The organism is Citrobacter sp. VF227, from assembly GCF_052950715.1.
The window spans coordinates 919,721-977,391 of record NZ_JBRFVF010000002.1; the positions used below are offsets into that span (position 1 = coordinate 919,721).

Here is a 57,671-nt window from a genome sequence, read left to right on the forward strand (position 1 = left end):
CTGGTACTGGGTTCGCTATTTTGAAACCGCCGGTAACAGCGTCTATATATCAAGACCCGGCGGTATTGAGGGATGGCTGCCGATAGCGGGCTTGATGAATATCCGTTACACGCTGGAGACTGGTTTTCTTCCGCCCATCCATGCCGCCTCTATGCTGCTGTTAGTTGCGTTTATCCTGATTAGCCTGTTGTTAAAAAAAGCTTTTTGTTCGTGGTTGTGCCCAGTGGGCACGCTTTCCGAATTGCTCGGGAAACTGGGAAAAAAAGTATTTGGTCGTCACTTCACGCTACCGCGCTGGCTGGATATCCCGCTGCTCAGCCTGAAGTATCTGCTGCTGAGTTTCTTCCTGTATATCGCCCTGTCGATGTCTGCTCAGGGGATCCAATATTTTCTGACGTCGGCCTATGGCATCATTATCGATGTGAAGATGCTCGATTTCTTTCGCCATATTGGCTCCGCCACGCTCATCTTCGTAGGAGGTATCAGCGTCCTGAGCCTGTTTATTCGCAACGCCTGGTGTCGTTATCTGTGCCCTTACGGCGCGCTGCTTGGTCTGTTTTCGCTGCTCTCGCCGTTTAAAATCCGCCGCAACGCTGACAGTTGCATCGACTGCGGGAAATGCGCGAAAAACTGCCCGTCGAATATCCCGGTCGACAAGCTGATTCAGGTGCGTACCGTGGAATGCACGGGATGCATGACCTGTGTTGAATCCTGCCCGGTGGCCTCGACACTGACCATGTCACTGAAAACACCACCTGGCGCGCAATCAGGGCACAGTGCAGCGTCTAAACCATGGTGGCGACAAGGTAGGTTATCAGGGTGGACAATGACGCTACTGCTGCTCGGTATTCTGTTTGCCGCCGTAGGCTATGCGATGTATGCCAATGTCTGGCAGACGCCGGTGCCGGATCATATGTATTTCCAGTTGATCCCGAAGGCCAAAATGATCGGCCATTAATTCTTCACCGTATGCTCAAAAACCCTGCCAATTCTGGCAGGGTTTGCCGCCTGATACGCCATTTTAAGACTTTTGAACTTGTCCCCCCGCCTCCCCGTTTATACAACCTTAAATATCGCCCGTAATAGCTGTTATGGGTGACCGGGACCACAATAATGAACGGGACAACATCATGACTAAACTAAAACTGGCGCTGCTATTACCTCTGTTTCTGGCGGGTTGTACGATGAGCGACGGAGAATTAAGAAATGCTTATACTCAGCATTATCAGCAACCCGCCGCGTATGTCGATATCTATAAGCAGAAAATAGCCGGGATGGATATTAATGCGCTGGCGCAATATGCCGCCGCAGAAGATAAGAAAAAAATGCGTGGGCAGCCAAGACTAAAGATCGACGAATTCATTACCATTGAGAACGTGCAGGCAAAAGGAAATCGAGTGGTCTACGATTACTCGCTGTCCGAGAGCTGGCTGGCGCTGTCTGCAGATAAACAGCGCGAGAAGCAAAGCAATATGAATAAAGACCTTATCTACCGTACCTGCTCGCTGGAAACGGTACGTCTGGCGCAGGCGAAAGGGTTGGAAGAAGAACATAACTATTACAGCCAGTACCCAGATAAAGTCGCCTTTACTCTGAGAACCAGCGCGCAGATTTGTATGCAAAACGGTTTTACGCAATAACCGCGCCACCCAGCCGGATGGCGCTTCGCTTATCCGGCCTGGATAAGTGTGCCCCCCTTAGGCCGGATAACGTGTCAGCGCCGCTATCCGGCTGAAGCATCAGAATTTCCAGGACACGCTACCGACAATGCTACGCTCGGCGCCGAAATAACAGTATGAGAGCGAATTACAGGCCGCAACGTAACGCTTGTCGGTCAGATTGTTGACGTTCAACTGCGCGCTCCAACCTTTAATACCAATACTCGTTAAGTCGTAGCCAACCGCCATATCCACCAGCGTGTAGGAAGGCAGGGTGTGAGTATTCAGGCGGTCGCTGGTAATACCGTTGACGTAACGCACACCTGTGCCCAGCGTCAAACCGTTCAGCGGGCCGCTTTTTACATCGTAACTCAGCCAGGTACTGGCCTGATTACGCGGCGCGTATACCGCGCGCTTGCCCTGCTCTGCCGGGCTGCTTTTCTTATAACGAATATCGGTATAGGTATATGCCGCCTGCAGACGGAAACTCTCCGTCAGTTGGCTAATCGCCTCCAGTTCTATCCCTTCAGACTCAATTTCCCCAATCGAGCGATACGGATCGGTCGGTTCTTCTTTGGTGGCGATATTGGTTTGATTGATACGGAACACCGACGCGCTAAACTGGCTGTTGAGTCCCTCCGGCTCATATTTCAGGCCGGCTTCCCACTGCTTACCTTTCATCGGGTCCAGCAGATTCCCGTTCTCATCAGCAAAGCTGGTTGGCGTAAAGGCAGTGGAATAACTCACGTACGGTGCAAAACCATTATCGAACAGATAAAGCAGCGCGGCGCGGGTGCTGAAGTTGTTTTTATCCAGGTCGCTGCGGGTATCGTTTTGCTTATCAATGTTAGATACGCTGACTTGATCGTAACGACCACCGAGCGTAATACGCCAGCGATCCCATGACATCTGATCCTGCAAATAGTAGCCCGTCTGACGTAGTTTGTGCTTCTCACGCGCATACATGTTGATGTACTCAGGCTTTGCACCATACACCGGATTAAAGGCATCAATCGGCGGAAACGCCCCGTAGTAGCCGGTGGTATTGTTACTGCGATCCTGATAGTCGATCCCCACCAGCAGACGGTGGTTAACCTGCCAGGTATCAAAGCTGCCATCGAGCTGGTTATCCAGCGTAATCGCCGACATTTTTTCATCAGAACCGGAGTAGCCGCGATTAAGCTCGGCTTCATTCAGCCAGCCTGCCGCATACACCTGGTTCAGTTCAACGTCGGTATGCAGATAGCGCAGCTTTTGCCGTACCGACCAGCCGCTGTCGAACAAGTGCTCAATGTTGTAGCCCACCATGTTTTCGCGACGATCGTATTTATCGTAATCATCCTCGCCTTCATAAAAGGTGTTGGAGATCTTTTGGCCGTAATGTGGAACCACGGTACCGTCATACGGCAAACCGGAGTGGCTACCACCTTCGGGGTCACGGTGCAGATAGGCCATCAGATCCAGACGCGTTTGATCGGTGATGCGCCAGGTGAGGCTCGGCATCAGCGCGTAACGTTCTTCCTTCAAGGGACCAAACTGCGAGTCCGCATAACGCGTCATTCCACTCAGTCGTGCGGCGACGCGATCGTTATCATCCAGCGCCCCGGTAACGTCAAACGCCGCGCCGCGCTGGTTGTTGTTGCCGGCAAACAGCTTCACTTCTCCGCCCGCATCAAACGACGGCTTACGTGATGTCAGCGCCACAATACCGCCCGGAGAGGAACGGCCATACAGTACGGAAGCCGGGCCGCGTACCACTTCGATATCTTCAAGGAACCACGGATCGACCACCAACGAGCTGTGCGAATTGGTGTCGCCCATCATCTTGAGGCCGTCGAGATAAACGTTGTCCAGGCTACCGTCGGAGAAACCGCGCAGTACGATGTAATCAAAACGGTTAGAGGCGCCAATTTGGTTGCTGTACACCCCTGGCGTGTAGCTGACGGCCTGACGCACGCTGGTAGCGCCCTGCTCTTCAAACTGTTCGCGAGTAATAATTGACACCGACTGTGGGGTTTCAATATCCGGCGTGGCAAGTTTGGTGGCTCCGCTCTGCATTTGCGAGGTAACCACCACTGTATCGTTTTTTGTTGTTTCCTGCGCCAGCAGAGGAAAAGCTACGCTACCGGTCACCCATCCCACCATCAGCGCCAACCGAGTCTTCGCGAACATGAATATCTCCCAAGGCATGTCTAATTGTAAGTGAGAATTATTACCTTTTTGCTGGCAGAGATAGCTATGCCGGATGCCAGGTTGCCTATGCGCAGTGCCAAATTGTCAGGCAGAAACGTGCGCAAAACGCAAAAATGGATTAGCAAAGTTTGAGCATATCGCCCGGCGAAAAGCCGTAACGACGACGAAAAGCGGTAGAGAAGTTAGTCGCGTGCTGATAACCCGACATCCAGGCCGCCTGCTGTACGCTGTATCCTTCCAATAAATATCCGCGCGCACGTTCCAGACGGCAATCGCGCAGGTGGTCAAAGACGGAACAGCCATACGCCGCACGGAACTTGCTGCGCAGGCTGCTGGGACTCATCGCTGCGCGTTGGGCCAGTGCGCTGAGGGTGTAGTCATTCTCGGGACTCAGCTCCAGCAGTCGGCGCACGATCTCGAGGCGCTGCTGTTCGCTGCTGGCGGCCTGGCGCTTACCGCTCTCCAGCTGACAAATGCTGAGGCCGTGGCCAAACAACTGCAGAATTAGCCCTTCCAGCATCAGTTGGCGAGAAACATAGCTGAGCGTACTTTGCTGGGCATACTGTAATCCGCTAAGCAAAAAACCCGGCACCTGCCAGATAAGCGTCGGCGTCAGGCATCTTTCCCACTCGCGCATCAACGCCTCCAGCAATCCCGTACGCCACGCGCCATCAGGATACAGCCCCAGCGATAACGTACGCAGTTTGCAGTGCGCAGCGTGACGGGCATTCATGGTCTGGTGTTCGCTAAGGCGCGAGCTAAACGCCATCCCGGAGCGCACCACGTGTTCCAGCCCGTTGATCGTCAGGATCACACAGCCTTCCAGCACCACCAGCATATACAGAGGGCTACTATGACGGGAGGTGGTTTCGTAGGGTTGCAGCACCTGGACATCAGAGTGGGTGACGCACATTCCGCAGGGTAATGTCATCTCTTCGACATTCCCCTGCAGTACGGGACTAGAGTGAAGTAAAGCTGGCTTTTGTGACAGTTGCGGAAAGCGGTAATCAATTCCGTAGCGCTCACCAAAATCCATAAATTCACTGACGGAGTAGGTACGTGTCAGGCGTGCGGATGTATTTTGGCCGGTGGTGTTGTTCATGCTCTCTTCTGCACAGAAAATGGGATTAATGGTTTATGACTGATAGCAACATTACCATTCCGCGCAGAACACAACAATAATAATGAGAACCATTATCAATTAAGTGATAAAAAGTTTCTCAGTAGCCAGCCATCTCATCAGGCTGAATAACCCACTGATGAGATGAGCAGTGCCTGGTTAACGTCTTGAATACTATGCTACGATTTTTCTTCCACCTGGAACACAGCCACCGCCTCAGATAACATTGCCGATTGTTCTTCCACGCTGCCAGTCGTCGCAGCAATTTCTTCCACTAACGAGGCATTTTGCTGGGTCACCTGCTCCATTTGAGTCACGGCAACACGGATCTGCTCTATGCCGCGACTTTGTTCCCCTGATGCTCCGGATATATCTTCCATTAGTACATTAATGTTGCGTATTGCCTTCGCAATATCCGCCATCATGGCGCCACTATTTTCGGCTATTTCCACCCCTTCTTTGACGCTAATTGCCGCTTTGGCAACCAGTTCACTGATCTCTTTCGCCGAGGAGGCGCTGCGCTGCGCAAGGGTTCGGACTTCACTCGCCACTACGGCAAACCCACGCCCGGACTCACCCGCGCGTGCAGCTTCCACCGCCGCGTTTAATGCCAGGATATTGGTTTGAAAAGCAATACTATCAATAACATTGGATATTTCGTTCACGCCTTGCGCATTTCGGCTGATCAGGTGAATTTTCTCAACCATATCGCTCATTAAACGCTCACCACGCAATGCCATTTCCGTACTTTCACTGGTCATGACGGATGCCTGATGTGACTTATCCGTATTATTTTTTGTGGTAACTGAAATCTGCTCCATACTGGCTGCCGTTTCCACCACTGCCGCAGCCTGTTGTTCCGTACGGGTTGATAAATCGGAATTACCGGAAGCAATTTCCTGCATACCGACATTAATCGATTCAACACCATCACGAATAGTGCTGACAGTCTCCCGCAGGCCGTTTTGCATATTATGCAAATTTAAGCACAATACCCCGATTTCATTGTTACCCGACACCTTGACAGGATGGCTTAAATCACCTTTACCAATCCGCTCAAAATGCTCAGATACGATTTTTAAAGGCTGAATGATGGTCCGGTTCAACCAGAAGTTACAAATAAAGAAGATAAGCACCGTAATGACCAGGATCACCGATACCTTCAGGATTGAGTTATTAAACTGAACGTGTGTTTGTGCAACGATCTTCTCACCAATCAGCATTGTTGACTGGTAATAATTCGTCACTTCGTTATCAAAATTTTTGCGGGCCGCGAGCAGTTCTGCATTAGCATTTTCTTGTGTATTAATCACACTATTGCTGGAAAGCGTCACGTTTAATTTATCAACAGACTTTTGTTCAGCATCCATTTGTTGCTCAAAAGCCGTTCTGATAATTTTACCGATTTGCGGATCGTCAGCAGTCAAGCCAGGAATCCCCCAGAAAACATCGAACTGTTTTCTGGCATACGCCAGCTGATCTTGCACCTGTTGTAATGTCTGTTGGACATCAGTCGGATTATGTTGTTGAATATTATCAAGCACGCTTCTTACTTTATAAACAGCCTCAACGACATTATGCAGTGTATCCTGCTCCTTAATGATATTATGTAGTAACAAGGTGTTTTTTTGATTTCCTTTGAGATCTACCAACTCAAATCCATTGGAAAAAAACTGCATGAAAGTAAATAGCAACAGCAATAATAACAGGCTGGTTTTAATTCTCATATCCTTTAACATTTAAACATCTCCATAACAATAAAGTCATCTGCGACTTAATAGTTATCGACACATCACGCAATATCTTAACCTGTAAAATGGTTAATTATTAGAAAGTTTCCGCATTCATTCTCACGTAATAAATTAATTACACAGGTGTACATACTGCGATTAACAGCCACCCTTTTGTATCGGCAATAATAAGGCCAAAACCATTCAACATTAATATTACTTATAGATATGAACGGTAACCTCTTCCTGATAATCGACGGGCGCCCGCACCCAGGACAACGAATCAACAACGATCTGCGCCATTTCATTTTCTAAACGTAACAAAGGTGTACTGGCTTCTGGCGCGCCTGTTCTTTCAGCTATCTCGAGAACTCCGCGAAAAGAAATGGACACGCTGTCTGGAATATCAGATAACCTTATCCATTCGCTGGTAATCACTAACTTTCGAGTAAACATTCGCTATCCCTGGAACGTGGTTTATATCCGATAATCTCACATGTTGATCAACACAATGTTTTAATTAACAGCACACTGCTCATTTCTTCAGTTAAGCATTACTTACCAAAAGAAAATGGAAGTGATAAAATTCATTTGAAATGTGCTTTACAAACTCAGCCGGAAGGTTATGTTTAATGAAAGTTAACTTGGCAAACTCAACATCACCATATACCCGGATACAGAATGGTTTGACAATCTCACCCTGTACGCCAAAACACTCCTGAAGCCGTGTGTCATCCATAAAAATAAAATCACCTGCTCTTACTTTAATCTTTTCATGCAGATCACGCCACTTCTCTGGCGTAAGCAGAAAGCTTTCCCAGCCATTATTTCTCAATACCTCAATCGAATGAGTAAACTTAAAGTAGTCATTTTGCATCGATACATCACCACTCGACGTTGAGTATAGATATTCTATTTTAAATTTAAGTTGCGCATTGAGACTTTTTTTCTTTCCTTCATCAATTAACCATTGAAGTTCATTGACGACGTTCCTTGAGAAGAGCTTTCTTTTTTTAGCGATCGCCAGCCATTGCATAATAAAAAGATGCTCTGACATTTTAGAGTGAATCTTGCGGTCCTGTATTGCGATACCAATTGCGACTAATGCACTCCAGGTAAATGCTTCAAGATCATCCTGATAATGGTGTCGTAACGTACTAACTTTTCCTGAATCCCTTACCACTTAAACCTGCCCAAATAAATCATTGATACATGTAAACATTGCATTATTCCATTTGAAAAATTACTACAACTAAAAACATCAAAATATGATCCAGATTAAATTATCACCATGTAATAAAAATGCAATTTCAATACATTATTCTTATTAATCATTGATGACAGTGTGGTTCAGCAATAAATAATAAGAATTATATAATAAAGACAAAAACTAATAATACTTACCAGTTATCAACTCCGCCTTTCGTTAGCAATATGATTATCATAAAATTTCAAAAATTGCTGATTTGAGGAAATATCCTGGCATGTTCCGCCTGACATTCCAGGAAATCCCCCCTTTCAACACAAAACAGACTTTAAATATCCTGATGAAATCACATTTTTGCCTACGCAACGCAACGGATAGCCTCGCGGCCACAGGCCGTTTTTTTTAAAGAGGTATCAGTAATATTAACGCTTTTAATTTCGTCCAATACAAAAAAGCCCCCCCCGAGTCGATGCACAGGAGGTTGGCTTGTCTCAGATACCGTTAATAGAAAATACCGATGATCAGGGTGTGAGTCACAAACCCCACAATCAACGGTACGGCAGTACGCTTCACCACATCGAATGGGGTTATTTTCGCCCCACTGGAAACGGCAATCACCACGCCGGAAACCGGCGAAATTGCCCGGCCCATATGCGACGCCTGCTGCATCGGCAGGATCATAGCAACGGCGTTAGCGCCCATGCTGGCGGCGATTTGCGGAATGAGCTCAACAAAGGCGAGGAATGGTGCATTCCCCGAGCCCATAATGATAGCCGCGGCCAGCGTCACCAGCGCAAACACCACCGCCATAGCAAACGGCGGTAATCCCACGTGTTCTGCCATCAGAATGAGTTGATCGATCGCACCGATTACTTTGATGCCGTGAGCAAAAACCCCTGCAGCAACTAGCAGTCCAACCACACCGGTAAACGCGGTCCCCATTCCTTTGAGGAAATGGCTGAACCCTTCGCATACCGACTTTAAATCACGCACTCGAATCCATTCAATCAGCATACAAATGGTCATTGAAATAAGGACAATAGTGATGATATTCAGGTTAATCCCCCTGACGAACATTTCGGATGATCCCACAGCCATCAGTATCGGAAGCATGGGGAGCAGTGCGTAAAAAGCAGGGGCTTTTCCTGAGTCAGTCACCTCAGCGCTCCCTATTTCCCGCGGTAACGTCCCTGCTTTACGGTCGCAATGCCGCTGCCAGAAAAAATGACATACCCCGACGACCAGAACCGTAGCCAGCGCGGCGGGTCCCTGGTGGTAGACAACATATTCCACCACATCCATGTTCACCGCTTTAGACCCCCTGATAGCATCGATTGCCGTCGGGGTGTATGCCACGCCAAGCGAAGTCGCAATGACCCCGGCAGCTGAGGCTGCTGAGAGGCCTAATCCCAGCATAATGGGGAACATCGTCCCCATCAGCAATACGGCAAGCCCGGTTGCTGAAGGAATGGCCAGTTGCAGAAGGCTGGCGAGCAGGTAGGAGAAAAAGAGCAGCACATAGGGTGAACGCAGCGCCCGTAAGGGTTTCGTGACGACACGCACGACCGCTTCATTTGCGCCGATATGATCCATGTAATGCGCAAATCCCATTAACGCCATGATCATCAGACCGAGATCGGCGGCGCGCGTGCTGAAGAGATCGCGCATCACCTCAAAAGGATCGAGAAATGAAATTCCCGTACTGGCAACGCCCTTCGGTAATACGGAACCCCATCCGGTTAACGCGGTGCAAATCATCAGGACTAAGCCTGCAATGAATAGTACGGGCTCAGCGCGATAACCTTTCAGAATCAGACGCGCGACCACCACGATAACCAGTAGCGCTATTAACACCTGAATCATGGCTGGGTTCCCCGCTGCGCGAACTCAGCATAAGTTTCCTCAATGACAGCCACCACAACATCACTGGCAGCCCGAAGGGAACGCACCGGCAAATACTCATAAATTGAATGGAAGTTATGAGCACCGGTGAAAATATTTGGGCATGGCAACCCTTTCTGCGACAACACGGCACCATCATATCCGCCACGCATGGCGACAGGGGTTGGCGTTATGCCGCATTTCTGATAAGCGCGTAATGCAATATCAATCGGATAACGCGCATCACCTTGTAGGCTATTAAACACATTCTGATAGCGATCGGCTAAATGACAGACCACGCTGTTTTCTCCCCACAGCGCACAGGTGCTGACGGCAAGCTGGCGGATAAACGCCATCCGTGCCTTATAACCTTCTTCACTGAAATCGCGGATATCCAGCTTAAGTACCGTGCGGGCACTGTTCCCCTGCAGCTGTTTTACCCAGTAATAACCTTCGCGCCCTTCCGTATACTCAGGCGCTTCTCCCCCGGGTAGCATGGAAATAAACTTATGCGCCATCAGCAGCGAGTTCTTCAGCTTACCTTTGGCCGACATTGGGTGTGCGGACTGGCCGGTAAAGATGATTTCCGCATCACCCGCATTCCAGTTCTCGTAAACAAACTCACCGATACCGCAGCAGTCCAGGGTATAGCCAAAATCAGCGCCAAACGCAGCAACATCAAACGCTTTTGCGCCACGCAAGCCCTGCTCCTCATCCGGGACAAACCCCACTTTTACCGGCCCATGTTTAATCTCCGGGTGAGCGACCAGATACGCAAGAGCATTCATGATCGCAGCGATGGCGGCTTTATCATCAGCACCTAACAGACTGGTCCCGTCGGTCACCAGCAGGTCATCACCGATATAATTTTTCAGTTCCGGGAATTCACTTTCGCGCAGGTAAATATTCAGCGCTTTGTTCAGGCATAAATCCCCACCGAGATAATGCAGGCGCTGTGCTTTGGTGTCTGCGGTTTGTTCCGCACTGGTATCCAGATGACCAAAAAAGGAGACGACCGGAATTGTGTCGTCGGTATTTGCTGGTAGGGTTGCCGTCACAATAGCGGTATCCCTGACCTTAATGTTTTCCATTCCTAATGCTTCAAGTTCTGCTGCAAGCAGTTTTGCCAGTTCCATTTGACCGGGAGAAGAAGGCATTATCCCATTAGCGCCGTTTTCCCGTGACGTCGTGGTATTGATTTTCGTGTAGTTAATAAAACGTTCAACAATATCCATTCCTGGAGATCCTTTAATTTGTCATTTACGAGGTACTGCGAGAGGTGTTCGGCATGCAGCGCGGGTTGAATTATCTGAAACCAAATAAAATCAGCGTTCATCCTGGAACGCTGATTTTATGGGCATTACGACAACGATTTATGTAAAGGAAGATAAAAAAGGCCAGTAATTATACCTGTGATTATAAAACTCCTTTCTGATTGATAAAATCATATTCCCTGTCTGTTTTTACTGCTATTTCCCATGGCGTTAAGCTAACAGAAGTCATAAACAGTATGCCTAACCTAAGAGATAATAGAAATCATTTAGATTCCTGTGTTCTGTATTGGCACAAGACATACTATCGCTATATTTTTTTAATGAACAAATACTGTATCAGCTACATGCAACCGTTTGCACCTCTCTACAAATAGCCACTTAGCACACTAAAATCCGTGAACAAAATCACAATTACCTCAAAAGCAAAAAACTTCTATCGCACTGAAAAAAAGGCAGTTATAAGAAAAACTATATAATACCCATACAAACATAGTTACATTTATACTATTTCAGTACGAAATAGCTTCAGAGTAATACGATTACAATACAGCCGTAGACTTCGACAAAACAGCATCGTCATAATTAAGAAAACAAAACTTAAATATTAATAACATTAATATTTAGGTTTCTATTTATGGTAATTAACCAAATAACATCCAGGCAAAAAAAACCTCTCCCCCGAGAAGAGATTCAGGGCAGAGGCAATACGGGTGTCAAGGACATACTTATAGTTTTAATGATAACAGAAGAGCTTCTTGCAGGATCGAGTATACACACTTAGCCACGTTAAGAAAATTCCCAAAACCATCAAATTGAAAATTTGATTTAAAGCTACAATTATAATACAGGAGTATTTATCAAAGTGTTTAAACAACCAACAAGAAGATTAAATCAAACTAATCAATGATGTAATACGGATAAAAGCAACAATGCTGCATGGCTACCGATAACGTTACTGGTGATAATGGAACATTAAATTACTTTAATGAATCAATGCATTTTCACTTAACGAAAATTAAAAAGTTAGTAAATAAAAGAAATACAATTTCTCGTTACAGATCGCACTTACTCCAAAAGGGGTTTTCCCCTGAAGTTCCTTGCTGGTATGATTCAGCAGGTAAATACCTTTCAACTCAACCCGAGGCTTTGATGCTGGAGAATGTAATCATCTGATAATCAGCTTCCCGACCTTTTCAGGCCGGACTGGTTATCAATGCGCCGAATTCGAATGCGGACACCGTTGTGTGTTTGCACGTTTTGCACATGATGATTAAACAGGTTTTCCAGTATGAATTTATCCCGTCAGGAACAACGTACTTTACACGTTCTCGCCAAAGGTGGCCGTATTGCTCACGTCCGTGATGCCTCAGGCCGCGTAACTTCTGTCGAATGCTATAGCCGCGAAGGGCTGCTGCTCTGCGACTGTACCCTTGACGTATTCAAAAAGCTCAGAACCAAAAAACTGATCAAATCCGTCAATGGTCAGCCCTACCGTATCAATACTACCGGGCTGAACAACGTTCGCGCCCAACTGGATAATCGCTAAGGAGAGAGAAATGGATATCCCGAAGATTTTTACTATCAGCGAAAGCGCACATCGCATCCATAACCCGTTTACCGCGCAGAAATACGCTACGTTAGGTCGGGTTTTACGGATGCCCCCGGGCACCCGCATTCTGGATCTCGGTAGCGGTTCGGGTGAGATGTTGTGCACCTGGGCACGCGATCACGGTATTTCCGGCTTGGGTATCGACATGAGTCTGCTGTTCAGTGAGCAAGCTACCCTGCGCTCCAGGGAGTTGGGCGTCACTGAGCACGTGCGTTTTATTCATGCCGATGCAACGGGGTATATTGCCGAAGAAAAATTTGATATCGCCGCCTGCATTGGCGCGACCTGGATTGGCGGTGGCGTCGCCGGAACGGTCCAACAATTGAAGCAGAGCCTCAAACCAGGCGGGATCATGCTCATCGGCGAACCGTACTGGCGTCAGATCCCCGCAACGGAGAAGATTGCCCAGGCCTGCGGCGCTACTGCGATGACTGATTTTCTTTCTCTGCCTGAACTCGTTTCGTCTTTCGGCCTGCTCGGTTACGACATGGTTGAAATGGTACTGGCTGACCAGGAAGGTTGGGACAGATACGAGGCGGCAAAGTGGCTGACGATGCGCCGGTGGCTGGAGGCAAACCCGGACGATGAATTTGCCCCAGAAGTTACAGAGCAACTGAGAAGTTCACCAGAACGCCACGTTGCCTTCACCCGGGAATACATTGGTTGGGGCGTGTTCGCCCTCATGCAGAGGTAATATGCGCAGTCGGTATAGCCGGACGGGTTATACCGACTTTCTCATCGCTTACTTCATTAATACTTCCACAAATTTAGCCAGCCATTGCGGATGCGCTGGCCATGCAGGCGCGGTAATCAGATTGCCATCAACGTGGGCCTGATCAATGCCAATATCTGCGTAATGTCCGCCGCTCAAACGAACTTCTGGCGCACAAGCCGGATAGGCGCTACAGGTCCGATTTTCTAACACCCCCGCAGCAGCTAACAGCTGAGGTCCATGACAAACTGCAGCGATGGGTTTATCAGCAGCATTGAAATCTTGCACCAGTTTAATGACATCCGGATTGAGTCGGAGATATTCTGGTGCTCGCCCACCGGGGATTAGCAGCGCGTCGTAATCTACCGCCCGCGCGTCAGAGAAATTCGCGTTCAACGTGAAACGATGCCCGGGCTTTTCACTGTAGGTCTGCGCCCCATCAAAATCATGAATAGCAGTTTGAACGTAATCACCCTGACTTTTATCCGGACAGACGGCATCAACACGATGGCCCAGCATTTGCAACGCCTGAAAAGGCACCATCGTTTCATAATCTTCGACATAATCCCCGACCAGCATCAGTATCTTCTTCATTCGTATCCCCTACTCCCGGTTATTAATGATGAGAAATAACGGCCTCCTTTACTATAGCCCACACGTCTCACGGCATTAATAAATACAGCAGAAAACACCGTCACCCGACGTCTGAAAGTAGTTATCCTTGTCCCTCCGATATAGGCATGTGATGATTCACCGCCGGCTGAACCCATTTTAATCTCTGTAATGATGCCGTGATTGCACCACTATTAGATACTATTCTGAATAATGGCGGCCTTTACAATATTCTATTTATCAAAGAAATATGAGAATCCTGCCATACATCCTCAGGGCTAATAAATCCTTTCGGATTATATGCAATGTTAACTCCGGCATTGTTGAAGCAAGCGTAGACGAGTTCAGAGCAAATGTACTCCCTGTCCTTTTTCGCTTTTCCTTTCCCAAGTGCGATCCTCGCAAGGATGCGTGCTATTTCTTCTTTATCATATGGGCGGGTTAGCTCATTAAGACCAAAAGCGGCTATTTGCTCAACGGCAGATTTAGCCAACGTATCATATCGAGCAAGAACAACCCGGCCTTTATAAGGTTTTCCAATATCATCATAATCAGATAGATATTTTGATAATGGAGCGAGTCGTACCCCCATATCTTCCACGCTTTCCAGGAGCAACACGCGATCTATTTGCGGTAAAACAAAAACAATCCCCACATGGCTCCATGGCGAATCCGTCACCTTTTCAATTGCTTTTGATACCAGGTAGTCTCCGGAGGCGAAAAAAAGGTCACCTGATTTTAGCGTTTCACGCAACGTGGCATAATTAACCACTTTCATCGCTTTGACTTGTGCTAAATCAATATGCTTTGGCATATGAACCTCGAAGAGAAAAAGGGTGGCATTAAAAGCTTATCCAACCTGGTGCCATATCTCTCTACGAAGAATTTACGAGGCCCGAACTCTTTTTACAGCTGAGGGCGTCCCTGACGGCACGCCCTGTGGTTTACGCCCGAAGGGACATTTAGCTGAATGTTATTTCTATCACTCCCAGGCGCGCTCAGATTTCGCAGCGTCAAACTGCGGCGGCGGTTTGCGAAAGCGTCCGGTCAGGTACGCGAGATAAATCAGCCCTAGCCCGGCCCACACCAGCCCAAGCGTCAGCGATGTCACCTCCAGGTTCACCCACAGTACGGCAACGGTAGCAGCGCCGACCATCGGCAGTACCAGATAGTGCAACTTTTCCTGCCAGGTATGCTTACGTCCTTCACGACGCCAGAAGTGGTTAAACACGGAAAGATTAACGAACGTAAAGGCCACCAGCGCGCCAAAGTTAATCAACGCCGTGGCGGTCACCAGGTCAAAAAACAGCGCCGAGAGTGCCACAATCCCGACCATAATGACGTTCAGCGCAGGCGTGCGCCATTTCGGATGGACATAACCGAAGTACTTCTCCGGAAAGACATTATCGCGGCCCATCACGTACAGCAGACGCGAAACGCTGGCATGCGACGCCAGACCGGATGCCAGCGTATTCACAAAGGTGGTACACAGAAAAATAGACTGGAACAGTTTGCCGCCGACGTACAACGCAATCTCCGGCAGCGCTGCATCCGGATCTTTAAATCGACTAATGTCCGGGAAGAACAACTGCATAAAGAACGAGGCGGCAATGAAGATCAGTCCGCCGTACAGCGCGGTGAGAAAAATGGCTTTCGGGATAGTACGTGCGGCATCTGGCGTCTCTTCTGAAAGCGTCGTCACCGCATCAAAACCGAGAAACGAAAAGCAGACGATGGTCGCCCCGGTAATAATCGGGATCAGATGCGCATTCTGACTGACAAACGGTTGCAGCGACCAGACGGTGCCGACCCCTTCGCCTTTATGCAGCCCCTGCACCACAAGGAAAATGAATACCACTATTATCGCGACCTGCACCAGTACAAACAGTGCATTAAAGTTCGCCACCAAATTAACGCTTTTCAAATTTGCCGCGGTGAGGATCGCCACGAACACCACCACCCAAATCCATGGCGCAACCCCCGGGAACAGCGCGGAAAGGTAAATTTTCGCCAGCAGAACGTTAATCATCGGCAGGAAAAGATAATCAAGCAGTGACGACCAGCCAACCATAAACCCCACATGCGGGTTGATCGCTTTTTGCGCATAGGTGTAAGCCGAACCGGCTTGTGGAAACTGGCGTACCAGCTTGCCGTAACTGATGGCGGTAAACAGTACACCCGCCAGAGCCAGCAGGTAGGACGCCGGAACATGACCATTACTGATACCTGAAACAATGCCAAAGGTATCAAACACCGTCATCGGCGTGAGGTAAGCCAGCCCCATCACCACCACCTGCCACAGCTTGAGAGATTTGCGCAGCTGTGCTTTGCCTGGCTGGGCTGCGAGATCCGCAGAAGAATTAGTCGACATAGCTTTCCTCCCCGCTACGCGCCCAGATCTGCGTTCGAAACGTGGGTACAGCAGATCGGGGTCGTGTCGGGGCGAACCGCCAAAAATAAGATGTTAATGTCATACGGTACAAAAGTGGTCCGTAATTACTGCGGGAGCCATGGATGCTCACGCGGGGCGGGTTTTTAAACATTGGCATCATCACATTTCCTCGTCACAAACTCTGTCGGTTATCTGAAGACCCGTTGTCGCCCGCGCTCCATTACGCGACATCCGGGAAATGGCAGGTAGTCCTGCAATTTTGACGGGCTGGCTCCGCTCAGCCCGCATGATGCGACTTCTTTTTAAATGGCCTGCAGGGTAGTCAGGCGTTTTTCAACATCCACTCAATTTCCGTGTCGGTAATCAGGCGTTCAAACTGGATCAGCTCATCGTTTTTACAGGCGTGGTATACGTGGCTAAAACGTTCACCAAGTAATTCGCGCAAGCGATCGTTTTGCATAAACTCCCACAGCGCATCGCTCTGACGGATAGGAAACGGTAACCCTTCCTGTTCCAGGCCGTTACCTTCCACCTCTTCCTGCAACGGCAGATCGTTATCCAGACCGTGAAGGATCCCGGCCAGAATGGTCGACATTACCAGATACGGATTGGCATCCGCCCCCGCCACGCGATATTCAACCCGATGGTTATCACGATCGCCGCAAGGAATGCGCAGCGCCACCGTACGATTGTTATGCCCCCAGGAAGCCTGGGTTGGAACATACATCCCCGGCTGGAAGCGGCGATAAGAGTTCACATTCGGCGCCAACAGCGCCATTGACGCGGGCATCAGATCAATCATCCCGGCAAGCGCACGCTTAAGTAACGCAGAATCATCGCCATTCGCATCGGCCAGTACGTTCTCGCCTTTATTATTCATAATGCTGATGTGGATATGCATCCCGCTCCCTGCATGCTCCTCATAAGGTTTTGCCATAAACGTGGCATGCATCTTGTGTTTCTCCGCCACCAGCCGTACCAGGCGTTTCAGTGCCAGCGCATCGTCGCAGGCGTCGAGCACGTTATCGGTATGGTAGAGGTTGATTTCAAACTGCCCGGGAGAGGCTTCAGCCACTGCACCGTCAGCCGGGATCAATTGTAAACGGGCCAGTTCATCAATATCGTTCAGGACATCTGCAAAGTGGTTCAGGTTATCAACGGAGTAAACCTGGCTTTGAGTATTACGATCGTCCGTACCCGGCGCGCACGGCGGCTGCAGATAACCTTCAGGATCGCGCTTACGATCGAGTAAATAGAACTCCAGCTCTACCGCTACGACGGGGAACAGACCGCGCTGGCGAAGTTTCTGCCAGAGTCGGTTCAGAACGTTCCGCGGCTCAACGTCAAAGGGAGCGCCATCTTCATCCAGCATCGTCAGCATCATCTGCGCAATAAATTCCGGATCGGCAGCCGAAGGGGTTAATGTGCCTGGTACCGGTACACAGGTCCGATCCGGCTCGCCAAGCTCCTGACCTAATCCCGCCTCTTCGACCACATTGCCGAGAATATCCATCGCGAAAACGGATGCCGGAAAATAGCAGCCTTTCTCTAACTTATGTAATCCCGCAACCGGAAGGCGCTTACCGCGAAAACACCCATTAAGATCGGTTAACAGCACATCCACATACTGCGTATTGGGATAGCGTTCCAGATACTGCTTAACCTCACGCGCAAACGCGCTACTTCGTCTCTCTTCAGAATGCTGCACAAAATTCTCAACTTCTACGATATTGGTTTCCATGATTCACCGCCGTTGGCCTGTAAGCTGTTCTGTGATTTGACTGTTAAATATAATGTCCACCCTTCGACTCTGGATGCAAATAAATTGTTTGTCAAATGTTAAATTAAGTTTGCTAGAAGGTTATTCCACTGCTAGATTGAGAAAATAATGAACGGAATGGCACAACATGGAACCGTTTGGCAATAATTTATTCCAAAACGTGAGGTCGATCATGGGCAATATATTTGACAAGCCAGTTATTGGTGTAGTGATGTGTAGAAACAGGCTTAAGGGTCATGAGACCCAGACTCTGCAAGAAAAGTACCTGAATGCGGTATTACATGCCGGTGGATTACCGATAGCGCTGCCTCATGCACTCGCGGAACCCGAATTACTGAACGCACTGTTACCAAAACTAGATGGTATCTTCCTGCCTGGAAGCCCAAGCAACGTGCAGCCGCACCTCTATGGTGAAAATGGCGATGAGTCTGACGCCGATCCCGGGCGTGATCTTCTGAGCATGGCGCTAATTACCGCCGGGCTCGAAAGGCGCATTCCCATTTTCGCCATCTGCCGGGGCTTACAGGAATTAGTTGTCGCCACTGGCGGGACTCTGTATCGTCGCCTGTGCGATCACTCACAGTTTCTGGAACATCGTGAAGATGCGGAACTCCCGGTGGAGCAGCAATATGCGCCATCTCATGAAGTTCAGGTTCAACAGGGAGGATTGCTATCTCAGCTAATACCAGGTTGCAGCACGTTTTGGGTTAACTCCTTGCATGGTCAGGGTGCAAAAACCCTTGGCCCGCAGTTGCGCGTGGAAGCACGCTCGCAGGACGGATTAGTGGAAGCAGCCAGCGTTCAAGACCATCCTTTCGCGCTCGGCGTGCAGTGGCACCCGGAATGGAACAGTAGCGAATACGCCCTGTCGCGTATGTTACTTGAAGGTTTTATCACCGCTTGTCAGAACCACCTCGCTGAAAAACAGCGACTCTGACTACTACAGTTAAGGAAATGCAATTATGAGCGATGACGGCCTGGCGCCGGGTAAACGTTTGTCAGAGATCCGCCAGCAATTGGGTCTTTCGCAGCGTCGTGCCGCCGAACTGTCTGGGTTAACGCATAGCGCCATCAGCACCATAGAGCAGGATAAAGTTAGTCCTGCCATCAGTACGCTGCAAAAGCTATTGAAAGTCTATGGGCTGTCGCTCTCCGAGTTCTTCGCGGAACCGGAAAAGCCTGACGAACCGCAGGTGGTTATCAATCAGGAGGATTTGATTGAGATCGGAAGTCAGGGAGTATCCATGAAGCTGGTACACAACGGCAATCCGAATCGTACGCTGGCAATGATGTTTGAGACCTATCAGCCAGGCACGACAACCGGGGAGAGAATTAAACATCAGGGTGAAGAGATTGGCACAATACTGGAAGGTGAAGTGATACTGACCATCAACGGTCAAACGTATCATCTTGTTGCAGGACAAAGTTATGCCATTAACACCGGCATACCCCATAGCTTCAGCAACACCTCGGCAGGGATCTGCCGCATCATCAGTGCCCACACTCCCACCACATTCTAATTAGTACCGGCCTGAGTTTCTCAGGCCTTCTTAAATAACGCGCATTAACAGGGTACATCCCTGGGGCATCGTGCAGCCTGATTTTGCCTGAATAGATCAGCAACGAACTTTATCTTATTGATATAAAAGGGGTAGCTATGAACTTTCAGAATCTTAAATATTGGCGTGAGAAAGCCAGCCATTATTCGCCAGAAACCCGTTTATTTATTAACGGCGAATATTGCGCGGCCGCCGATAACGAAACCTTTATTACGCTGGATCCAGCAGGACAGCGCCCACTGGCGAAAGTCGCCCGCGGCAAAAAAGCGGATGTAGACCGCGCGGTCACCGCAGCCCGCAGCGTCTTTGAACGTGGGGACTGGTCGCAAGCATCACCCGCAGAGCGCAAAGCAGTACTGCACACGCTCGCGGATTTAATGGAGCAGCATCACGAGGAGCTGGCGCTACTGGAAACACTCGACACCGGTAAACCTATCCGCCATAGCCTGCGTGATGATATTCCAGGCGCAGCGCGCGCCATCCGTTGGTACGCCGAAGCGATAGATAAAGTCTATGGCGAAGTAGCCACCACCTCGGTAAACGATCTGGCGCTGATTGTGCGCGAGCCGGTGGGTGTAATTGCGGCTATCGTGCCGTGGAATTTTCCCCTGCTGCTGGCCTGCTGGAAGCTAGGTCCGGCATTGGCTGCGGGCAACAGCGTGATCCTCAAGCCTTCGGAGAAATCACCGCTGACCGCGATTCGCCTGGCCGCACTGGCTAAAAAAGCAGGTTTGCCCGATGGCGTGCTCAGCGTTGTGAGCGGATACGGTCATGAAGCAGGCCAGGCGCTGTCTCAGCACCCGGATGTCGATGTGATCACTTTTACCGGATCGACTCGCACCGGCAAACAACTGCTCAAGGACGCTGGCGACAGCAATATGAAACGCGTCTGGCTGGAAGCCGGCGGTAAAAGCGCCAACATCGTGTTCGCTGACTGCCCGGATCTGCCGAAAGCCGCCGCCAATGCCGCGGCAGGTATTTTCTATAACCAGGGCCAGGTTTGTATTGCCGGTACGCGTCTGCTGCTGGAAGAGAGTATTGCCGACGAGTTCATCGCGCTTTTAAAAGAACAGGCGAAAAACTGGCAGCCGGGCAACCCGCTGGATCCGGAAACCACGATGGGCACGCTTATCGACAACACGCATGCCGACACCGTACACAGTTTTATTCGCGACGGTGAAGCGCAAGGCACGCTGGCGCTGGATGGCCGCAGCCACGTACACCCGGCGGCCATCGGCCCGACTATTTTTGTCGACACCGCGCCGCAAGCCCACGTCAGTCGCGATGAGATCTTCGGGCCGGTACTGGTCATCACCCGTTTTAGCAGTGAAGCCGAAGCTCTGGCGCTGGCCAACGACAGCGACTACGGTCTGGGCGCCGCAGTCTGGACCCGTGATTTGTCGCGCGCGCACCGCATGAGTCGCCGCCTGAAGGCCGGTTCCGTCTTCGTGAACAACTATAACGACGGTGATATGACCGTGCCATTCGGCGGCTATAAACAAAGCGGTAACGGACGCGATAAATCCCTGCATGCGCTGGAAAAATTTAGCGAATTAAAAACCATCTGGATCTCCCTGGAGTCTTAATCATGACTGAACATACCAGCAGTTATTACGCCGCAAGCGCCAATCAGTACGAACCGTTTCCTACCCTTAGCGAATCGGTGAGCTGTGATGTTTGCGTTGTCGGCGGCGGTTATACCGGACTCTCCTCTGCCCTACATTTATCAGAGATGGGTTACGACGTAGTGCTACTGGAATCCGCACGAATTGGCTTCGGGGCCAGCGGGCGCAACGGCGGCCAGTTGGTAAACTCCTACAGTCGCGATATCGACGTCATTGAACGCACCTACGGCCCGGACGCCGCTAAAATGCTTGGCAGTATGATGTTTGAAGGCGGCAATATCATTCGCGAACGTATCAAACGTTATCAGATCGACTGCGACTATCGTCCTGGCGGGCTGTTTGTGGCTCTGAACCACAAGCAGATGGAAACGCTGGAGGAGCAGAAATCGAACTGGGAACGCTACGGCAATACGCAGCTTGAACTGTTAGACAGCAGCGAAATTCGCCGCGAAGTCAGCAGCGATCGTTATGTCGGGGCACTGCTCGACCACAGCGGTGGTCATATTCATCCGCTCAACCTGGCGATTGGCGAGGCTAACGCCATTCGTCTGAACGGTGGGCGCGTCTTCGAACAATCGCCTGTGACGCGTATTCAGCACACCACCCCGGCGGTAGTTAGCACCGAAAAAGGTCAGGTTACGGCACGTTTTGTGATTGTCGCGGGCAACGCCTACCTCGGCGACAAACTGGAACCTGCGCTGGCAAAAAGCAGCATGCCATGCGGCACGCAGGTGTTAACCACCGAACCGCTGTCGGCGGAGATGGCGCGCTCGCTGATCCCAAAAAACTACTGTGTGGAAGATTGTAACTACCTGCTGGATTACTACCGTCTGACCGGCGATAACCGCCTGCTGTACGGCGGTGGCGTAGTCTACGGCGCCCGCGATCCGGACGATATTGAGCGTCTGGTGATGCCGAAACTGCTGAAGACCTTCCCGCAATTGCAGGGGGTAAAGATTGATTACCGCTGGACCGGTAATTTTCTGTTAACCCTGTCGCGCATGCCGCAGTTCGGTCGTCTTGATAGCAACATTTACTATATGCAGGGCTACAGCGGCCACGGCGTGACCTGTACTCACCTGGCCGGACGCCTGATTTCCGAACTACTGCGCGGGGATGCCGAGCGTTTTGACGCGTTCGCCAAACTGCCGCACTACCCGTTCCCGGGAGGCCGCAGCCTGCGCATTCCGTTTACCGCCATGGGAGCGGCATATTACAGCTTACGCGATCGCCTTGGGGTTTAAGTTCTTCCGCGATAAACCCGACGCACAGGGTGGTCCCCCCTGTGCGTTTTTTTATTGCCAAAAAGCGAAAAACAGATAACAGGCACGAAAATATCGCAATAGGACATAACCACATGTTTTGCATTGTTTCTCCCCGCTAATCGGATAGGCTTTTTTAGATTATCGCTGGCGGCGTACGCCAGAACTCAACGGGGGAAGAAACGCGTGTTATGAATACGAATAACGAGGAGACCTTTTATCAGGCGATGCGCCGCAAGGGCGTGAGCAGACGCAGTTTTCTTAAATATTGTAGTCTCGCGGCAACATCGCTAGGGTTGGGAGCCGGAATGACGCCCAGAATCGCCTGGGCGCTGGAAAACAAACCCCGGATCCCGGTCGTCTGGATCCACGGTCTGGAATGCACCTGCTGTACCGAATCATTTATCCGCTCCTCTCACCCACTCGCCAAAGACGTCATCCTCTCTCTGATTTCCCTTGATTACGACGACACCCTGATGGCAGCCGCCGGAACACAGGCCGAAGAGGTTTTTGAAGACATTCTAAGCCGCTACCACGGCCGATACATTCTGGCAGTCGAAGGTAATCCTCCTCTGGGAGAACAAGGGATGTTCTGCATTAGCGGCGGGCGACCGTTTATTGAAAAACTGAAAAGAGCCGCCGCCGGAGCCAGCGCGATCATCGCCTGGGGCACCTGCGCCTCCTGGGGCTGCGTGCAGGCTGCGAGGCCTAACCCAACCCAGGCCACTCCGATCGATAAAGTGATTACCGATAAGCCGATCGTGAAAGTGCCCGGCTGCCCGCCGATTCCGGACGTCATGAGCGCCATAATCACCTACATGGTGACGTTTGACAGACTGCCTGAACTCGACCGTCTGGGGCGTCCGCTGATGTTCTACGGTCAGCGTATTCACGACAAATGTTATCGCCGCGCCCACTTTGACGCTGGAGAGTTCGTTGAAAGTTGGGACGATGACGCTGCCCGCAAAGGCTATTGCCTGTACAAAATGGGCTGCAAAGGGCCAACCACCTATAACGCCTGCTCCACTACCCGCTGGAATGGCGGTGTTTCTTTCCCCATCCAGTCCGGTCACGGTTGTCTGGGGTGTTCGGAGAACGGCTTCTGGGATCGCGGTTCGTTCTACAGCCGCGTGGTCGATATTCCACAGATGGGCACCCATTCAACCGCCGACACAGTGGGCCTCACCGCGCTCGGCGTGGTGGCGGCCAGCGTCGGCGTCCATGCGGTTGCCAGCGCCGTCAATCAACATAACCGCCACAAACAGCAATTAACTGAAGCCGAACAACCGCAGCCGGACAAAGAGGATAACCAGGCATGAGCAATTCGTATCAAACCCAGGGATACACGTTAAACAATGCGGGTCGCCGTCTGGTTGTGGACCCAATAACCCGCATTGAAGGACACATGCGTTGTGAAGTGAACATTGATGAGCAGAACATCATCACCAACGCGGTTTCCTGCGGCACCATGTTCCGCGGACTGGAAATCATTCTGCAGGGGCGCGACCCACGTGACGCCTGGGCGTTTGTCGAACGTATTTGCGGAGTATGCACCGGCGTACATGCCCTGGCATCGGTGTATGCCATTGAAGATGCTATTGGCATCAAGGTACCCGACAACGCCAACATCATTCGCAATATTATGCTGGCCACACTCTGGTGCCACGATCACCTGGTACACTTTTACCAGTTAGCCGGAATGGACTGGATTGACGTTCTGAATGCCCTAAAAGCAGACCCGCGCGCCACATCACAACTTGCCCAAAGCCTTTCCGCCTGGCCAAAGTCCTCCCCAGGCTACTTCTTTGACGTCCAAAATCGCCTGAAGAAATTTGTCGACGGCGGTCAGTTGGGGATTTTCCGCAACGGTTATTGGGGTCACCCGCAGTACAAACTGTCGCCTGAGGCTAACCTGATGGGTTTTGCCCATTATCTGGAGGCACTCGATTTTCAGCGCGAGATCATAAAAATCCATACGGTGTTCGGCGGTAAGAACCCGCATCCTAACTGGATTGTCGGCGGTATGCCGTGCGCGATTAATATCGATCAGCGCGGCGCGGTAGGTGCGGTTGATATGGAACGCCTGAACCTGGTGCAGTCGATAATCACCCGCACCGCCGACTTCATCAACAACGTCATGGTTCCGGACGCACTGGCTATTGGCCAGTTCAATAAGTCCTGGAGCCAGATTGGCACCGGGCTTTCTGATAAGTGCGTTTTGAGCTATGGCGCGTTCCCGGATATCGCTAACGACTTCAGCCAAAAGAGTCTGCTAATGCCGGGCGGTGCGGTGATTAACGGTGATTTTAAAAACGTGCTGCCAGTGGATCTGGCCGATCAACAGCAAATTCAGGAGTTTGTCGATCATGCCTGGTACCGTTATCCGGACGATCAATTAGGCCGTCACCCGTTCGAAGGGATCACTGAACCCTGGTATAACCCGGGTGATGTCAAAGGCAGCGATATTGATATTCAGCAGCTCAACGAACAGGAACGCTATTCGTGGATTAAAGCTCCGCGCTGGCGCGGACATGCCATGGAAGTTGGCCCACTGGCGCGCACGCTGATTGCCTATCACAAAGGGGATGCCGCCACGATTGAATCCGTCGATCGCATGATGTCTGCCCTCAAGCTGCCGCTGTCAGGTATGCAGTCAACGCTGGGGCGTATTCTGTGTCGCGCACACGAAGCCCAGTGGGCCGTGAGCAAACTGCAATATTTCTTCGACAAGCTGATGACTAACCTGAAAAACGGCAATCTGGCAACCGCAAACACCGAAAAATGGGAGCCAGAGAGCTGGCCGCAGCAGTGCCGCGGGATCGGTTTTACCGAAGCACCGCGCGGCGCGTTAGGTCACTGGGCATCGATTCGCGACGGGAAAATCGATCTCTATCAGTGCGTGGTGCCGACCACCTGGAATGCCAGCCCACGCGATCCAAAAGGACAAATTGGCGCTTACGAGGCGGCATTGATGGGTACTCAAATGGCGATTCCCGATCAGCCATTGGAGATCCTGCGCACTTTGCACAGCTTCGACCCCTGCCTGGCATGTTCAACACACGTGCTCGGCGACGACGGCAGCGAACTCATCGCCGTCCAGGTTCGCTAATCGCTGAGGAAAGGAACGATGACTGGAAAGACATCCCCCCGCGCCGGGGAGGCGCGTGATACCGCTATCAGCCACTATGTGTTTGAAGCACCTGTGCGCCTGTGGCATTGGCTGACGGTCGGCTGCATGTTGGTGTTGATGGTGACCGGCTACTTCATTGGCCGACCACTGCCGTCGGTCAGCGGCGAGGCCACATATCTGTTCTATATGGGCGACATCCGGTTGGTGCATTTCGCCGCCGCCATGGTGTTCACGGTGATCCTGCTGGGTCGCATTTACTGGGCCTTCGTCGGGAACCGCTATTCGCGCGAGCTGTTTATCGTGCCGGTCTGGCGTCGTAGCTGGTGGCAGGGCGCGTATTCGGTGGTGCGTTGGTATCTGTTTCTGGAGAAAAAACCGGGAAATGATATCGGCCATAACCCCGTCGCACAGGCGGCAATGTTCGGCTATTTCCTGCTCTCCGTTTTTATGATCCTCACCGGCTTCGCCTTATACAGCGAGCACAGCCAGTACGCCATTTTTACCCCTTTTCGCTATGTGACGGAGTTTTTCTACTGGACCGGCGGGAACTCTCTCGACATCCACAGCTGGCATCGGCTGGGAATGTGGTTCATTGCGGCCTTCATTGTTGGTCATGTCTACATGGCGATTCGCGAGGACATCATGTCTGACGATACCGTCATCTCCACCATGGTCAACGGCTACCGTAGCCACAAATTTAACCGTCGTCAGCACGACAAGGAGGCGTTATGAGTGAACCACACGTCATCGTGATGGGTCTAGGCAACCTGCTGTGGGCAGACGAAGGATTTGGCATTCGCGTCGCCGAGCGCCTGTACGCCCATTATCACTGGCCGGAATACGTTGAAATCGTCGACGGCGGCACGCAGGGACTGAATCTGCTGGGCTACGTTGAGCAGGCCAGTCATTTGCTACTGTTGGACGCCATCGACTACGGACTCATGCCGGGTACCCTGCAAACCTACGCCGGTGAAAAAGTCCCCAGTTACCTCAGCGCCAAAAAAATGAGTCTGCACCAGAACAGTTTCTCCGAAGTGCTGGCGCTGGCGGACATTCGCGGTCATTTGCCCCCGCACATCGCCCTTGTAGGACTTCAACCGGTACAGCTGGACGACTATGGCGGCAGCCTGACCGACATCGCCCGCGCTCAGCTTCCGGCGGCGGAGCAGGCCGCACTTACGCAACTGGCTGCGTGGGGGATTGTGCCACAGACCAACGATGACACGCGTTGCCTGAACTATGAATGTCTGTCGATGGAAAACTATGAAGGCGTGCGTATTCGCCAGTATCGCGTAACGCTGGAGAGATAAGCAAGATGTTGAATGACAACCCGTTTTCTACTCTATGGCAACGTATGATAGCGCGAGGCTGGCAGCCGCTAAACGCCTCCGAACTGGATGACTGGGTAACCCACGTTCGCGACGGTGTGGTGCTGCTCAGTAGCGATCCCCGCCGGACCCCCGAAGTCAGCGATAACCCGGTGATGATTGCTGAGTTGCTCCGCGAGTTTCCCCAGTTTGACTGGCATATCGCCATGACGGATCTTGAGCACAGTGAGGCGATTGGCGATCGTTTTGGCGTATTCCGCTTTCCAGCCACACTGGTGTTTATCCACGGCGAATTGCGCGACATTCTCAGCGGTATCCACCCGTGGGCCGATCTGCTTAACCTGATGCGCCCGTTAGTTGAACCACACATGCCGCCGGAGTCCGTACGATGAGCGACACTTTTTTTCATCTTCTGGGGCCGGGGACGCAGCCAAATGATGACAGCTTCAGCATGAATCCTTTGCCCCTTACCTGCCAGGTTAACAGCGACCCCAGCATGGCGTCCCTGGAAAACTGCCCGCACAGTCCGGCGGTAATGGGATTGTTAGCCGATGTGCGCCACCAGCTCAGGAGGTGTATTCCGGCCAAACAGGACGTGCTGGGGTGGGAATTATCCGCGCTCAACGCAGACGATCTCACGTTTTTAAATACGCTACTCGGCGAAGGCGAAGTTTCAGTGCGCATCCAGCATGCTGACGGCAGAACGAGCGAAATTCAGGAGTCGATTTTCTGCGGTATCTGGCGGGTACGTAGTCAGAATGACAAGGGACAGTGGGAGGAGCATCTGGAAGCAGGTAGCGCGCCGCGGGCGCTGTGGCTGGCGGCAACATTCAATACACTGCCGGACGACAGCTTGTTGCCCCCGCCGGTGGACGGGCTAATGAATGGCCTGACGCTGGCACAGGAACTGCTGGCGCACGTGCGCGATCCGGCCTTGCAACCCCATAGCATTAACCTCACCCAACTTCCGATTAGCGATGCGGATCGCCTGTTTCTTGCTCGATTATGTGGCGAAGGACGCATCCAGATCCGCACTATCGGTTACGGCGAGAGCCAAATCGACGCCACGGCGCTGCGCCATGTCTGGCATGTGCGCTGTCTGGATACCCTGAAAGGGCTTCTGCTCGAAAGTTATGAGATCTGCCCATTACCAGAGCTGGTGCAAGCTGCGCCGGAAGATCTTCGCGACTCGCTCCAGCGCCTGGATGAAGTCTGCAGCTGGCTGGCATCCGGCCCACCGGCCTGAACATTCTCTTCGGACCCGCGTATTTTTTGCAGCGGGTCTGACGTTTTCTTCCTTACCTATTCTCTCTCTAATGCCTGATGGAGTTCGCATGTGGGACGTCATTGACTTATCGCGTTGGCAGTTTGCGCTGACCGCGCTATACCATTTTCTGTTTGTTCCCCTGACGTTGGGGCTGATTTTTATGCTGGCCATCATGGAAACCATTTATGTGGTGACCGGCAAAAAAGTCTACCGCGACATGACACGTTTCTGGGGTAAGTTATTTGGGATTAACTTTGCGCTCGGCGTGGCGACCGGCCTGACCATGGAGTTTCAGTTCGGTACTAACTGGTCGCTGTATTCCAACTACGTGGGTGATATTTTCGGCGCGCCTCTGGCAATGGAAGCCCTGCTGGCCTTCTTCCTCGAATCGACGTTCGTTGGTCTGTTCTTCTTCGGCTGGCAACGCTTAACCAAATACCAACACCTGATGGTCACCTGGCTGGTCGCGTTTGGTTCTAATATCTCGGCCCTGTGGATCCTCAACGCCAACGGCTGGATGCAATATCCCACCGGCGCTCACTTTAATATTGATACCTTGCGTATGGAGATGAGCAGCTTTAGCGAGCTGGTCTTTAACCCCATCAGCCAGGTGAAATTTGTACATACCGTGATGTCCGGTTATGTCACAGGCGCTATGTTTGTGATGTCCATCAGCGCCTGGTATCTACTGCGAGGTCGCAATCGCGAGTTCGCCCAACGCTCCTTCGCAGTGGGCTCCGTCTTTGGCACGTTGGCGATTCTCGGCACCCTGCAACTGGGTGACAGCTCAGCCTATGAGGTGGCACAACGCCAGCCGGTAAAACTGGCAGCAATGGAAGGTGAATGGCAGACCGAGCCAGCACCAGCCCCCTTTCATCTGATCGCCTGGCCGCAGCAAGAACAAGAACGTAACGCCTTTGCCGTGAAGATACCGGCTCTGCTGGGCATCCTGGCGACGCACTCTTTAGACACGCCTGTTCCCGGGCTGAAAAACCTGATGGCGGATGCTCTCCCCCGCCTGCAACGAGGTCGGGAAGCGTGGCTGCTGATGCAGGAAATCGCCAAAGGTAACCGTACGCCACAGGTGCTCAAGGCGTTTTACGACGTGGAAAAAGATCTGGGTTACGGCATTCTGCTGGCAAACTACGCGCCTGATATGAACCATGTCACTCCTGAGCAATATCAGGCAGCGCAACGCGGCGCAATCCCGCAAGTTGCGCCGGTATTCTGGAGCTTTCGCATCATGATTGCATGCGGTTCGCTGCTGTTGCTGGTAATGGCGATTGCGCTAATACAAACCTTACGCAGGCGCATCGACCAGCATCGCTGGGTGCTGCGCATGACGCTGTGGAGCTTGCCGCTACCGTGGATTGCCATTGAAGCTGGCTGGTTTATGACGGAGTTTGGCCGTCAGCCGTGGGCGATTCAGGATATTTTGCCAACCTGGTACGCCCACTCCGCGCTGACCGCAGGCCAGTTGGCCTTCTCCATGGGGCTAATCCTGACGCTTTACACTTTGTTCTTAATTGCAGAGGTCTACCTGATGCAGAAATACGCGCGTCTGGGCCCGGATACGATGCAACGTCAGCAACCGGCGCAACAACAGGGATAAAGGAGATAATCATGTTGGATTATGAAACGTTGCGGCTCATCTGGTGGCTGCTGATTGGCATCATCCTGGTGGCATTTATGGTCACCGACGGGTTTGATATGGGGGTTGGTTGCCTGTTGCCGCTGATCGCGCGCAACGACGAGGAACGTCGGGTACTAATCAATAGCGTCGGGGCGCACTGGGAAGGTAATCAGGTGTGGCTCATTCTGGCGGGCGGCGCATTATTCGCAGCCTGGCCGCGGGTCTATGCCGCCGCATTTTCGGGGTTTTATGTGGCGATGATTCTGGTGTTGTGCGCGCTCTTTTTTCGCCCGCTGGCCTTTGATTACCGTGGAAAAATAGCCAATGCACGCTGGCGCGCCATGTGGGACACAGGGTTGGTGATCGGCAGTCTGGTGCCGCCGGTTATCTTCGGCGTGGCGTTCGGTAATCTGTTTTTAGGGGTACCTTTTCTCTTCACGCCACAGCTTCATGTGCACTATCTGGGTACCTTCTGGCAGCTACTTTCTCCTTTTGCCCTGCTGTGCGGCGCATTAAGCCTGATGCTGGTTATTCTGCAGGGAGGCGTGTGGTTACAGTTGAAAACCGACGGCATACTTCGCCAGCGTGCGTTATCTGCCACCCGCCGCAGCGCGATGCTGGTAGTGCTCTGTTTCCTGCTAGCCGGATACTGGCTGTGGACGGGGATTGACGGCTTTGTGCTGCTTAACCAGGATCCTAATGGTCCTTCTAACCCGCTATTAAAAGTCGTAACGATCGCACCGGGCGCGTGGATGGGGCACTTTGAAAACTCACCTTCACTGCTGTTGATCCCGCTATTGGGCATGATTTTCCCGATGCTGACACTCTATACCTGCGACCAGCATCGGGCCGTGTGGGGATTTTTGTTTGCTTCGTTGACTCAGGCCTGCGTGATCTTCACCGCCGGCATTACCCTGTTTCCATTTGTGATGCCTTCAAGCGCGTATCCGCTCTCCAGCCTGACGGTGTGGGACAGTACCTCCAGCCAGATGACGCTCAGCATCATGCTGATTATTGTGCTGATTTTTTTACCGATCGTTCTGCTTTATACCGTGTGGAGTTATTACAAGATGCTGGGGCGCATAAATGTAGAAACGATCCGCCGCGACAACCACGAACTTTATTAGGGAGGAGTGTACGATGTGGTATCTATTTTGGTTTGTCGGCATTCTGCTGATGTGCGCGCTCTCCACACTGGCGCTGGTCTGGCTTGAGCCACGGCTGAAATAATCCTGAAACCGGAGGGAGCGATGGACTGTCTCCGGTTTATTTTTGATTGCTGCAAGCCATACCGTATTTAAATATTATTTTCCTAAAACCATGCAGGTTTATGCTACACCTAAGATTTAATTATACTCCTGCCAGTTTACACAACCTGATTTATAAATCAGGATCGCTAATCTGGTGACTCACCATCCAGTATAATTTCCAGCTAATGAACAAGGTTGTCCATGAAGTATTTAGTAGCAGTGTTAATCCTTTCTTATTCAACATTTGCGATGTGTAGCGAGAAAACGTTGTATGCGATCAATCCGACCGCATTCGTTTATCATGCCTATAATCCAGCCAAAAGCTATACCCAATATTTTCAGAATCAGTATGTTGCTTTTGAGAGAAGGCTTAGCCCGGATTCTGACTATAGTTTGGCCATCGGCTCACTGAAAAATAGTTTTGCTGACAGATGTTTACTGCTAGGCGTACGCAAAGACTGGATTACCGAGGGACGCTGGATCTTTAAAGGTGGATATGCCTATGCCGGGGAGTTTTTCCTCAACACCTTTAGCCATTGTGGCGATGAAGGAGTCTATAAAAACATTAAGGATGTTACCGGCATAGGATTTGCACCTTACATCTATCATGCTTTGCAATATAACATTAATAAATCTGCCAGTGTTGAAGGAGGGGTGATATTACCTGGGATTGTTATTTTCAGCGTACAACTGCACTTTTAGTAATGGATATCCAATTGTTATCTCAATTATCACAAAATAAGATAATTTTATTTAGCCATTAATACCACAATCATTATTTAGTTGATAAATCTCATCAACTCCCCTCCGAATTCATATAACACAGACAAAAATTTTCACGGTATATAGTTAGTTATGAAAGTAAAAACATTGTTATATTCCTGGCTGTTAATCAACTCAGGCGCGTCAGCGCAGCCTTTGACTATTGATCCCCAAGATATTGCTGGCAATTTTCCCGATAACGCCACCTCCAAAATTACCGCCATTGCCGAAAATGGTTCTCATGCGGTGGGAACGGTCACCATCAAGCAAAACAGCCAGGCGTTTATTATCAATCTGGATAATCTTATTGCGCATGATTTAGGTACGTTGCAAAGTGATAACCAAGGGTATTCAGAAGCAACCTCCATTTCCAATGACGGGAGCGTTATTGCAGGTTGGGCGGATACCAATACCAGCAGAAGCCAGGCCTTTGTTTTCCGCATTGGCGATACGCATCTGACGCCAATCGGTACTTTCAGGGCGAATAATATCGGTTATTCCAGCGCTCATGCCTTATCGGGTGACGGTCAGGTGGTTGTTGGAGAGGCTGATGTCGACGCTCGTTATTCTCACGCTTTTCGTTATCTGGTGAGCAGTGGCAGCCTGAGCGATCTGGGCACACTTCGCGCTAAAAATCAGGGTTATTCTTCGGCCACCGCGATTTCAGATGATGGCAGCATTCTTACTGGAAATTCAGATACCGACTACGGTAGCAGTCAGGCCTTTTTCTATCGTGATGGAAGTACTCACCTGACAGGGATAGGGACGCTACGCAGTGACAATAAGGGCAGTTCACAGGCGACAGCCATTTCTGCCGATGGAAAAATCATCGTCGGCTCCGCACAAACCGACAGAGGTGTCAGCCAGGCATTCCGCTATTCTATCGATGAATTACAGATGACAGGATTAGGGTCGCTGCGCGCTGATAATAGCGGTTCTTCGCTGGCCCTGGCCACTTCGGCCGATGGTAACGTCATTGTCGGGAACGCCGCCAGCGACAGTGGCGGGATACAAGCATTTTTGTATAATGCAGGCGATCGGCGCATGACCAATCTTGGATCGCTGCAAACAGATAATAACGGTCCTTCCTACGCTTATGCCATTTCTGCTGATGGTCAGGTTGTTGTCGGTAGCGCGCATACCGATTCAGGCGATTCCCAGGCATACCTGTACCGTCAGGGAAACGCGAAGATGACGGGACTCGGGACTTTACGCCGGGACAACAGCGGCAGTTCTGTGGCGCGGGTTGTTAATCACGATGGAACCCTTATTGCAGGCAGTGCTGACACTGATGCAGGAGAAACTCACGCCACTCTCTGGAGAATAAAATACCCCGCGCCTGTTCCTCCGGTAAATCCCCCCGTGGCACCACCACCGGTTAATCCGCCCGTGACACCACCGCCGGTTAATCCGCCCGTGACACCACCTCCGGTTAATCCGCCCGTGACGCCGCCAGCGGTTAATCCGCCCGTGACACCGCCAGCGGTTAATCCGCCCGTGACACCGCCAGCGGTTAATCCGCCCGTGACGCCGCCACAGGACATCCCTCAGGAAAAACCGGAGATCACTATCATTGATGTTATCAATAGCCGCCAGGCAATGGCCGACACAGCAAAGAGAAGCTACCAGGTATTGGATTTATACCAGCAGGCATTAACATCACTGTCGGACCAACGTTGCTATAGTACCCCTGGCAACCGTTACTGCCTGAAGTCTTTTTTCCAGGCCGACGCGATGCAAGGCAATCGCCGGGATAGTGCGGGCTTCAATGCCAGTATGTCACTTCTCGCGGATGGTTCACTGGTATCGGGGATCGCATTGAGTTTTCCGCTCGGAGGCAGGATCAACGATAATTATCGTTTTCGTAACAACCTACACCCTGGTATCGCCGGATATCTGCAATACCACCGGGGAACACAACCCGCAGGATTGACTGTCGCTCTCTCAATGGCAGGGATCCGGGATAACGTTACTATCCAACGTAATACACGAGCTAACACCGAGGCAGGAAAAGGTCACTCGACCATTAAGGGTTATACTGCATCGGCCGAGGCAAGTTATACCTTTGTCGTCTCGGAACCGTTTTTTTTCAGCCCATTTACCGGGCTTCGGTATTCATCCTTAACCCGCGATGGCTATCAGGAGAACAGAGATATAGCCTTCCCTGCACATTTTGAGCGACTTGAAATAGCCACAACAGAATTACAGACCGGGCTCAAAACTCAGTATCAGCTCGCCAAAACGCTCAGGCTCAATTCGCAATTCGGCGTCAGCACCAATCTCTCCAGCCGTTCTAATGGCTTTCAAGGGGATATTGAATATGCCGGGGGATTCAGCAACAAACCTCATGAAAATCATAGATTAAGACCATTCATGGCGATAGGCCTGACGGGTAACGTGACCGCGAATGCCGCCTACACGTTACAGGCGGGGTATCAGAAAAATAGCAGCAATAAAGGCAGCACGCAGGTCGGTTTTAATTTCTCACTAGGATGGTAGCTGGAAATGTAATTTAATTATGCCCTTTTCATCAGCTCTGCAAGACGCTTAATCTGCCGTCCCTGGTTATCGAAATTCCCCTCATCGAGCCACATATCGTAGGCGGGTCTGAGCGTCGGGTACTCCCCGTCAATGATTGAGTACCATGCAGTATCACGATTACGTCCACGGGTAACGATAGCCTGACGAAATATGCCTTCAAAACTGAAGCCAAAGCGCTCTGCCGCTTCACGGGAAGGCGCATTTAAAGCATCACATTTCCATTCAAAACGACGATAGCCCAGGTCCTCAAAAACGTACTTTAAAACCAATGACATGACTTCCGTTGACGCTCGCGTGCGTTTCATCAGAGGGGAGTAAGAAATGTGCCCAACCTCAATCACACCATTGGAGGGATCAATACGCATAAGCGCAACCGTACCCAAAGGTTTCATACTGGCTAAATCGATCACGGCAAAATGCATGGGATCTGTTTGTTCTTCAATCTTTTTTAAATAAACGAAGAAGGCATCAAAGGTCTCAAAGGGTCCTACCGGCAAGTAAGTCCAGTCGCGAAAATCACTCGCTTCGCAGTACGCTTCGTAAAGACCCTTTGCATGGCGAGCGGCGTTAATACGTTCAAGCTGGCAATAGCGACCTGTAATTTGTTGAGCCTCGGGAAAAGGGGCTCCACGCCAGTCAGACAAAGACATACCAATGGGTTGATGGAATTGATTAAAGATGTCTGACATATCCGTACCTCTTACAAAACAGGATTAAACCCGCGCAGAGTATGATCAAACTGACCAGGCCAAAAGAACCACAATGCGTATTTTTTACGGATCCACTGTATTAATGATAAAAATTGAATAAGTTACAATTTAAATAACCTGAGCAAGGCGACGTATCCCATCAACAATTTCCTCTGACGGATGATTGGCAAAGCCAATTAAAATCCCCTGTCGTAAGACATCCCCGTGGTAATAACGGCTTAGGGAGAGTATTCCCATGCCAAGTAATCTGGCTTTCTCTTCAACTTCATTTCCGGTTAAGCCATTTTGTAGCCAACACACAATATGAACGCCGGAGTCAGAAGGCTGAACGATCATTTTATCAGCGAGATAATCCTGAATGGCATTGACCAGCGTCGTTCTTCTTTCATAGCACGCCTTGCGGATTCGACGCACATGACTGGCATAATGCCCATCCTCAATAAAACTCGTCATCACTGCCTGCTCAAGATAACTGGTGCCGAGATCGGTAAAATATTTCGTCACCATAATCTGTTCTTTTAAACCAGGAGGGACAACTAAAAAACCTAAACGGAATTCTGGATACATCATTTTAGAAAATGTTCCAGCATAGATTACCCGTTGATTCTGATCTAATCCCTGTAATGCTTGTAAAGAACGATCGGCATACCGGAATTCGCTATTATAATCATCTTCAAATATCCATGCCTGGTTTGACTTCGCCCATTCCAGCAATTCAAAACGCCGGGTTAAACTCAACGTTCCGCTTAATGGATATTGATCCGACGGAACAACATAGGCGAGATTAGCGTTTGGAAAATTCTCAATGCCATAGCGGACGTTCATTCCTTCGCTATCTACCTGGACTGGCCTCACCATAGCGCCAACTGACATAAAAACCCCTCGCGCACCTTTGTAACCAGGGTTGTCCAGCCAAACATCACTTCCCGTTGAAAGTAGCGCTCGCGCAGTAATGTTCAATGCCTGTTGGATGCCATTTACGATAATGATCTGATCTTCGTTACAGTTCACTCCACGCGTTGTTTTGATATAACGGCAAACCGCTTTTCTCAGAGGAAGATAGCCGCAAGGATGAGTGTGAGCGCCCAGTTGATACCTGGATTGTCTCCAGACCCGCTGCAGTAGTTTTCCCCATAACGCATGTGGGAAGAGATCCGTGCACCCAACGCCAACCGCAAACAGACGGTTCATGCCGCGCCCTTCATACTCATTCGACCATAAATCCAGAACCGGGTCATTTCGGTTGTTTACTTGTTCATCTGGCGCGACGACTTCCCCTAACTCTATCTTCGGATAACTATTGCTGATACTTAGATCCGGAATATTGTGCGCTACATACGTACCAGACCCTTTTCGGGTCAGGATATACCCTTCATCTAATAACCGGTCATAACCGGCAATCACCGAGTTGCGTGAAATTGACATCATCTCGGACAACGCCCGGGTTGAAGGCATTTTTGTTCCTGCGGGTAATCGGCCTGTAAGAATGTGATCACGGAGTGTGTGATAGATCTGTTCCTTCACGATGCCGTCGCCTAAAACAAATCCTTGAAATAAAGGTGCATTGTTTTTCTTCATTTTATTAACCTTTATGCTAAAAGTGGATCCTATCAATTGATGAAAAGTGTCACTTTACAAGAAGTTATAAAAAATCCAGGATAATCATCCGGGCACATTATTCTTATAATATCAGGATAAATATATGAACGACAAAAAGACTATTACTATAGTAACCGCAGAACAACAAGACTACACCAACTGGCTTCCTTTATGGCTAAACTACCAAACATTTTATCGCACTAAAATTTCCGAGGAAGTAACAAAATTAACATGGGAGCGTTTCCTTACGCCGTGCGAGCCTGTTTATTGTGCTGTCGCTAAATATGATGGAAAAATAGTAGGTCTGGTGCATTATCTCTTTCACCGTTCAACCTGGACAGATTCAAATTATTGCTATCTTGAAGATTTATTTGTTAGCGAAGATGTACGCGGACAACACATCGGTAAACAGCTTATCGAGTATGTTCAACAAGAGGCTCAAAAACACCACGCGTCAAGATTATATTGGCATACACATGAAACCAATCTGCGTGGACAACGCTTGTATGACTGGGTTGCTAAAAAGAGCGGGATGATCGAATATCGTATGTGAGGGAAATGATACTCTGAGCAAACTTTAATTATTCAGTACTTAAAATCAAAGATTAGCCTCTGAGTAGATATACTCAGAGGATGTATTGGTGAAAATCAAGCTGGAGAAGAGGCTGATTTTCATAATTCAGACTTTCTTTAAATTTACTTTGTATTATTACGGCGGCAAGAAAAGCCCCGCGGTCGCGATTAGGTATAGACAATAGCGCGGTAGCAATATGCCAGAGGCCCGGCAAGTTGGTAGGATTCGACCATGTCTACATTCGATAAATGGAGCAAGGCGAGTAACATCACCCGCCCCAGCCTTCATCTAATGGAGTCGTTTTACTTAAAATACCAGAGGCTAATACGTCGTCGGCTCAACCGGATGACTGTCTCCCGGAATATGCGGAGATTTAACAAAGACGCCTTTCCACGGAACCTCACCTCTGTTCACCAGAAAATGTGCTTCACCGGGATCGCAGTGCAAAACATCCCCCGAGCCTAACGTGTAGGGCTCACCGTTCAGATATAACGTCACTTCACCTGCCAGGGTATAAAAAATCTCGCAGGCTTCGATGTGACGATGGTTGGGAAAAGACTGACCGGGCTGGAGCATGACGACGCCCATGTCACATACCGGACCGCGAATGAGATATTTCGGGCCGCTATCGCCAAAACGGTACTCATGCTGCGCTTCGTTCGATTTAATCATTGCGATCTCCTGTTATAAACCCGGCGCTTTCCACAAAGAGGTCGTCAACCCGTGATCGACCAGACCTAACTGCTCCTGATATACCGCCTGCCATTTCTCACGTGATTCCCGATAAAGCTCGTGCTTCTCTTTATCCGGCACATGTTCCCGCTCCCAGCGTACCAGTCGTTCACCGGTCTCGGCCATAGATGACCAGATCCCTGCCCCGACACCGGCAGCAATGGCGCAGCCGAGCGCCGTTGCCTCTTTGACGACCGGCACATTAACCGTCAGCCCTGATACATCCGCCAGAATCTGGCTCCAGAGTTTGCCCTTCGAGCCCCCCCAGCAAATACCAGTGAAGTAGGATGGATGCCGGTAAAATCGGCGATTTGCTGCAAATTACAGGTCGATACAATGGCCGCATTCTCTTCCAGCGCACGAAACAGCGTAGCTTTATTGCATTTTTCCGGATCGATGGACAGGTTGATAAACGAAGGAGCGGCGTGATACCAGCTCTTGAAACGCATCCGGTCAGAGAAAATTGGCATCACTCCCCATGCACCTGCCGGTACCCGGGAAGCCATCTCCTCCAGAAGGGTGTAGGTATCTACCCCCAGACGCTCAGCGATCAGCTTTTCTTCTGCACAGAAAGCGTCACGAAACCAGCGCATAGTCAGGCCAGTAAAAAAGCTGATGGATTCGGTTTGCACCATTCCCGGAATGACGTGCGGATTAATGCGCACATTCATCTCCGGATCAACAATCGGAGCGGGTAAATTCACCACCTGCTGCCAGAATGTGCCGCCCAGCACGGCGGTTTGCGCCGGACGTACGACCCCAAGGCCAAGGCAGCCCAACTGAACATCTCCGCCGCCTACTACCACTGGCGTACCTGCTTTCAACCCGCACTGTGCAGCGGCCTGGGCCGTCACCCTTCCCAGGAGCGTTCCTGTCTCTTTAACCGGTGAGAGAATATCCGACCGCAATCCTGCCATCTGCAACAATGACGGTTTCCAGTCTCGCGTTTTGAGGTCCAACAGGCCCGTTGTTCCGGCATTGGAAGGATCCACCGCCAGCTCACCGCTGAGCATGTAGGCCATCCAGTCGCTGATCATCGTGACCGTTGAGGCGCGACGATAGATATCCGAACGATGATGCGCCAACCAGAGCAGGCGTGGGATGGCGCTCAGCGCCAGCGTCTGTCCCGTGCTGCGATAGACCTCACTTTCGAAGGTGTAATCGTGGATCTCCTTAAGTTCGCTGACTTCCCGTGCCGCTCTGGCATCCACGTTTGCGCAGGCCCAGACAGGCGTCCCCTCTGCATCATAGACCACAATGCCTTCACGCATCGAACAGGCTGAAACGGCAGCAATCGCTTCTGGCGCAATCCTGGCGTTATGCAGCGCCTGACGAATACACTCACAGGCCAGTTGCCAGTTTTTCCCCAGATCAAACTCCATCGAGCCGGGCACATCCGGTACGGCGAGATGCCGCCATTCCGCTTGCCCCACCGCGATTTGTTTACCTTCCAGGTCGAAAATCACGGCGCGAACGCTTCCGGTTCCGGCGTCCAGTGCCATCAGGTAATGTGCTGATTCAGAGAGGGTACAGAGTCGGGCCATCGTTTTTGTCCTCGGCTTATTATATTTGTCAGGTCGTCAATGCTTTCTCCACAGTACAAACGGAAATTCTGTTACTTCCCTGCCGCGCGACTGCACGGCAGATACGCATTACTGCCCGCTGACAATGGCGGCGGCAGTTTCCTGGTCAGTGACCAATGCGTTGATATAACCCCCTTTCATCGCCGCAGCGATCGCTTCCGCTTTATTCACGCCCCCGGCAACACCGATCACCGTCGGGATCGTCTTCAGGGTATTGAGGGTTAACCCGATAAGTTCATCGTGGATCTTCATATCCGGAATCACCTGCCCTTCGCCATCAAAGAAGTAGCCCAGAATGTCGCCCACAGCGCCTTTGCGGCCAATCATCAGCTGTTCACCCTGAGTGATATAGCCTGAGCGAATAATGGTGGCCTCATCTTTCTGGTTGATTGCGCCGATACCGACAATGGCCGCGTCGGCAGCCTGGGCAGCCAGCAGGACATCCTGGACGCTGTTTTCATTTTTTAACGTCCGGGCAATCTCTGCTGAGGAGGCGCGAAGCGGAGCCGGAATAATACTGACCGGACAGGCCGCGTTGAGTTGTCCAATCCCAGTCATGTAAGGCCCCACGCCACCCGAGAGCGTCACCAGGCGAATTTGTTGAGCAGAGATAAATCCGCTCAGTCGCTTTAACGTGTTCATGGTCGCTTCGCCGAAACCGGCCGCCAGAATCTGCTGTGGCTGGAGTGACTCCATCAGCATATGCGCGGCGCCAATCCCCAGTCGAACGCAGGCATCTGCTCCGGGAAGTCCCGGGATGACCCGTACATTGTTCAGCTCAAAGCGACGACGTAATTCAGTTTCATATTCCAGACAGCCTTCAAAGCGAGAATTAATCTGTACACGAATAATCCCGGACTGATGCCCCTTCTCCAGCAGGCGCGACACTTTAAGCCGCGTCAGCCCCAGCCTGTTGCTGATGTCGCTCTGCGTCATACCGTCGTGGTAATAGAACCACGCAATGCGTGCCACCAGCTCTTCTTCACACATCCCTTGCCCGGAAATCATCGGGTCGTTAATAGTCATCATTCTGTCTTCACTTTGAACATATCGAATTTCTGAACGCAATTGTTCATTCATTGGTAGTTAATAACTGTGATTAAACCCACATTTCGGTGGCTTTTTATTGAACAAATTTAATTACTCCGATCATTTTAGCATAAAACGTGATCTATTCGTCGGTTTTATGAGCAGTTAGGTCATAAGGTTATGAACAATTCGAATCGCTCAATACATTTGTTCAACCTGATTCTACCCAGGCCGAACGGAGGTGGCACGTAAATGAGTCACGAAAAAATCGCTCCGCTACTCAGCGCACAGTCTGTCTGTAAGCAGTACTCCGGCGTTAAGGTACTGAAAGGTATTAACTTTACCTTGCGCAAAGGCGAAGTCCATGCGCTGCTGGGAGGGAATGGTGCCGGGAAATCCACGCTGATGAAAATTATCGCCGGTATTACTCCGGCGGACAGCGGAAGCATTGAGATTGAAGGATCCCGCTGTACAAAACTGACGCCGATCCTGGCGCATCAGTTGGGGATCTACCTTGTACCACAGGAGCCACTGCTCTTCCCCAGCCTGACGGTAAAAGAGAATGTCCTGTTTGGTCTGCCCAAACGCCAAAGCTCGGCGCAAAAAATGAGCGCGATGCTCGCCGCGCTGGGCTGCCAGTTTGATATCAACAGCCAGGCCGGTTCACTGGATGTCGCCGACCGGCAAATGGTCGAAATCCTGCGCGGGCTGATGCGCGATTCGCGAATTTTGATCCTTGATGAACCCACAGCCTCACTCACACCAGCAGAAACAGATCGGTTGTTCAGTCGTCTGCGTGAGTTGCTGAGTGCCGGCGTAGGGATCGTTTTCATCTCCCACAAGCTGCCTGAGATACGCCAGATTGCGGATTACATTAGCGTGATGCGGGACGGAACCATTGCGCTCTCCGGTAAAACGGCGGACCTGAGCACAGACGAAATTATCCAGGCCATTACGCCAGCGTCACGTACTAACACGCTGAGCCCGACCCAGAAACTATGGCTGGAATTGCCTGGCAACCGTCCGCAGCACGATGCAGGCACACCAGTATTGAGCCTCGAAAATGTCACCGGTGAAGGATTCATGAACGTCAGTTTCGAGGTTCGTGCCGGGGAAATTTTAGGTCTGGCTGGCCTGGTCGGCGCCGGGCGCACCGAACTTGCAGAAACGCTTTACGGGCTACGACCTCTGCGGGCCGGACGCGTCGTACTCGGCGGCAAGGATATCTCCACGCTTTCCACACGCGAGCGTCTGCAGCATGGTCTGGTATATCTACCGGAGGATCGGCAATCATCAGGACTGAATCTGGATGCCTCGCTGGCGTGGAATGTTTGCGCATTAACCCATAACCACAGCGGTTTCTGGGCAAATCCGGCAAAAGACAGCGCCACGCTCGAACGTTATCGCCGCGCGCTCAATATCAAGCTGAACGATCCCGAACAACCTGCCCGCACGCTCTCCGGTGGTAATCAGCAAAAAATTTTGATCGCCAAATGCCTCGAAGCCTCGCCGCAAGTGCTGATCGTGGATGAGCCGACGCGCGGAGTGGACGTCTCTGCCCGTAACGACATCTACCAGTTGCTCCGCAGTATTGCGGCTCAGAATGTCGCGGTGCTGTTCATCTCGTCCGATCTGGAGGAGATCGAACAGATGGCCGATCGCGTTTACGTCATGCACCAGGGGGAAACAGGCAACGATGCCCTGCAGGGCGACGAGATTAATGTCGACACCATCATGCACGTTGCGTTCGGCGACCGCCCGTCAGGGACTACGCCACACACCGGGGAGGCGCCATGCTGAAATTTATTCAGAATAATCGCGAGGCAACCGCACTGTTGGCAGTGCTGTTGCTGTTCGTTCTGCCGGGGATGCTTGACAGCCAGTACCTCAGTGTTCAGACGCTGACGATGATCTTCAGCAGCGCCCAAATTCTCATGCTGCTGGCGATGGGGGCGACGCTGGTGATGCTGACCCGCAACATCGACGTATCGGTCGGCTCGATAACCGGGATGTGCGCCGTGCTGCTGGGGCTGCTGCTGAACGCAGGATATCCCTTGCCCGTGGCCTGCGTAGCGACGCTGCTACTGGGATTGCTGGCGGGGGTTATTAATGGCGTGCTGGTCGCCTGGCTGAAAATCCCGGCAATTGTTGCCACGTTAGGAACGCTGGGTCTGTATCGCGGCGTCATGCTGCTCTGGACGGGCGGTAAATGGATTGAAGGACTGCCTGCACAGCTTAAGCAACTCTCCGCCCCGGTTTTCCTCGGGATCTCCGCCATCGGCTGGCTGACCCTACTCCTGATGCTGCTGATGGCCTGGCTACTGGCAAAAACCGCCTTTGGTCGCTGTTTTTATGCCACCGGGGATAATTTGCAGGGCGCACGGCAACTGGGAGTACGTACCGAAGCCATCCGTATTCTGGCCTTCTCGCTCAACGGTTGCATGGCGGCGCTGGCTGGGATCGTCTTTGCTTCTCAGATTGGCTTCATCCCTAATCAGACCGGAACCGGGCTGGAAATGAAAGCCATTGCTGCCTGCGTACTGGGTGGAATCAGTCTGCTGGGCGGTTCCGGGACAATCATTGGCGCCGTGCTTGGTGCCTATTTCCTGACTCAAATCGATAGCGTACTGGTCCTGCTGCGCATTCCGGCCTGGTGGAATGACTTTATTGCCGGTCTGGTCCTGCTGGCGGTGCTGGTATTTGACGGCCGACTGCGCTGCGCGCTGGAACGTAATATCCGCCGACAAAAATATGCCCGCTTCACTCCGCAGCCTCAGCCGTGTCCGTCGACAAAAAGCGCCGCGGATACTGTGCGCACCGCTAAAAAACGTGAGGTTGCCTGATGACTCGTTTACATCGTTACGGCTGGGAACTGGCGCTCGCCGCGCTACTGGTGATTGAAATTCTGGGATTTGGCGCTCTGAACCCTCGACTGCTGGATCTGAACGTACTGCTGTTCAGCACCAGCGACTTTATCTGCATTGGTATTGTTGCCCTCCCCTTAACCATGGTGATCGTCAGCGGCGGGATCGATATCTCTTTTGGCTCCACGATGGGGCTGTGCGCTATCGCGCTGGGCGTGATGTTCCAGGGGGGCGTACCGTTGCCGCTGGCCATTATCCTGACGCTCGCGCTGGGCGCGCTGTGCGGATTGATCAACGCCGGGCTGATTATCTACACGGGCGTGAATCCTCTGGTTATCACGCTGGGAACGTTGTACCTGTTTGGCGGCAGCGCATTGTTGCTGTCGGGGATGGCAGGGGCGACCGGTTATGAAGGTATTGGCGGCTTCCCACAGGGCTTCACCGATTTTGCCAACCTTGATGTGCTGGGCCTACCCGTGCCACTGATCTTCTTTCTCGTCAGCGTGCTCTTTTTCTGGCTGTTGATGCACCGAACCCACGCCGGACGAAATGTCTTCCTGATTGGGCAAAGCCCCCGCGTGGCGCTGTATAGCGCTATCCCGGTGAATCAGACGCTATACGCATTGTACGCGATGACCGGCTTTGCATCGGCAGTCGCAGCGGTGCTGCTGGTTTCTTACTTTGGCTCTGCTCGCTCCGATCTGGGGGCCTCCTTCCTGATGCCGGCCATTACGGCGGTCGTCCTGGGCGGTGCCAACATCTATGGCGGTTCCGGGTCAATTCTCGGCACAGCCATCGCCGCGCTGTTAGTGGGCTATCTGCAGCAGGGGTTGCAGATGGCTGGCGTGCCTAACCAGATATCCAGCGCCCTCTCTGGTGCATTACTTATTGTCGTTGTCGTAGGTCGTTCCGTCAGCCTGCATCGTCAGCAAATTAAAGACTGGATGGCACGTCGTCGCGCTGTTCGGCAGGCCTGAAACCCATTGCCCTAAAGGAAAAGTACATGACTATTCAGAGCATTAAAAAAATTGCCGTAATCAGTACCCTTAGCCTGGCGGCGTTCACCCTCAACGCTTATGCCGCAGAGCGAATCGCATTTATCCCGAAACTGGTTGGGGTGGGGTTCTTTACCAGTGGTGGTAACGGTGCCCTGGAGGCCGGTAAAGAGCTTGGTGTCGATGTTACCTATGACGGTCCGACAGAGCCCAGCGTCTCTGGTCAGGTTCAACTCATCAATAACTTTGTTAACCAGGGGTATAACGCCATTGTGGTTTCCGCTGTTTCACCTGATGGGTTATGCCCGGCGTTAAAGCGCGCCATGCAACGCGGTGTGAAAGTCCTGACATGGGATTCTGACACCAAACCGGAATGTCGCTCGTACTACATCAACCAGGGTACACCAGCGCAGTTAGGCGGCATGCTGGTTGATATGGCCGCAAACCAGGTCAAAAAAGAGAAAGCCAAAGTGGCCTTCTTCTACTCCAGCCCGACCGTAACCGATCAGAATCAGTGGGTGAAAGAGGCCAAAGATAAGATCTCCAAAGATCATCCGGGCTGGGAAGTTGTCACCACTCAGTTTGGCTATAACGACGCCACCAAATCGCTGCAAACCGCAGAAGGCATTATTAAAGCTTATGCCGATCTCGACGCCATCATTGCGCCGGATGCCAACGCCCTTCCTGCAGCAGCTCAGGCCGCTGAGAACCTGAAGAATACCAGCGTGGCGATTGTCGGTTTCAGCACACCAAACGTAATGCGTCCTTATGTTGAACGCGGCACGGTAAAAGAATTTGGCCTCTGGGACGTGGTCCAGCAGGGCAAGATTTCCATATACGTGGCTGATGCCTTGCTGAAAAAAGGCGACATGAACATTGGGGACAAGCTGGAGATTCCGGGTGTTGGGCAAGTTGAAGTCTCGCCGAACAGCGTGCAGGGCTACAGCTACGAGGCGAAGGGAAATGGCATTGTGCTTCTGCCTGAACGCGTGGTGTTCACTAAAGATAACATCGACAAATACGATTTCTGATTTTCATTCCGTAACCGTGGAGTAAAAAATGGCTGATTTAGATGACATCAAAGATGGTAAGGATTTCCATACCGATACGCCGCAACGCAATACCCCGTTCACACTTAAGGGATGCGGCGCACTTGACTGGGGGATGCAGTCCCGACTGTCGCGCATTTTTAATCCTGAGACCGGAAGAACGGTTATGCTCGCGTTTGACCATGGCTATTTTCAGGGACCAACAACAGGACTGGAGCGTATTGATATCAATATCGCTCCCCTGTTCTCTCTCGCTGATGTACTGATGTGCACACGCGGCATCCTGCGCAGTGTGGTCCCCCCCGCCACCAACAAACCGGTAGTCCTGCGCGCCTCAGGCGCTAACTCAATTCTCACCGAGTTAAGCAATGAGGCGGTCGCGCTCTCCATGGATGATGCCGTTCGTCTCAACAGTTGCGCCGTAGCGGCACAGGTGTATATCGGCAGTGAGTATGAACATCAGTCGATCAAAAATATCATTCAGTTGATCGATGCCGGCATTAAAGTCGGCATGCCAACAATGGCGGTGACCGGCGTGGGGAAAGACATGGTTCGCGATCAGCGCTACTTCTCACTCGCCACCCGTATCGCCGCAGAGATGGGGGCGCAGATCATCAAGACCTACTATGTCGATAAAGGTTTTGAGCGCATCGCCGCGGGTTGTCCGGTTCCGATTGTTATCGCGGGTGGTAAAAAATTACCTGAACGTGAAGCGCTCGAGATGTGCTGGCAGGCCATCGATCAGGGCGCATCCGGCGTCGATATGGGGCGTAACATCTTCCAGTCCGAGCACCCAGTCGCCATGATGAAGGCCGTCCACGCGGTAGTGCATCGTAATGAAACCGCTGAACGCGCGTACGAACTCTATCTGAGCGAAAAAAACTAAAAAGGGTATGGGCCTGCCCTGGTGGGCCCATGCGTTTTAAGGAGAAAAGTATGCATGTCACTCTGGTGGAAATTAACGTCCACGAAGATAAAGTCGACGAGTTTATCGAGGTATTTCGCCTCAATCATTTGGGGTCGGTGCGTGAAGAGGGGAATCTCCGCTTCGATGTGTTGCAGGATCCGGAAGTTGAGAGCCGCTTTTATATTTATGAAGCCTATAAGGATGAAGCCGCCGTTGCGTTCCATAAAACTACACCCCACTACCTTGCCTGTGTGGAAAAACTGGAATCACTGATGAGCTGCCCACGAAAAAAACGCGTCTTCAATGGATTGATGCCATAAGGATCTAAAAATGAACCGTTCCTTTTCCGGTTTGAATCGCACAGAGTGCGTATCGTTAATGAAGCACTACCCGTTAAGCATCGGCATTCTTGCCGGTCAGTGGCTCAAACTCGGGGAGTATCAGCAAAATCTTCGCGCGCTTGAACAACCCGTTATTCACCTGGATCTGATGGACGGACATTTTTGCCCTCAGTTCACCGTTGGCCCCTGGGCTATCGCACAGTTGCCACAGCAGATGATTAAGGATGTCCACCTTATGGTGGATAATCCCTGGCCCGTTGTGCAGGCAAGCGTAAAGGCAGGAGCACACTGCGTCACGTTGCAGGTGGAAAACACGCCGCATCTACACCATATGCTTCATTGGCTTGGTGAGCAAAATGCTGAAGTTTCCGGTGGCACTATGCCGCTTTTGCGAGGGATTAGCCTGTGCCCTGCAACACCACTGGAATATATTCTACCGGTCATTGAAGACGTTGAAATAATACAAATTCTGGCGGTAAATCCCGGCTACGGTAGCAAACTCAGCAAGTCAGCGTTACTGAGACGCATCGCGCAGGTTGTCGCATTACTCAATGCAGCCGGCAAGCGAGACGCCATTCTGCTGGCAGTTGATGGTTCGCTAAACCTGGAAGAACTTCCAGAGATCATCGCCAGCGGTGTGGATCGTGTAGTATCCGGCAGCGCACTCTTCAGGAACGATGCTCTGACGGACAATATCTCTCACTGGCTCGCTACAATTCATTCAGCGCAATAAGTACTGCTATATTTTCTTTTATCACCAGGATACTAACGATTTACCACATGCCATTAAGTTCTACGCTCCCTTGGTAGAAAACCTGGATATACACAGGCATAAAGAGGGAGCGTCCTGCAACAAAGTGGGCGATAACAGTTACCGCGTTTTATTCATCCTCATTATTTCAAGCATAAATACTGGTCTCTCCAGCCCGTAACTTTCACAAACGTTGAGCGTTTTTATTCCACCCGGTTCACATTATTTTTTATTTGTGCAGCTTTGCGCGTTTTCACGTGAGCGTTCTCACAATTATTCGACCAGTGAGCGCCTATAAAACGCTCAACGAGTGATTGTTTTACGTTCTACGGAGATAGCTATGTCATTTTCTGTTCAGGAAACCCTGTTCTCGCTTTTGCAGCATAATGCGATTTCAGGACACGAAAACGCAGTCGCTGATGTCATGCTGCGCGAATTCAGGCGTCATGCAAAAGAGGTCTGGCGAGACAGGCTTGGGAATGTCGTCGCACGCTACGGTAGTGATAAACCTGATGCACTGAGACTGATGATTTTTGCGCATATGGATGAAGTCGGTTTTATGGTGCGCAAAATAGAGTCGTCTGGATTTTTACGTTTTGAACGCGTAGGCGGTCCTGCGCAAGTCACTATGGCTGGTTCCGTCGTCACCCTCGCCGGGGACAATGGGCCGGTGATGGGATGTATCGGGATTAAGTCATACCACTTTGCCAAAGGCGACGAACGCACGCAGTCACCTTCCGTAGACAAACTGTGGATTGATATTGGCGCCAAAGACAAAGACGACGCCTTACGGATGGGCATTCAGGTCGGTACGCCTGTCACTCTGTATAACCCGCCCCAACTCCTGGCAAACGATCTGGTGTGCAGTAAAGCGCTTGACGATCGTCTGGGCTGTACTGCGCTGCTCGGTGTAGCGGATGCTATCAGTACTACGGAGCTTGATATCGCTGTTTATCTGGTGGCTTCGGTACAGGAAGAATTTAATATCCGTGGCATTGTTCCCGTATTACGCCGTGTAAAACCAGATCTGGCGATTGGTATTGATATCACGCCATCGTGTGACACCCCTGATTTACACGATTATTCCGAAGTCAGGATTAATCAGGGCGTTGGGATCACCTGCCTGAACTACCATGGTCGGGGAACGCTGGCAGGATTAATCACGCCTCCTCGCCTGATACGGATGTTGGAACAGACGGCTCTTGAACACAACATTCCGGTGCAGCGAGAAGTGGCTCCCGGCGTGATAACAGAAACCGGTTATATCCAGGTTGAGCAGGATGGTATTCCCTGCGCCAGTCTCTCTATTCCTTGTCGCTATACCCATTCTCCGGCGGAGGTTGCCAGCCTGCGTGATTTGACTGACTGCATCCGCTTATTGACTGCTCTGGCAGGTATGCCAGCAGCACATTTCCCCATTGAGCCTGATTCAGGCGCTACACAAGAGGCACATCCATTATGAAAAAGATCCTTGTGGCATGCGGTACCGGCATGTCGACTTCAACCATGATTGCACACAAGCTGCAAGAGTTCCTGACTGAACAGGGCATTGCAGCCACTACCGCCCAATGCTGTCTGAATGAGATCCCTCTTAACTGTAACGGTATGGACCTTATTGTTACCTCCATGCGAACCAACAGTGATTACGGCATCCCTACGCTTAATGGCGCCGCCCTGCTCACAGGGATCAACGACGACGCGTTAAAACAACAAATCAAGGCTCTATTAACCCAATAAAAGGAGGCATTATGTTTGATTACATCCTGTCTCTCGGCGGTACCGTTTTCGTCCCTATCATCATGATCGTGATTGGCCTTATCTTCCGCATCCCCTGGCTGCAGGCGATTAAGGCAGGGGTAACGGTCGGGATCGGTTTTGTCGGTATGGGACTGGTGATCGTCATGGCGATCGACAGCCTCAGTCCCCCTATTAAAGTGATGATTGAACGCTTCGGCCTGACCCTGCATGTCTTTGACGTTGGCGCAGGACCCGCCTCCGGCGTTGGTTATGCGACTGCCATTGGCGCCATGATTATCCCGGTTATTTTTCTTCTCAATGTCGCCATGCTGGTCACCCGTCTGACCAAAACGATGAACGTCGATATTTACAATTACTGGCACTACGCCATTACGGGTACGGTGGTCCAGCTTATGACCGGTAGCCTGATTTATGGTGTGTTGGGGGCAATCTGCCATGCGGCGCTATCGTTAAAAATGGCCGACTGGACGGCAAAACGGGTACAGAACATCGTCGGGCTGGAAGGTATTTCGATACCGCAAGGCTACGGTTCCAGTTCAGTACCGCTTTTCGTTCTACTTGATGCTATCTATGAAAAAATCCCTTTCATGAAGGGACGCAATATCGATGCTCAGGAGATCCAGAAACGCTACGGCATGGTCGGCGATCCGGTGATCATCGGCGTAGTGCTCGGTCTGATTTTTGGCCTGGCAGCTGGCGAAGGCTTTAAAGGTTGCGCCAGTCTGATGATTACCGTTGCGGCAATCATGGTGCTGTTCCCACGCATGATCCGCCTGATTGTTGAGGGCTTAATGCCCATCTCCGACGGCGCAAGAAAATTCTTCCAGAAGTATTTCAAAGGACGTGAAGTGTATATCGGTCTGGATACCGCGGTGACGCTGGGCCATCCAACCACCATTGCCGTTGGCCTACTACTGATTCCCATTATGTTAATTCTGGCCAGCATTTTACCGGGCAACAAAGTATTACCCCTCGCAGACCTGCCGGTAGCGCCGTTCTTTATCTGTATGGCTACGGTTATCCACCGCGGAGACCTGATCAGGACGTTGATAAGCGGGATCATCGTGATGATTACCGTCCTGCTGATCGCCACCCAGTTCGCGCCTTACTTCACCGAAATGGCGCTCAAAGGCGGTTTCAGTTTTGCCGGTGAAAGTGCGCAAATCTCAGCGTTGTCCGTGGGCAATATGTTCGGTTGGTCGATTTCTGAACTGATGTCGCTTGGCATTATTGGCGTTGTCGTGGCGGTCGGTATTGTCGCCAGCGTCGTTCTGTTCTTACGTAAACGTGAATTATCGGAATAAGGAGTACTTTCAATGAGTTGGCTGAAAGAGGTTATTGGGACGGAAAAAGCGGTCATCGCCATGTGCCATCTACGTGCATTGCCCGGCGACCCGAGTTTTGATGCGCAACTGGGGATGAATTGGGTTATCGACAGAGCCTGGGACGATCTGATGGCGCTGCAAAATGGTGGGGTAGATGCAGTCATGTTCTCCAACGAATTTAGTCTTCCCTATCTCACGAAGGTGCGTCCGGAAACGACTGCGGCAATGGCACGAATCATCGGGCAATTGATGAACGATATCCGCATCCCATTTGGCGTGAATGTACTGTGGGATCCGGTCGCCTCATTCGACCTGGCGATGGCTACCGGCGCTAAGTTTATCCGCGAGATCTTTACCGGTGCCTATGCCAGCGACTTTGGCGTTTGGGACACTAACGTCGGTGAAACCATTCGTCATCAGCACCGCATTGGCGCAGGCGGAGTGAAAACGTTATTCAATATCGTCCCTGAAGCTGCCGTCTATCTGGGCAATCGCGATATCTGTTCCATTGCTAAATCGACGGTATTTAACAACCATCCCGATGCGCTCTGCGTTTCAGGCCTGACCGCCGGGGCACGTACCGACAGCGCGCTGTTAAAACGGGTCAAAGAAACGGTGCCTGACACCGTCGTGTTGGCCAACACGGGCGTCTGCCTGGAAAACGTGGAGGAACAACTCAGTATCGCCGATGGCTGTGTGACCGCAACCACCTTTAAAAAAGACGGCGTTTTTGCCAATTTCGTTGACCAGGCGCGAGTCAGTCAGTTTATGGAGAAAGTGCATCATATACGCCGATAAGATGGGGATAAGCAGAGCGCTTATCCCCGGCAGAGAGCAATAACCCTTCTGCGATCCCTGCCGCCTTCGTCAAAAGTATCGACGGGGATCGCTACCAGAGTAACCCGAATCGGCATGGAGTCAACGACGGATGATTAACGATATTAAATGGGTACAGTCACAACTTGAAGCCACAGACTGGCGTCAGGCCGTAGAAATCGCCGCCCGCCCGCTGGTAGCCTATGGTGCCGCGCAGCCATGCTACGTTGATGGGATCATCGAAAATACCCTTAACTGGGGGCCTTATTATTTGATAGCCCCGGGCGTTGCGTTGCCTCACGCCCGACCAGAGCAAGGCGCAAACTATAATCAGGTCAGCATCACCACGCTACGCACTCCGGTCGCCTTTGGTAACGAAGAGTGCGACCCCGTCTGGTTGCTTCTCTGCGTCAGTGCCACGGATGCCAACGCACATATTTTGACCATTCAGCGCATCAGCCAGTTTATTGATTCGCCACAATGGTTAGCGGCAGTGCGAAATGCCAGCACCGACGATGCACTTTTTGCGCTGGTATCAGGTTAACGGAGGCGCTTATGATCCTGCACCCTTCTCTCGCCAGCGCAAATCCTCTGCACTATGGTCGCGAGTTAACGGCATTAGACAACCTGGATTTTGGGTCCCTGCATCTGGATATTGAGGACAGCAGCTTCATTAACAACATTACGTTTGGGATGAAAACGGTGCAGGCCGTTGCCAGACAGACGCCTCATCCACTTTCCTTTCATTTTATGGTTGCCCGGCCACAGTTCTGGTTTAACGCGCTGGCTGAAATCAGACCCGCGTGGATCTTCGTTCATGCGGAAACGCTGGACTATCCCTCGGAAACATTAGCAGAGATCCGCCATACCGGCGCACGAGCCGGGCTGGCATTTAATCCGGCAACCCCGATCGACGCCTGGCGATATCTGGCGTCTGAGCTGGACGGAGTGATGGTGATGACCAGTGAGCCCGATGGGCAGGGACAGCGGTTTATTCCCTCCATGTGCGAGAAAATCCAAAAAGTACGCACGGCTTTTCCTCAAACCGAGTGCTGGGCCGACGGTGGAATTACGCTGGCGGCGGCACAGCAACTGGCAGCAGTTGGGGCGCAACATATGGTGATTGGGCGCGCCCTGTTCTCTTCATCTGACTATCGCGCGACCTTAGCCCAATTCGCCCCCCTGTAAGAGGAGATTGTTTCTGATGAGCCAACAGAGACCTGACCGTATCAAACAGATGCTGCATTACCTGTGGCAACATCGTCACCTCTCCACACAGCAGGCCATGGAACTTTTTGGCTATGCGGAAGCGACTGTTCGCCGTGATTTTCAGTATATTGCCAACCAGTACCCGGGCATGATCCGCGGTCACGGTTGTCTCGACTTCGACGACAGTACCGACGACAAAGAGTACGTCTTCGATGTGAAACGCACATTGCAATCTGTGGCGAAGAGAGAAATAGCCGCCCTTGCCCGAACAATGATCAAAGATGGCGACTGCTTTTTTCTCGACTCCGGCTCAACCTGCCTCGAACTGGCGAAATGCCTGGCCGATGCGCGGGTAAAGGTCATCTGCAACGACATTAAAATCGCCAATGAGCTGGGCTGTTTTCCCCATGTGGAAAGCTACATTATCGGTGGACTGATTCGCCCGGGTTATTTTTCGGTAGGAGAGAGTCTGGCGCTGGAGATGATCAATGCCTTTTCCGTAGAACGTGCGTATATCTCCTGCGATGCGCTGTCGCTGGAGACGGGTATCACCAATGCCACCATGTTTGAAGTCGGGGTGAAAACACGGATTATTCAACGCTCACGTGAAGTTATTCTCCTGGCCGATCACTCTAAATTTGATGCCGTTGAGCCGCATGCTGTAGCAACACTCTCATGTATTAAAACGATCATCAGTGACAGCGGGTTACCTGAGACTATTGCACGGCGTTATCAGCGAGCCGGATGTCAGTTGTTTTTGCCTCATTCAATAAAATGATAAACAGGTTCGTTCGAGAGGGATTTCAAGCAAAAATGCTCAATGGCACCCGTTGAAAAATATTGACGATGCACTCGAAAGAATAAAGAAGTCCTATACGCGATCCACACTCAACTATGTTGCAACAACACTCCATCTACTTTTTATTCTCATTTACTAAATGTGACTGTTCTGGATTCATTATTCAAACTGCGTACAAGATCACATTTAATCACTCCATTACGGTTCAGCATGCTGAACAAAGCATATTTTCCATTATGTAATGTCGATACCATTTATTCCATGAGCAAGGAGGAGCCATTATGGTTCGCAAAGGATGTAATTCATTAGTCCGTGCCGAAAAAATATTAACCCACATTGCATGGGTTGGCATGGCCAGTTATATGGAGTTATTAAATAAATTCCAGTATCCAAAAAGCAGCCTGCTTAATTTATTAAATGTAATGGTGGAATGCGGTTTCTTAATTAAAAACAAAAACGGCTACTATTCACTGGGAATAAAAAACTACGAGTTGGGTTGTCAGGCGTTACACCGTCAAAATATATTTGAGGTGACTAAGCGGCCAATGCAGGAGTTGTCGCTGAAAAGTGGACTGGTTTGTCATCTTGGGGCGATGGAGAGCATTTCAGCTATCTATCTCGACAAGGTCGAAAGTCCGGACTCGGTACCGACGAGCAAAAGCTGGATTGGTAAAAAACTTGAATTGCATATTACTGCGTTAGGTAAGGCGTTATTAGCCTGGAAGACACGAGAAGAACTGGATTATTTTTTAGAGGCACTCACGTTAACCCCGCATACGCACAACACATTTACCGATAAAAAGTTGTTTCTGGAAGAATTACAAAAAACACGACTTCGGGGATGGGCCATAGACAACGAAGAATCAACCTATGGAGCGGTATGTTTAAGTATGCCGGTATTCAATATGTATAACAGGGTTAACTATGCAATCTCTCTTTCTGGCGATCCAGTGGTTTATTCAGGAAATAAGATAGACAGCTATCTGGAATTGCTCCGGAAATGCGCCGGGCAAATATCATATGGGCTGGGATACAGAAACGAAAATGAGCATTTACGAAAAGGAAACTGAAGTAATGAAAAAATTCCGCGGCATTATTCCACCGGTATCCAGCACGTTTCATCGTGACGGAACCCTTGATAAAACGGCAATGCGCGAAGTTGCCGACTTCCTGATTAATAAAGGGGTCGACGGACTGTTTTACCTGGGTACCGGTGGTGAATTTAGCCAGATGAATACAGCCCAGCGCATGGCGCTCGCCGAAGAAGCCGTGGCCGTTGTGGGTGGGCGAGTGCCGGTATTGATTGGCGTCGGTTCGCCCTCCACTGACGAAGCGGTGAAACTTGCGCAGCATGCACAAGCCTGCGGCGCTGATGGTATCGTCGCTATCAACCCCTACTACTGGAAAGTCGCACCACGCAATCTTGACGACTATTACCAGCAGATCGCCCGTAGTGTCACTCTGCCGGTGATCCTGTACAACTTTCCGGATCTGACGGGTCAGGACTTAACCCCGGAGACCGTGACACGGCTGGCTCTGCAAAACGAGAATATCGTTGGCATCAAAGACACCATCGACAGCGTTGGTCACTTGCGTACGATGATCAACACAGTTAAGTCGATACGCCCGTCGTTTTCTGTATTCTGCGGTTATGACGACCATTTGCTGAATACGATGCTGCTGGGCGGCGACGGTGCGATAACCGCCAGCGCTAACTTTGCTCCAGAACTCTCCGTCGGCATCTACCGCGCCTGGCGTGAAGGCGATCTGGCTACCGCCGCGACGCTGAATAAAAAACTACTACAACTGCCCGCTATTTACGCCCTGGAAACACCGTTTGTCTCACTGATCAAATACAGCATGCAGTGTGTCGGGTTGCCTGTAGAGACGTATTGCTTGCCACCGATTCTTGAAGCATCAGAAGAAGCAAAAGATAAAGTCCGCGCGCTACTTACCGCGCAGGGCATTTTACCAGTCTGAGGAGAAACTCATGTCTGTTCGCAATATTTTTGCTGACGAGAGTCACGATATCTACACCGTCAGAACGCACGCCGATGGCCCGGACGGCGAACTGCCATTAACCGCAGAGATGCTTATCAATCGCCCGAGCGGGGATCTGTTCGGTATGACCATGAATGCCGGAATGGGCTGGTCTCCGGACGAGCTGGATCGGGACGGTATTTTACTGCTCAGTACACTCGGTGGATTACGCGACGCAGAGGGTAAGCCCGTGGCGCTGGCGCTGCACCAGGGGCACTACGAGCTGGATATCCAGATGAAAGCGGCGGTCGAAGTCATTTAAGCCAACCATGCCCTGCCCTATGCCGTGTACGTCTCCGACCCTTGTGACGGACGCACTCAGGGCACAACGGGGATGTTTGATTCGCTACCATACCGTAATGACGCCTCAATGGTGATGCGCCGTCTTATTCGCTCTCTGCCCGGCGCGAAAGCTGTCATTGGCGTGGCGAGTTGTGACAAGGGGCTGCCAGCCACTATGATGGCGCTCGCCGCACAGCACAACATAGCGACGGTGCTGGTGCCCGGTGGCGCGACGCTACCCGCAAAGGACGGAGAAGACAACGGCAAGGTGCAGACTATTGGCGCACGCTTCGCCAATGGCGAATTATCTCTACAGGACGCACGCCGTGCGGGCTGTAAAGCCTGTGCCTCTTCAGGTGGCGGTTGTCAATTTTTAGGCACCGCCGGAACATCTCAGGTGGTGGCCGAAGGATTAGGGCTGGCAATCCCACACTCAGCACTGGCTCCTTCCGGCGAGCCTGTGTGGCAGGAGATCGCCAGAGCTTCTGCACGAGCGGCACTGAACCTGTGTCAAAAAGGCATCACCACCCGGGAAATTCTCACCGATAAAGCGATAGAGAATGCGATGACGGTCCATGCCGCGTTCGGTGGTTCAACAAACCTGTTGTTACACATCCCGGCAATCGCTCACCAGGCAGGTTGCCATATCCCGACCGTTGACGACTGGATCCGCATCAACAAGCGCGTGCCCCGACTGGTGAGCGTACTGCCTAATGGCCCGGTTTATCATCCAACGGTCAATGCCTTCATGGCAGGCGGTGTGCCGGAAGTCATGTTGCATCTGCGAAGCCTCGGATTGCTGCATGAAGATGTTATGACGGTTACCGGCAGCACGCTGAAGGAAAACCTCGACTGGTGGGAGCACTCCGAACGGCGTCAGCACTTCAAGCAACTCCTTCTCGAGCAGGAACAAATCAACGCTGACGACGTGATCATGTCGCCACAGCAAGCACAAGTGCGCGGGTTGACCTCAACTATCACGTTCCCGGTGGGCAATATTGCGCCAGAAGGATCGGTGATCAAATCCACCGCCATTGATCCCTCGGTGATTGATGAGCGAGGTATCTATTACCATAAAGGTGTGGCGAAGGTTTATCTGTCCGAGAAAAGTGCGATTTACGATATCAAGCATGACAAGATCAAGGCGGGCGATATTCTGGTCATTATCGGCGTTGGACCTTCCGGTACCGGGATGGAAGAAACCTACCAGGTTACCAGTGCCCTGAAGCATCTGTCATACGGTAAGCATGTTTCGTTAATCACCGATGCACGTTTCTCGGGCGTTTCTACTGGCGCATGCATCGGCCATGTGGGGCCAGAAGCACTGGCCGGAGGGCCCATCGGTAAATTACGCACCGGGGATATCATTGAAATTAAAATTGATTGTCGCGAGCTTCACGGCGAAGTCAATTTCCTCGGCACCCGTCGCGATGAACAATTACCTTCACAGGAGGAGGCAACTGCAATATTAAATGCCAGACCCAGCCATCAGGATTTACTTCCCGATCCTGAATTGCCAGATGATACCCGGCTATGGGCAATGCTTCAGGCCGTGAGTGGCGGGACATGGACGGGTTGTATTTATGATGTAAACAAAATTGGCGCGGCTTTGCGCGATTTTATGAATAAAAACTGAAAGCATAAATAAAAACATCCAGACACCTGAATTATCCGGCTACACATCATTCGTTATTTACTCAGTCGGATAATGACGGGTCGCTACCCTGTTATGAGAGGACGTTATGCCACTAATTATCGTTGTGGCAGGGATTGCTTTACTCCT

Annotated in this window: 53 protein-coding genes and 3 pseudogenes (2 of these 56 running past the window's edge); 39 read left to right on the forward strand and 17 right to left on the reverse strand. The window is 51.3% G+C overall.

Features of this window, described 5'->3' with window-relative positions; genetic code table 11:
• Positions 1-958, forward strand: the 3' portion of a protein-coding gene (locus tag ACU8YC_RS11825; protein WP_446895361.1) for a 4Fe-4S binding protein. Its footprint begins 149 nt before the window's first position; only the last 958 of its 1,107 coding nucleotides appear in the window; the start codon falls outside the window, past its left edge; it ends in the stop codon at positions 956-958.
• A gap of 133 nt (positions 959-1,091) precedes the next feature.
• On the forward strand, positions 1,092-1,640 hold the full coding sequence (locus ACU8YC_RS11830) for a hypothetical protein (RefSeq protein WP_187252960.1): 549 nt from the start codon (positions 1,092-1,094) through the stop codon (positions 1,638-1,640).
• A 99-nt stretch (positions 1,641-1,739) separates the two neighbouring features.
• Here the strand turns inward: ACU8YC_RS11830 and foxA are convergent, their stop codons facing one another.
• From foxA to pepT, 8 genes and pseudogenes are all read right to left on the reverse strand, one after another.
• A complete protein-coding gene (foxA, locus tag ACU8YC_RS11835) occupies positions 1,740-3,848 on the reverse strand; it encodes a ferrioxamine B receptor FoxA (RefSeq protein ID WP_414437991.1) in 2,109 nt (702 codons plus the stop codon).
• 121 nt (positions 3,849-3,969) lie between these two features.
• Positions 3,970-4,953 carry a helix-turn-helix transcriptional regulator gene (locus ACU8YC_RS11840; RefSeq protein ID WP_286543181.1) on the reverse strand — a complete coding sequence of 328 codons (984 nt, stop codon included), beginning with the start codon at positions 4,951-4,953 and terminating at the stop codon, positions 3,970-3,972.
• A 197-nt stretch (positions 4,954-5,150) separates the two neighbouring features.
• Entirely contained in the window at positions 5,151-5,942 is a 792-nt protein-coding gene (locus tag ACU8YC_RS11845) for a methyl-accepting chemotaxis protein (RefSeq protein ID WP_444505648.1), read from the reverse strand.
• Positions 5,934-6,710 (reverse strand): annotated as a pseudogene (locus tag ACU8YC_RS11850) (HAMP domain-containing protein); the annotation flags it as partial. The pseudogene ACU8YC_RS11850 and the gene ACU8YC_RS11845, both read right to left, overlap by 9 nt.
• A gap of 207 nt (positions 6,711-6,917) precedes the next feature.
• Entirely contained in the window at positions 6,918-7,157 is a 240-nt protein-coding gene (locus tag ACU8YC_RS11855) for a hypothetical protein (protein WP_446895362.1), read from the reverse strand.
• A 91-nt stretch (positions 7,158-7,248) separates the two neighbouring features.
• On the reverse strand, positions 7,249-7,884 hold the full coding sequence (locus tag ACU8YC_RS11860) for a DUF2913 family protein (protein WP_187252964.1): 636 nt from the start codon (positions 7,882-7,884) through the stop codon (positions 7,249-7,251).
• 525 nt (positions 7,885-8,409) lie between these two features.
• Positions 8,410-9,771: a C4-dicarboxylate transporter DcuC gene (gene dcuC / locus ACU8YC_RS11865; protein ID WP_151218547.1), complete on the reverse strand. Its 1,362-nt coding sequence runs from the start codon at positions 9,769-9,771 to the stop codon at positions 8,410-8,412.
• Positions 9,768-11,024 (reverse strand): peptidase T, encoded by a 1,257-nt coding sequence (gene pepT / locus ACU8YC_RS11870; protein WP_414437994.1) that lies wholly within the window; start codon positions 11,022-11,024, stop codon positions 9,768-9,770. The genes dcuC and pepT overlap by 4 nt, the downstream gene beginning before the upstream one ends.
• 975 nt (positions 11,025-11,999) lie before the next feature.
• On the opposite strand from pepT, the gene ACU8YC_RS11875 reads away from it, so the two are divergent.
• The 3 genes from ACU8YC_RS11875 to ACU8YC_RS11885 all read left to right on the forward strand — a co-directional run bounded on the left by ACU8YC_RS11875 (position 12,000) and on the right by ACU8YC_RS11885 (position 13,366).
• Positions 12,000-12,236 carry a hypothetical protein gene (locus ACU8YC_RS11875; protein WP_446895363.1) on the forward strand — a complete coding sequence of 79 codons (237 nt, stop codon included), beginning with the start codon at positions 12,000-12,002 and terminating at the stop codon, positions 12,234-12,236.
• 115 nt (positions 12,237-12,351) lie between these two features.
• Complete coding sequence (locus ACU8YC_RS11880; RefSeq protein WP_003021255.1) at positions 12,352-12,609, forward strand: YjhX family toxin; 258 nt, start codon at positions 12,352-12,354, stop codon at positions 12,607-12,609.
• A 10-nt stretch (positions 12,610-12,619) separates the two neighbouring features.
• On the forward strand, positions 12,620-13,366 hold the full coding sequence (locus ACU8YC_RS11885) for an SAM-dependent methyltransferase (protein ID WP_187259331.1): 747 nt from the start codon (positions 12,620-12,622) through the stop codon (positions 13,364-13,366).
• Between the two features lie 48 nt (positions 13,367-13,414).
• On the opposite strand, the gene ACU8YC_RS11890 is transcribed toward ACU8YC_RS11885, so the two are convergent.
• The 4 genes from ACU8YC_RS11890 to ACU8YC_RS11905 all read right to left on the reverse strand — a co-directional run bounded on the left by ACU8YC_RS11890 (position 13,415) and on the right by ACU8YC_RS11905 (position 18,129).
• Complete coding sequence (locus ACU8YC_RS11890) at positions 13,415-13,978, reverse strand: DJ-1/PfpI family protein (RefSeq protein ID WP_151218544.1); 564 nt, start codon at positions 13,976-13,978, stop codon at positions 13,415-13,417.
• Between the two features lie 241 nt (positions 13,979-14,219).
• On the reverse strand, positions 14,220-14,810 hold the full coding sequence (locus ACU8YC_RS11895) for a YiiX/YebB-like N1pC/P60 family cysteine hydrolase (RefSeq protein WP_187252967.1): 591 nt from the start codon (positions 14,808-14,810) through the stop codon (positions 14,220-14,222).
• 168 nt (positions 14,811-14,978) lie between these two features.
• Entirely contained in the window at positions 14,979-16,367 is a 1,389-nt protein-coding gene (locus ACU8YC_RS11900) for an APC family permease (protein WP_151224814.1), read from the reverse strand.
• 343 nt (positions 16,368-16,710) lie between these two features.
• The gene (locus tag ACU8YC_RS11905) at positions 16,711-18,129 is read right to left on the reverse strand and encodes a glutamine synthetase family protein (protein WP_151218541.1); all 1,419 of its coding nucleotides are present in this window, start codon (positions 18,127-18,129) and stop codon (positions 16,711-16,713) included.
• 211 nt (positions 18,130-18,340) lie between these two features.
• On the opposite strand from ACU8YC_RS11905, the gene puuD reads away from it, so the two are divergent.
• From puuD to ACU8YC_RS11980, 15 genes are all read left to right on the forward strand, one after another.
• The gene (gene puuD / locus ACU8YC_RS11910) at positions 18,341-19,105 is read left to right on the forward strand and encodes a gamma-glutamyl-gamma-aminobutyrate hydrolase (protein WP_151218540.1); all 765 of its coding nucleotides are present in this window, start codon (positions 18,341-18,343) and stop codon (positions 19,103-19,105) included.
• A gap of 25 nt (positions 19,106-19,130) precedes the next feature.
• Entirely contained in the window at positions 19,131-19,688 is a 558-nt protein-coding gene (puuR, locus tag ACU8YC_RS11915) for an HTH-type transcriptional regulator PuuR (protein WP_006685847.1), read from the forward strand.
• 137 nt (positions 19,689-19,825) lie between these two features.
• Positions 19,826-21,313 carry an aldehyde dehydrogenase PuuC gene (gene puuC / locus ACU8YC_RS11920; RefSeq protein ID WP_151218539.1) on the forward strand — a complete coding sequence of 496 codons (1,488 nt, stop codon included), beginning with the start codon at positions 19,826-19,828 and terminating at the stop codon, positions 21,311-21,313.
• Between the two features lie 2 nt (positions 21,314-21,315).
• Positions 21,316-22,596, forward strand: a complete 1,281-nt coding sequence (locus ACU8YC_RS11925; protein WP_151224813.1) for an NAD(P)/FAD-dependent oxidoreductase — start codon at positions 21,316-21,318, stop codon at positions 22,594-22,596.
• A 209-nt stretch (positions 22,597-22,805) separates the two neighbouring features.
• Entirely contained in the window at positions 22,806-23,933 is a 1,128-nt protein-coding gene (gene hyaA, locus ACU8YC_RS11930; protein ID WP_151218537.1) for a hydrogenase 1 small subunit, read from the forward strand.
• The gene (hyaB, locus tag ACU8YC_RS11935) at positions 23,930-25,723 is read left to right on the forward strand and encodes a Ni/Fe-hydrogenase large subunit (protein ID WP_286540318.1); all 1,794 of its coding nucleotides are present in this window, start codon (positions 23,930-23,932) and stop codon (positions 25,721-25,723) included. The genes hyaA and hyaB overlap by 4 nt, the downstream gene beginning before the upstream one ends.
• A gap of 18 nt (positions 25,724-25,741) precedes the next feature.
• Entirely contained in the window at positions 25,742-26,476 is a 735-nt protein-coding gene (gene hyaC / locus ACU8YC_RS11940) for a Ni/Fe-hydrogenase b-type cytochrome subunit (protein WP_151218536.1), read from the forward strand.
• On the forward strand, positions 26,473-27,054 hold the full coding sequence (gene hyaD, locus ACU8YC_RS11945; protein ID WP_151218535.1) for a hydrogenase 1 maturation protease: 582 nt from the start codon (positions 26,473-26,475) through the stop codon (positions 27,052-27,054). Before hyaC ends, hyaD begins: the two co-directional genes overlap by 4 nt.
• Before the next feature lie 5 nt (positions 27,055-27,059).
• Positions 27,060-27,464 (forward strand): hydrogenase-1 operon protein HyaE, encoded by a 405-nt coding sequence (hyaE, locus tag ACU8YC_RS11950; protein ID WP_446895364.1) that lies wholly within the window; start codon positions 27,060-27,062, stop codon positions 27,462-27,464.
• Positions 27,461-28,318, forward strand: coding sequence for a hydrogenase expression/formation protein (locus tag ACU8YC_RS11955; RefSeq protein WP_446895365.1), 858 nt, complete (start codon positions 27,461-27,463; stop codon positions 28,316-28,318). The genes hyaE and ACU8YC_RS11955 overlap by 4 nt, the downstream gene beginning before the upstream one ends.
• An 88-nt stretch (positions 28,319-28,406) precedes the next feature.
• Positions 28,407-29,951, forward strand: coding sequence for a cytochrome bd-II oxidase subunit 1 (gene appC / locus ACU8YC_RS11960; RefSeq protein ID WP_151218532.1), 1,545 nt, complete (start codon positions 28,407-28,409; stop codon positions 29,949-29,951).
• 11 nt (positions 29,952-29,962) lie between these two features.
• A complete protein-coding gene (appB, locus tag ACU8YC_RS11965; protein ID WP_151224807.1) occupies positions 29,963-31,099 on the forward strand; it encodes a cytochrome d ubiquinol oxidase subunit II in 1,137 nt (378 codons plus the stop codon).
• A gap of 13 nt (positions 31,100-31,112) precedes the next feature.
• Positions 31,113-31,202, forward strand: a complete 90-nt coding sequence (gene cbdX, locus ACU8YC_RS11970) for a cytochrome bd-II oxidase subunit CbdX (RefSeq protein WP_151218531.1) — start codon at positions 31,113-31,115, stop codon at positions 31,200-31,202.
• Between the two features lie 221 nt (positions 31,203-31,423).
• Positions 31,424-31,924: a hypothetical protein gene (locus ACU8YC_RS11975; protein WP_151218530.1), complete on the forward strand. Its 501-nt coding sequence runs from the start codon at positions 31,424-31,426 to the stop codon at positions 31,922-31,924.
• Between the two features lie 216 nt (positions 31,925-32,140).
• Positions 32,141-34,483, forward strand: a complete 2,343-nt coding sequence (locus ACU8YC_RS11980; RefSeq protein WP_446895366.1) for an autotransporter domain-containing protein — start codon at positions 32,141-32,143, stop codon at positions 34,481-34,483.
• 17 nt (positions 34,484-34,500) lie between these two features.
• Here ACU8YC_RS11980 and ACU8YC_RS11985 read toward each other — a convergent pair whose 3' ends face one another.
• A complete protein-coding gene (locus ACU8YC_RS11985) occupies positions 34,501-35,214 on the reverse strand; it encodes a GNAT family N-acetyltransferase (RefSeq protein ID WP_446895367.1) in 714 nt (237 codons plus the stop codon).
• Positions 35,215-35,343: 129 nt separating this feature from the next.
• The gene (gene pdxR / locus ACU8YC_RS11990; protein ID WP_446895368.1) at positions 35,344-36,813 is read right to left on the reverse strand and encodes a MocR-like pyridoxine biosynthesis transcription factor PdxR; all 1,470 of its coding nucleotides are present in this window, start codon (positions 36,811-36,813) and stop codon (positions 35,344-35,346) included.
• 124 nt (positions 36,814-36,937) lie between these two features.
• Here pdxR and ACU8YC_RS11995 point away from each other — a divergent pair, with 124 nt between their 5' ends.
• Positions 36,938-37,387 (forward strand): GNAT family N-acetyltransferase, encoded by a 450-nt coding sequence (locus tag ACU8YC_RS11995; RefSeq protein ID WP_151224201.1) that lies wholly within the window; start codon positions 36,938-36,940, stop codon positions 37,385-37,387.
• A gap of 342 nt (positions 37,388-37,729) precedes the next feature.
• On the opposite strand, the gene ACU8YC_RS12000 is transcribed toward ACU8YC_RS11995, so the two are convergent.
• The 3 genes and pseudogenes from ACU8YC_RS12000 to lsrR form a co-directional block, all read right to left on the reverse strand.
• Positions 37,730-38,080 carry a cupin domain-containing protein gene (locus ACU8YC_RS12000; RefSeq protein ID WP_151218525.1) on the reverse strand — a complete coding sequence of 117 codons (351 nt, stop codon included), beginning with the start codon at positions 38,078-38,080 and terminating at the stop codon, positions 37,730-37,732.
• A 12-nt stretch (positions 38,081-38,092) separates the two neighbouring features.
• Positions 38,093-39,684: pseudogene (lsrK, locus tag ACU8YC_RS12005) on the reverse strand (autoinducer-2 kinase).
• 108 nt (positions 39,685-39,792) lie between these two features.
• Positions 39,793-40,749 (reverse strand): transcriptional regulator LsrR, encoded by a 957-nt coding sequence (gene lsrR, locus ACU8YC_RS12010; protein ID WP_151218769.1) that lies wholly within the window; start codon positions 40,747-40,749, stop codon positions 39,793-39,795.
• Between the two features lie 255 nt (positions 40,750-41,004).
• Here lsrR and lsrA point away from each other — a divergent pair, with 255 nt between their 5' ends.
• The 18 genes and pseudogenes from lsrA to ACU8YC_RS12100 all read left to right on the forward strand — a co-directional run.
• The gene (gene lsrA / locus ACU8YC_RS12015) at positions 41,005-42,552 is read left to right on the forward strand and encodes an autoinducer 2 ABC transporter ATP-binding protein LsrA (RefSeq protein WP_446895369.1); all 1,548 of its coding nucleotides are present in this window, start codon (positions 41,005-41,007) and stop codon (positions 42,550-42,552) included.
• The gene (gene lsrC, locus ACU8YC_RS12020; RefSeq protein WP_187259322.1) at positions 42,546-43,595 is read left to right on the forward strand and encodes an autoinducer 2 ABC transporter permease LsrC; all 1,050 of its coding nucleotides are present in this window, start codon (positions 42,546-42,548) and stop codon (positions 43,593-43,595) included. The genes lsrA and lsrC overlap by 7 nt, the downstream gene beginning before the upstream one ends.
• Positions 43,595-44,593 carry an autoinducer 2 ABC transporter permease LsrD gene (gene lsrD / locus ACU8YC_RS12025; protein WP_151224198.1) on the forward strand — a complete coding sequence of 333 codons (999 nt, stop codon included), beginning with the start codon at positions 43,595-43,597 and terminating at the stop codon, positions 44,591-44,593. The genes lsrC and lsrD overlap by 1 nt, the downstream gene beginning before the upstream one ends.
• A 26-nt stretch (positions 44,594-44,619) precedes the next feature.
• Entirely contained in the window at positions 44,620-45,642 is a 1,023-nt protein-coding gene (gene lsrB / locus ACU8YC_RS12030) for an autoinducer 2 ABC transporter substrate-binding protein LsrB (protein WP_187252977.1), read from the forward strand.
• A gap of 28 nt (positions 45,643-45,670) precedes the next feature.
• A complete protein-coding gene (gene lsrF / locus ACU8YC_RS12035; protein ID WP_151218519.1) occupies positions 45,671-46,546 on the forward strand; it encodes a 3-hydroxy-5-phosphonooxypentane-2,4-dione thiolase in 876 nt (291 codons plus the stop codon).
• Between the two features lie 50 nt (positions 46,547-46,596).
• A complete protein-coding gene (lsrG, locus tag ACU8YC_RS12040) occupies positions 46,597-46,887 on the forward strand; it encodes a (4S)-4-hydroxy-5-phosphonooxypentane-2,3-dione isomerase (protein WP_103768553.1) in 291 nt (96 codons plus the stop codon).
• Between the two features lie 10 nt (positions 46,888-46,897).
• Positions 46,898-47,641, forward strand: coding sequence for an epimerase (locus tag ACU8YC_RS12045; RefSeq protein ID WP_187259321.1), 744 nt, complete (start codon positions 46,898-46,900; stop codon positions 47,639-47,641).
• 358 nt (positions 47,642-47,999) lie between these two features.
• Positions 48,000-49,121 (forward strand): M42 family metallopeptidase, encoded by a 1,122-nt coding sequence (locus ACU8YC_RS12050; RefSeq protein WP_187259320.1) that lies wholly within the window; start codon positions 48,000-48,002, stop codon positions 49,119-49,121.
• Complete coding sequence (gene sgcB, locus ACU8YC_RS12055) at positions 49,118-49,396, forward strand: PTS sugar transporter subunit IIB SgcB (RefSeq protein ID WP_103768556.1); 279 nt, start codon at positions 49,118-49,120, stop codon at positions 49,394-49,396. The genes ACU8YC_RS12050 and sgcB overlap by 4 nt, the downstream gene beginning before the upstream one ends.
• 11 nt (positions 49,397-49,407) lie before the next feature.
• On the forward strand, positions 49,408-50,721 hold the full coding sequence (sgcC, locus tag ACU8YC_RS12060; RefSeq protein WP_151218515.1) for a PTS sugar transporter subunit IIC SgcC: 1,314 nt from the start codon (positions 49,408-49,410) through the stop codon (positions 50,719-50,721).
• Between the two features lie 12 nt (positions 50,722-50,733).
• Entirely contained in the window at positions 50,734-51,540 is an 807-nt protein-coding gene (sgcQ, locus tag ACU8YC_RS12065) for a BtpA family protein SgcQ (RefSeq protein ID WP_151218514.1), read from the forward strand.
• Between the two features lie 130 nt (positions 51,541-51,670).
• Positions 51,671-52,102 (forward strand): SgcA family PTS sugar transporter subunit IIA, encoded by a 432-nt coding sequence (sgcA, locus tag ACU8YC_RS12070; protein WP_151224194.1) that lies wholly within the window; start codon positions 51,671-51,673, stop codon positions 52,100-52,102.
• A gap of 11 nt (positions 52,103-52,113) precedes the next feature.
• Positions 52,114-52,746, forward strand: a complete 633-nt coding sequence (locus ACU8YC_RS12075; RefSeq protein ID WP_151224193.1) for a ribulose-phosphate 3 epimerase family protein — start codon at positions 52,114-52,116, stop codon at positions 52,744-52,746.
• Positions 52,747-52,762: 16 nt separating this feature from the next.
• On the forward strand, positions 52,763-53,545 hold the full coding sequence (locus ACU8YC_RS12080; protein ID WP_151218511.1) for a DeoR/GlpR family DNA-binding transcription regulator: 783 nt from the start codon (positions 52,763-52,765) through the stop codon (positions 53,543-53,545).
• A gap of 302 nt (positions 53,546-53,847) precedes the next feature.
• Positions 53,848-54,636, forward strand: coding sequence for an IclR family transcriptional regulator (locus tag ACU8YC_RS12085; protein ID WP_151218510.1), 789 nt, complete (start codon positions 53,848-53,850; stop codon positions 54,634-54,636).
• Positions 54,637-54,640: 4 nt separating this feature from the next.
• Positions 54,641-55,546, forward strand: a complete 906-nt coding sequence (locus ACU8YC_RS12090; protein ID WP_151218509.1) for a dihydrodipicolinate synthase family protein — start codon at positions 54,641-54,643, stop codon at positions 55,544-55,546.
• Between the two features lie 10 nt (positions 55,547-55,556).
• Positions 55,557-57,524, forward strand: a pseudogene (gene yjhG, locus ACU8YC_RS12095) (xylonate dehydratase YjhG).
• Between the two features lie 106 nt (positions 57,525-57,630).
• Positions 57,631-57,671 carry the 5' end (the start) of a GntP family permease gene (locus ACU8YC_RS12100; RefSeq protein ID WP_446895370.1) on the forward strand. The gene runs 1,309 nt beyond the window's last position, so only the first 41 of its 1,350 coding nucleotides appear in the window; the start codon lies at positions 57,631-57,633; its stop codon lies beyond the right edge, outside the window.

Bases quoted from the DNA above. Each gene is read 5' to 3' on its own strand.
- ACU8YC_RS11975 (WP_151218530.1), top strand. From the start codon at position 31,424: ATGAAGTATTTAGTAGCAGTGTTAATCCTTTCTTATTCAACATTTGCG.
- sgcA (WP_151224194.1), top strand. From the start codon at position 51,671: ATGATTAACGATATTAAATGGGTACAGTCACAACTTGAAGCCACAGAC.
- sgcB (WP_103768556.1), top strand. From the start codon at position 49,118: ATGAAAAAGATCCTTGTGGCATGCGGTACCGGCATGTCGACTTCAACC.
- sgcC (WP_151218515.1), top strand. From the start codon at position 49,408: ATGTTTGATTACATCCTGTCTCTCGGCGGTACCGTTTTCGTCCCTATC.
- ACU8YC_RS11925 (WP_151224813.1), top strand. From the start codon at position 21,316: ATGACTGAACATACCAGCAGTTATTACGCCGCAAGCGCCAATCAGTAC.
- ACU8YC_RS11845 (WP_444505648.1), bottom strand. From the start codon at position 5,942: ATGCAAAACGGCCTGCGGGAGACTGTCAGCACTATTCGTGATGGTGTT.
- puuD (WP_151218540.1), top strand. From the start codon at position 18,341: ATGGGCAATATATTTGACAAGCCAGTTATTGGTGTAGTGATGTGTAGA.
- ACU8YC_RS11830 (WP_187252960.1), top strand. From the start codon at position 1,092: ATGGGTGACCGGGACCACAATAATGAACGGGACAACATCATGACTAAA.
- foxA (WP_414437991.1), bottom strand. From the start codon at position 3,848: ATGCCTTGGGAGATATTCATGTTCGCGAAGACTCGGTTGGCGCTGATG.
- appB (WP_151224807.1), top strand. From the start codon at position 29,963: ATGTTGGATTATGAAACGTTGCGGCTCATCTGGTGGCTGCTGATTGGC.
- ACU8YC_RS12080 (WP_151218511.1), top strand. From the start codon at position 52,763: ATGAGCCAACAGAGACCTGACCGTATCAAACAGATGCTGCATTACCTG.
- ACU8YC_RS12045 (WP_187259321.1), top strand. From the start codon at position 46,898: ATGAACCGTTCCTTTTCCGGTTTGAATCGCACAGAGTGCGTATCGTTA.
- ACU8YC_RS11875 (WP_446895363.1), top strand. From the start codon at position 12,000: ATGGCTACCGATAACGTTACTGGTGATAATGGAACATTAAATTACTTT.
- ACU8YC_RS11995 (WP_151224201.1), top strand. From the start codon at position 36,938: ATGAACGACAAAAAGACTATTACTATAGTAACCGCAGAACAACAAGAC.
- ACU8YC_RS12090 (WP_151218509.1), top strand. From the start codon at position 54,641: ATGAAAAAATTCCGCGGCATTATTCCACCGGTATCCAGCACGTTTCAT.
- ACU8YC_RS11880 (WP_003021255.1), top strand. From the start codon at position 12,352: ATGAATTTATCCCGTCAGGAACAACGTACTTTACACGTTCTCGCCAAA.
- ACU8YC_RS11900 (WP_151224814.1), bottom strand. From the start codon at position 16,367: ATGTCGACTAATTCTTCTGCGGATCTCGCAGCCCAGCCAGGCAAAGCA.
- ACU8YC_RS11905 (WP_151218541.1), bottom strand. From the start codon at position 18,129: ATGGAAACCAATATCGTAGAAGTTGAGAATTTTGTGCAGCATTCTGAA.
- puuC (WP_151218539.1), top strand. From the start codon at position 19,826: ATGAACTTTCAGAATCTTAAATATTGGCGTGAGAAAGCCAGCCATTAT.
- ACU8YC_RS12000 (WP_151218525.1), bottom strand. From the start codon at position 38,080: ATGATTAAATCGAACGAAGCGCAGCATGAGTACCGTTTTGGCGATAGC.
- hyaD (WP_151218535.1), top strand. From the start codon at position 26,473: ATGAGTGAACCACACGTCATCGTGATGGGTCTAGGCAACCTGCTGTGG.
- lsrD (WP_151224198.1), top strand. From the start codon at position 43,595: ATGACTCGTTTACATCGTTACGGCTGGGAACTGGCGCTCGCCGCGCTA.
- dcuC (WP_151218547.1), bottom strand. From the start codon at position 9,771: ATGATTCAGGTGTTAATAGCGCTACTGGTTATCGTGGTGGTCGCGCGT.
- ACU8YC_RS11855 (WP_446895362.1), bottom strand. From the start codon at position 7,157: ATGTTTACTCGAAAGTTAGTGATTACCAGCGAATGGATAAGGTTATCT.
- ACU8YC_RS11840 (WP_286543181.1), bottom strand. From the start codon at position 4,953: ATGAACAACACCACCGGCCAAAATACATCCGCACGCCTGACACGTACC.
- cbdX (WP_151218531.1), top strand. From the start codon at position 31,113: ATGTGGTATCTATTTTGGTTTGTCGGCATTCTGCTGATGTGCGCGCTC.
- ACU8YC_RS12075 (WP_151224193.1), top strand. From the start codon at position 52,114: ATGATCCTGCACCCTTCTCTCGCCAGCGCAAATCCTCTGCACTATGGT.
- hyaB (WP_286540318.1), top strand. From the start codon at position 23,930: ATGAGCAATTCGTATCAAACCCAGGGATACACGTTAAACAATGCGGGT.
- ACU8YC_RS12050 (WP_187259320.1), top strand. From the start codon at position 48,000: ATGTCATTTTCTGTTCAGGAAACCCTGTTCTCGCTTTTGCAGCATAAT.
- appC (WP_151218532.1), top strand. From the start codon at position 28,407: ATGTGGGACGTCATTGACTTATCGCGTTGGCAGTTTGCGCTGACCGCG.
- lsrR (WP_151218769.1), bottom strand. From the start codon at position 40,749: ATGACTATTAACGACCCGATGATTTCCGGGCAAGGGATGTGTGAAGAA.
- ACU8YC_RS11895 (WP_187252967.1), bottom strand. From the start codon at position 14,810: ATGCCAAAGCATATTGATTTAGCACAAGTCAAAGCGATGAAAGTGGTT.
- pepT (WP_414437994.1), bottom strand. From the start codon at position 11,024: ATGGATATTGTTGAACGTTTTATTAACTACACGAAAATCAATACCACG.
- sgcQ (WP_151218514.1), top strand. From the start codon at position 50,734: ATGAGTTGGCTGAAAGAGGTTATTGGGACGGAAAAAGCGGTCATCGCC.
- ACU8YC_RS11885 (WP_187259331.1), top strand. From the start codon at position 12,620: ATGGATATCCCGAAGATTTTTACTATCAGCGAAAGCGCACATCGCATC.
- ACU8YC_RS11985 (WP_446895367.1), bottom strand. From the start codon at position 35,214: ATGTCAGACATCTTTAATCAATTCCATCAACCCATTGGTATGTCTTTG.
- ACU8YC_RS11890 (WP_151218544.1), bottom strand. From the start codon at position 13,978: ATGAAGAAGATACTGATGCTGGTCGGGGATTATGTCGAAGATTATGAA.
- hyaC (WP_151218536.1), top strand. From the start codon at position 25,742: ATGACTGGAAAGACATCCCCCCGCGCCGGGGAGGCGCGTGATACCGCT.
- pdxR (WP_446895368.1), bottom strand. From the start codon at position 36,813: ATGAAGAAAAACAATGCACCTTTATTTCAAGGATTTGTTTTAGGCGAC.
- lsrB (WP_187252977.1), top strand. From the start codon at position 44,620: ATGACTATTCAGAGCATTAAAAAAATTGCCGTAATCAGTACCCTTAGC.
- lsrF (WP_151218519.1), top strand. From the start codon at position 45,671: ATGGCTGATTTAGATGACATCAAAGATGGTAAGGATTTCCATACCGAT.
- ACU8YC_RS11955 (WP_446895365.1), top strand. From the start codon at position 27,461: ATGAGCGACACTTTTTTTCATCTTCTGGGGCCGGGGACGCAGCCAAAT.
- puuR (WP_006685847.1), top strand. From the start codon at position 19,131: ATGAGCGATGACGGCCTGGCGCCGGGTAAACGTTTGTCAGAGATCCGC.
- lsrG (WP_103768553.1), top strand. From the start codon at position 46,597: ATGCATGTCACTCTGGTGGAAATTAACGTCCACGAAGATAAAGTCGAC.
- lsrC (WP_187259322.1), top strand. From the start codon at position 42,546: ATGCTGAAATTTATTCAGAATAATCGCGAGGCAACCGCACTGTTGGCA.
- hyaA (WP_151218537.1), top strand. From the start codon at position 22,806: ATGAATACGAATAACGAGGAGACCTTTTATCAGGCGATGCGCCGCAAG.
- ACU8YC_RS12085 (WP_151218510.1), top strand. From the start codon at position 53,848: ATGGTTCGCAAAGGATGTAATTCATTAGTCCGTGCCGAAAAAATATTA.
- lsrA (WP_446895369.1), top strand. From the start codon at position 41,005: ATGAGTCACGAAAAAATCGCTCCGCTACTCAGCGCACAGTCTGTCTGT.
- hyaE (WP_446895364.1), top strand. From the start codon at position 27,060: ATGTTGAATGACAACCCGTTTTCTACTCTATGGCAACGTATGATAGCG.